The following is a 57671-nucleotide window of genomic DNA, read 5'->3' as shown; positions in this document are numbered from 1 at the left end:
GTTCATGGTACGCGTGCGGGCCGCCGGTGGAGTTGTCACGCCAGAGCAATGGCTCATGATGGACGATATCGCCCAGCAATTTGCGAATGGAACGATTCGCCTGACGACTCGTCAGTCTTTCCAACTGCACGGTGTGATTAAGTGGAATATGAAGCAGGTGATTCAAGAAGTAAACGAAGCCCTGTTAAGTACACTAGCGGCCTGTGGGGACGTCAACCGCAACGTCATGTGCAACCCGAATCCGTACCAGTCGGAAGTTCATCAAGAGGTTTACGAGTGGGCCAAAAAACTAAGCAATCATCTCGATCCCCGGACCCGCGCTTATCATGAAATCTGGCTCGACGAAGAGAAGGTTGTCGACAGTCGGGACGGAGTAGAGCAAGAACCGATCTATGGGCCTGTCTATTTGCCGCGGAAGTTCAAGATCGGCATCGCCGTACCGCCTTCCAATGATGTAGATGTCTTTTCTCAGGACTTGGGCTTTATCGCCATCCCTGAGGAAGGTCGACTGTTGGGCTTCAACATAGCGGTCGGAGGCGGAATGGGGATGACCCACGGTGATCCAAAAACGTATCCGCAGGTGGCGCGGGTGATCGGTTTCGTCACACCGGAGCAATTGTTGGATGTCGCCGAGAAAACGGTCATGATCCAGAGAGACTACGGAGATCGCGCGGTGCGGAAGCATGCCCGGTTCAAATATACGATCGACGACCGCGGGATCGAATGGTTTGTTCATGAACTGGAGCAGCGATTGGGATGGGGGCTGGAGCCTATACGTCCCTATCAATTCAATCATAATGGCGATCGCTACGGCTGGGTGAAAGGGAGTGACGATAACTGGCATTTTACCCTTTTCGTTCAGAATGGTCGTGTAAAAGACGAGGACAACTACCTCCTGAAGTCCGGTCTGCGGAAGATTGCCAAGGTGCATACAGGGGATTTCCGCCTGACACCGAATCAGAATCTCCTCATTGGAAATGTCACCAGCGAAAAGAAGCCGGAAATTGAACAGATCATTCAAGCATATGGGCTGACCGATGGAGCTTCCTATTCTGCGCTGCGGAGAAACTCCATGGCTTGTGTTTCGTTGCCGACTTGCGGATTAGCAATGGCAGAAGCAGAGCGTTATTTGCCTACATTGCTGGATGAGATCGAGCTGATTTTGGATGAGGCGGGTTTGCGAGACGAGGAGATCGTCATTCGGATGACAGGATGCCCAAATGGATGCGCAAGACCTGCACTGGCGGAAATCTCTTTTATCGGGAAGGCTGTCGGTAAATACAACATGTATTTGGGCGGCGGTTTCTCCGGAAATCGATTGAACAAGCTGTATCGCGAAAACATCGGAGAGGCAGAAATACTGAATGAATTGCGTCCGATCTTAAATCGGTATGCGAAGGAACGTGAGGAAGGCGAGCATTTCGGAGATTTCGCTATTCGGACAGGGTATGTGAAAGAAGTCAAATCGGGGCTCGATTTTCATGAGTAGTGCAACTGCCAAGAGAAGGCTATCCCGTTAGAGGAATGCGCCCTTAATCGATTGAAATAGAAGAAGAGCCCGCGTCGACGTGGGCTCTTTATTGCTTGCATGATCCTGATTGGTATTTTAGGCTTCTCGTAGCTGCTGAATCACTTCCGCTGCGAACTGATCTGTAAACCGAATGTGTCCATTTTCCTGTACGATCCGACCTTCCTGCTTGCGACGGTCCAGCCATTCGCTAATCCATCCCGGGGCATAGCCGCCTTGACCGAATTCTCCGCCAAAGGCGATCATTTTCTCATAGACAGCCAGATACTGTTCACGACTGGTATCGGGATAGGACTGTGTGTATAGCCAAAACTGCACATCGTACATCAGATAAGAGAGTTCATCCGCATGAAAAGAAAAATAGCCTTTTTCCTCTACAACTTGTGTACAAATGCTGCGAATTTTTTGATCGATTTGTTCCAATTCTGATACTCGCGCGCACAGCTCCTCCAGCAAGGAAGAAAATTTCCCGTGGGTTACTTTGTAAAGAGCTGCTGCCTTGTCCTCCTCGGAGGTATCGTATTCTTCTTCGCTTACCAAGCCCCTGATAAACGCCTCGAAATTTTCAGCTAAGAAAGTAATCTCATAATCGTTTTCCTGATCGACGTGGATGACTTCGGGTTCACCATCTCTACCGCATGCGCGGTAATCCAGCATCACTACGTCATGACCTGCTGAAGGACAGTCGCAGATCACGACTCCAATGTCGGGATATCCCCAATCCTCAATCATAAATTGACTGCCGAGATCCCCGCAGAGCGAATAGCTTTTCTCTCGGCCAATGCCTAGAATGCCCGAAATGGCAATGTGATCCTCCGCCCAGGAGGTCGGGTCCTCTGTTGGAGAGCACGTGTTCTTCGGAATTCCGCCATTCTGCTGCTTCATTAGTGCAAGATAGGAGGAGGGAAGCTTGTATCCCAGCTCTTCCTCGATCGAGGCGATGAGTTCATCCGTGGGTGGCGCGGATACATAGGACTTTCTCGCGTATTCGCTGTTGTCCCAAAAGTCTACAAGCGACATGTTCGAAAAAGGAGCTTCCTCCGCTTCTGAATCACCAGCCTCAACGGCTGTTTCCTTTTTGGCAGCCATCCGACGCTCCTGTCTTTGCTGCTTCTCCGCTTTTTGCAAGCTCCACTTTAACCATGATTCGGTATTCTCATCACCGGAATTTAATTTGTCAGAGGTACGGAATGCCTGAGCCGCATCCTCATATCTTTTCAAATGATAGAGGGCAAAACCTACCCGAGAGTGCCAGAGTGGATCTTCTTGACCGGCTTCAGCCATTTTCTCCAATTCGTTGAGCGCTTCTTCATAAAGCCCCAAGTTGTTATAAGCTCTGCCCAGTCGGTTGACAGCCTCATAATCTCGTTCCTTTTCGGGAACGGTCAACAGCAAATCCACAATTCGCTGGTGTTCGTCTTCTTCATGCCAGTGATTCATTTGTTCGATAAGTGTCTGGTCCATTACAGCCTCCTCAATATCTCCCGAGTCCTCCTTTTGTCATCTATCAAACGATTATGTGTTTATATAAGATTAATTTAATTGGTGTCGTTTGTGCACATTTGATCTTGAAAGGGTTAAACAATAAGGGGGAGTACAAGTTGAGTAAAATGGATGATATCTACGACAGTTGGTTCGACTTTGCCGCGGCTTTTGTGCAGAAAAAGAATGTTTCGGGATGGAGCACACTGATCTCGCAGGAACAAGAAATTGCCGCCCTATGGCTCCTGGAAGCCGATGTGTATAATGGCGGGTTTTTGCAGTTTTTTTGCAACTGGGGAGAAGAGGCATATATCTACGCGGTACGGGCATTGCAAGCCATCGGGGCAGTCCATGCACTCGAAATCATTCAGGCCGGATATGCCTGCATCGAGCATTTATCGGAAGACGACCGCCTTACTCAACTCTGGGATATTCCACAGTTTCTTACCGAGGAAGAGGCAGAACGGCTGGATAAGCTTGATCAGAATTTCTGGGAAGACCAAGATCGTATTGCAGAGGTTGCACATCGATATTACGTACAACAGCTAGGAATACCCACCCCATCGTAAAGTGACGGAGGTGGGTACTATCACACCTATTCGACAGCACTAGCCCCTTCTGGTTGGAGCATAAGCAGCAGCTCCCGAATAGTGGGAGCGAGCTTATCATTCCCTTCCTCAATCGCGGTGAAAACAGGAATGGCGCCTTTAAGCAGTAAATAACTGAAAGAAAAATAGCTGAAAAATGATTCCTGCTCATAGCCCCGCGGCTCTTCTTCTTCCCACCATAATTCATCGTCTGCCTCGTTCTCTGGCCACAAGTACTTTTCGTCCAGTAGCCCGTCCATGGACTCAACTGTATTTTGTGAATCCATATCGTCCACGGGTATAGCAGAAGCTACAGCCAAGTACAACTCAATTTCCTCCAAAGAGACTTGCTCTGGCTTCTGTTTGGCAAGTTCCTGCAAGAGTATAAGCAGCACCCATGGCGTCGTCTGCCATAAGGTGCTTTGGTGCTCAATTAGATTGGTCAATTCATCATATTGCCCGGTCTCTATGAGCCGCGGAATGTCCGTCCCTCTTCCATAGGCCGTCGTCAAACGCTGCCATGGAATGCTGGTTGTCGTTAGGGGTAAAGTGTTCATCTCCATCTCTCCTTCCACGTATCTCCCTCAAAACAATCGTTGTGTTTATACCGTTGCAAAAAAGTTAAGTTAAGGTTCTGTGGACAGCATTCTTACATTTTTACCAACATTAAATAGTTATTAATCCTCTAATTATAATAGATAATTGAATCAATAAATAATTTCTATGATATAGTTGTAGTTGTGAAAGGTAAGATGTTTTCGTAGCGTCTTGCAACGGGGCAAGGAGCTACTACTTCTTTTTTACAAAAACAGTAGATAAGGAAGGGTAATATGAGCTCCATACAGCAAAAAACAGACGTTATTTTGATTGGTGCAGGGGTCATGAGCGCAACTCTGGGAGCATTGCTGAAAGAATTGGCACCGGAGTTGGAAATCAAAGTTTTTGAGAAACTCGCAAAAGCAGGGGAAGAAAGTTCTAACGAATGGAACAATGCGGGTACAGGCCATGCGGCACTCTGTGAGCTGAACTATACATCCGAGAAAGCTGACGGGTCTATAGATATTAGCAAAGCGATTAAAATCAATGAGCATTTCCAGCTTTCCAGACAGTTCTGGGCTCACCTTGTAAAACACGATCTCATTCAAAATCCACAAGACTTTATCATGCCTATACCTCATATGAGTATGGTATTAGGCGAAACGAATGTAAGCTTTTTGAAAAAACGTTTTGAGGCGCTGGCCAACAATCCGCTGTTTCAAGGGATGGAATTCTCCGATGACCCTGAAAAACTGATGGAATGGATTCCGCTTATCATGGAAGGCCGCGCATCGAATGAACCGATTGCTGCAACCAAAATCGACTCTGGAACGGATGTCAATTTTGGTGCTTTGACACGTATGTTGTTTGATTACTTGAAGACGAAAGACGTCTCGATCAACTACAACCATGCTGTTGAGGACATTAAGCGTACGAGCGATGGCTTGTGGAATATGAAAGTATATAATATCAATACTGGCAACATCGAAGATCATGCTGCCAAATTCGTCTTTATCGGCGGTGGGGGCGGAAGTCTGCATTTGCTCCAAAAAACCGGTATTCCAGAGTCCAAACATATTGGCGGTTTCCCGGTAAGTGGACTGTTCATGGTCTGCAAAAACCAGGATGTTGTAGAGCAGCACCATGCAAAAGTGTATGGAAAAGCTAAGGTCGGTGCTCCTCCAATGTCTGTACCGCATCTGGATACCAGATATATCGATAACAAAAAATCCTTGCTGTTTGGACCTTTTGCGGGATTCTCGCCAAAGTTCTTAAAAACAGGTTCCAATATGGATTTGATCACTTCCGTAAAACCGAACAACGTCATCACGATGTTGGCGGCAGGCGTAAAAGAAATGGGATTGACCAAATACCTGATCGAGCAAGTTATGTTATCGCATGAAAAGCGCATGGAAGAACTACGAGAGTTCATTCCGAACGCAAAAAGCGAAGAGTGGGGTATCGTGGTAGCGGGCCAACGCGTGCAAGTTATCAAAGATACGCCAGCCGGAAAAGGTACCCTTCAATTTGGTACGGAAGTTGTTAGTGCCGCTGATGGCTCCGTAGCTGCATTGCTCGGCGCATCTCCAGGTGCTTCTACAGCTGTTCAGGTTATGCTTGAAGTATTAGAAAAATGCTTCCCACAACGTATGGCAGAGTGGGAACCGAAAATCAAAGAAATGATTCCTTCTTATGGCGTGTCACTTATGGTAAACCCAGAGCTTTTCCAAGAGATTCAACGTTCGACAGACGAGGTGCTTGGTATCGTCGAAAAAGAACTGGTTTATAGTTAATTGGAATCTGAAGAGATTGAAAAAGCAATGATTTTTAAATAAAACACTGAACCTTCGATCCGTCTTTGGATTGAAGGTTCTTTTATGTTATTTGCAGTTAGAGAGGCTACGGAGGGCCAAATTAAAAGTGATATAATAATATTATGAAAAAAAAGGAATAAAGAAATTCTGGACCTAAAGACTATGATTTGCTATACTAATCATAAAAATATGTAGCAACAAGGAGTGACTGTATGGCAAAAGCGATTTCGTTTTTTGCTGGCGCAGGAGGTCTTGATACCGGAATCAAATCAGCAGGATTTGATATAAGATTAACTGTGGAAATAGAAGGAACATATTGTGAAACATTACGTTTAAATCACCCCGAAGCTAATATCGTGAAGGGTGACATAATGAATTATGATAAAGAGAAGCTTTATAGAGATGCTAGATTACAACCAGATGAAGAAATTGATCTCATTTTTGGTGGAAGCCCCTGTCAATCCTTTAGCACTGCTGGAAAAAGGAAAGCTTTTTCAGATCCTCGTGGTAAGGCAATGCTGAAATTTGCTGAGTTAGTTACAAATACTCAACCTAAAATATTTCTGTTAGAGAATGTAAAAGGGCTTTTGTCAGCGGCATTAAGACATAGACCTACGGAGCAACGTGGAGAGGGATTCCAACCATTAGAACCAGACGAAATGCCTGGAAGTGCTATTGATTATTTATTGAAACAATTTAAAGGTTACGATGTTAAGTATGAGGTGATAAATGCAGCTGATTTTGGTGTTCCACAGACAAGAGAACGGGTCTTTTTGATTGGGATTAGAACAGATTTAGATATCGAACATGAGTTCCCTACTGCTACTCATAGTCAAGAGGGGGGAAAAGGTAAAAAGAAATGGGTAACATTTGGTCAGTTGCTTCAAACCTTGATAGTAGATAAACACCACTATGTAGGTTATTCAGAAGATAGATTAGAATATATGAAAATGATACCACGGGGAGGAGGCAATTGGCGTGATCTTCCGGAAAATATTATAAAGAGCGCAATGGGGGGGGCCTATAATTCAGGTGGGGGGAAAGTCGGCTTTTTTCGGCGAATCTCTCTTGACAAGCCTGCTCCTACAATGCTTACATCCCCTATACAAAAAAGCACTAATTTAGGACATCCATTAGAAGATCGCCCTTTAAGTATTGAAGAATATTTATTGATTCAGGAATTCCCATTAGATTATAGAATTTCTGGTTCCTTAACCCAACAGTATGTGCAAATAGGAAATGCCGTTCCTGTAGGATTGGCGTTTCAATTCGGAAAAGTGATAATGAATCTTCTCAAAAAGATTAAATCTGAGCAACAATTAGAATTTATATTCGAGGATGTTGCAACAACTATATCCATAAATTAGTATTAGAGGTATGGGATTCTGGTCCTATACTTTTTTTATTTTTGAAAAGTTTTTTCAAAATATGTATTTTTTATCTAACTGATGTGATGATATGCAAAATGATGAGGAGAATATCTATGAATATTGATCAAATAGAAAAACTTATAAGTGAGCTCCTAGATAACTTTTATAGGAGACGTATAGAAAAGATTACTACATTAAAATTAAAAGATACATTAGCAAGGAAAAACCCATATTTATATAAATCGTTAGGGATAGAAAAAGCATCTGATATTGTAGAAGAAATATTAAAGGCATACATGTCTAGTAGCGATGAGGGGATATTTGGGGACGCTTTTTTCGAACCTCTTGCTGAAATTGTTTCTGGCGGACACGTAGGGGATACAGAAGGTGTCGACGTAATAATCGAAGATAAGAGTAACCATAAAGCTATTGCAGTTAAAAGTGGAACAAATGTTTTTAATGCAGATAGTCGAAAAAAACAAGCAGAAAATTTTGCTAAGCTCCGGGCACGTATTGCTAAAAGAGGGAAACTGTTCGATGCAATAGTAGGATATGGATATGGAAAAAAAGAAACAGATCTTAACAAACAAGGATTTAGAGAATTAGCGGGACAAGTTTTTTGGGAAGAAATCACAGGTGATGAATACTTTTATTTGAAAATAATTCATCTAATTAAGGAGAAACCATTACAACATTTACCTGAATATCACAAAGAATTTAACGCTGCTGTTAATCGATTTACTTTTGAGTTTATGAGAGAATTTTGTAACGAAGATGGGACAATTAATTGGGAGAAACTCGTTAAATTTAATAGTGGAAGACCATGTAAAAAACTATATGTAGAGGAACCGAAATCTACCAAAACATTAAGTGTAGGAGAAAAGTATCAAATAAAGGCTTCAGTTTCTTTTAATAATGATGAAATTTTGGAAGTAACAGGATCTCCGGAAATAACTTATGAAGTTAATTCCGAGAATATTCTTAACGTAACTGAAAGTGGGATAGTTCATTTCCACGAAAATGTTGAACCTGGAACAGAAGTAAAAGTTGTAATCTCCTGCTACGGTAAAAATAATACACGGATATTTAAACTAAAAAAGTAGATGGGGACATCATGTATATTAACGTAGCAATAGCTACTCAATAATTGACAGTCTTAGATATCCTCATAGAAAAATCAATCCTAGCGAGAAGAGCTATAATCATCTGATCTTAAATACCATTAAAGGAGAATAACCATGAACCCAAAAATAGAATTAAAGGAATTTGTAAATGATGAGGAATTTATTCAAAAAATGAATCATGCCTTTACTGATTTAAGAGCTGATTATGAGCTGAGTTTGGATGCGACCAAAGATAAAATTGGTGAATTGAAAGAAGTACATGTAGATAATAGAAACATTTTAGCTAATTTAACATCATACTCTGTGAAATCCAGTGGAGTAATATCTGGCTTAAGAGGCACTGGAAAAACCCATTTATTCTTATTAGCAAGAGAAAAAATTAATACTACTATCAATGATAATAAAGCAATTTGTATATATTTAAATTTAAAAAGATTACATCTTCCACAAATGTATGATCAAGAAATATTTAATAGAATTTTCAGCATTTTTATGTATGAAGAGTTGTCTAAACAGTTATTTCAACTTCTAAATGATATAAAGGATAATACTAGTTATTTAGAAAAAGTACTCAATATTTTTAAAAATGATAAACGCGTATTTATAGAAAATATAGGAGAAGCAATAAAAATAATAAGTTTATTTAAATCGATAGCTTCTCAAGGAAATGAATATGTAGAGAATATTGACAAGGGGCAATTTTCAAGGGAAGAACTTCATAAATCTCTATTAGAAATTCAAAGTGAAATGATAACAAAAGTTGGAATAAAAACTGAAATAGGAACAAAACTTAATACCAAAATATTAGACGAAATGGCTGATAAAGTTATTCTCAATAATACATACTTAAAGTATTTAAATATAAACAAAGTAAGAGACAACATTTTGGAAATATTAAAATTATTAAAGGTTAACTCTATCACGTTTTTTATGGATGAATGGGAAAAATTATACTATAGTGCAAATGCACAAAACTATCTCTCATTTTATATTGACAGGATAATAGATACACCTATTTATTTTTGGATTGGGGTTGTTCCTTATAGAGGACAATTATATCATTTAGATAATGGTGCAGATTTGCAGCATTATATTAATTTAGACGAGAGTTTGATTTTTGAAAACTCTAAATACGACAAAGATGTGTGTTTAGCATATTTTAAAGATTTTATGAATAAGAGGTTGTTTTATTATTTTAAGAATAAAAAAATAAATTATAAAATACTATTCAACAATGATAAGAAACTCGAGTTGTTAGTATTGGCAAGCATGGGAAATTCACGTGATTTTGGAACAATGCTTTTGAATTGCTGGTCAGAGTATCAAGCCTACCGCTCAAATAGTCTGGCTCCTGGTAGACCATTTAAATACGTCAATCAAAATATGATAATCAGATCAATAAAAAATAATGGTGATAAAAAATTTGACAATATAAAAGACGACAAAAATCTATTGACTCTTTGGAGAGATATAGAAACGTTTTGTTTATCTAAGAAGTATAGTCATTTTGCAATAGAAGATACAAAGGAAAATATAGAAGCAATGTCTACAAGTGAATTTTCCGAGTTAATATATCATAGACTTCTTCATTTTAGAAAAGGTCATGTTCCGCCTAAAGATACCAACATTGAGAATAAACTGTCTATATATGCATTGAACTATGCTGGTATATATGATCTGCATGCAAGGGAGAGAAAAATTAATTTTGTTACAGAATATGATACTATTCATGATAGGGTAAGAAGGTATATATATGATCCCAAAAAGATAATAAATCTGTTAAAGATAAAAAGCGGCGAAATATTCCCATGTGGATCTTGTAATAACAATATAAATATAAAAACTATGATTGCTGCATGGGAAAGGAATTCATGCCCTTTTTGTGGAGGTAAAATAAGACCTATAGAATAAGATTATTTAAATGTAATTTATTAGAATTTACACAGTGGAAACTATCCAAATAATATTTTTCGATATGTGAAAAAAAGAGCGATTATTACAAATGAGGAAGTGTGTGCTAGGCTCTCAACTAAGATATCTAGCTGCAGGAGTATTATGCAAGAAACATTGAGCATGGTGAAACACTCGAAGAGACACGGTTCGCCCCCCGCGAAAATCTTGTACGTGATATTACAAATTCTGTCTGCTAAACTGGTCTCTTCTACCAGTACATCAACCTGTTAAGCAATACAAATAGTTATACGAAAATCTTGGAAAGTTTTCGCCAGGCAACAACTATATTTATACGTAAAGACTCCGCCACAGCGCGGCGGAGCCTTTTACTAATGTCAACCGTTCAAAACTCGATTACTCCACTACTGCCTCCAACGTCACTTCCACCTTGACAGTCCGCGTAACCGACTCATCTTCCTTAGAAGTAATCGTCACATACAGCGTAACGGTCTCTTCACCTTCGGCAGGGAGCTCCTTCAATATCCCCTCTTCGTCGATGAACGCTTCATCAGAGCTCCTTGTCACCTGATAAGTCACATCATCGCTCTCTTCCGGGAGGGAAAGCACTGGTTGATCCAGTTCTGTGGTGTTCGCAACCTCAAACTCGAATTGCTCCTCGGCTTCTTCAACTACCTTGGACAAGACTGCGTTTTTAGCAGATGCCTTAATCATGAAGGATTTCCAAGCCTCGTATTCTTTTACAATCTGCTCGCCCTTCGGCTTATTTTGGTCAACGCTTCGACCGACGAGCTTCAGCTTGTATTTGCCTGGATCGAGCTTCTTCGCTACTTGGGTACCATCGTAGTAGGTACCATCGAGATTAGAGAAGGTGATAGGGCCTGGTGCAATCAGCGCGTAATTATTGAACACAGATGCGAGGGTACCGATGTATTTATCGTCCATGCTCCATGCTTCAACAGAGATCTGATTCACGTCTTTTGCTTGCAGTTCGGCTTCGAGTGTGAACGAATCCTCATTGCCATCGCCATCAGGCGTGATCGTCGTATCGGACAGCTTCAGGTTGTCGAAACCGAAGTTGGTATCCTCACGCTTGTCTCCCACGTGTACAGCAAACGGCAGGCGCAGGTCAGGGTTGCCTTTCGCTTTCAGCAGGACTTCCCCTTCATACACGCCGTCTTTTGCATCGGAGTCAACGGACAGGTTGAGCTCAAATGTGGTCGCATCTCCTTTTTTAGCGGAGATGGAATCATCGGAGATTTCCACATCGATGTCATCAACATCTGGCGTTTTGGAGCCTGGCTTGTACGGATCTGTCGTGACGGACGGATGCATGATCACTTTTGCTTCGTAAGAAACTTCTTTCTTGGACAGGTTTTTCAGCTGGAGCGTTTTCGTGACCGTATTGCTGCCAGCTTTCAGTAAGCCAAAGGAAACGTTATCTGCATAATACGGAATGGTCTTCGGTTCAAAATCTTCGCCCAAAATGGTGAGCTGCTCTACCGTTGTCAGAACAGCAGGTGTTTTCGACGCGGCGTGGCCGTTTACGCGGCCGGCACCTTGGGAGTAGACATCGTACAGTAAGCCGTCTGGGCTATACAGCGGTTTTGAAGTGTTCGCGAGCGCTGCCTTGATATCGGCAGGTGTCCAGTCCGGATGAGCTTGTTTCAACAGCAGGGCAAGACCGGAAACGTGTGGAGCCGCCATACTTGTACCGTTTAGACGGGCGTAGGCCTTGTCGTACTTGGCGTCAGGGATAAGCTTGCTCCAAGATGGATAGCTGGACAGAACGGCTACACCCGGCGCAGCCAGATTCGGCTTGATGCTGTAATCGTCGCCCATGATTGGACCACGTGAGCTAAATCCGGCGATGCGGTCGCCCGGATCATTTGTGCTTGGGTAGTTTCCTGAGAACGTAAACGTAAGTGTTTTCGCTTTTTCAGAGTCAGCCAGTAGCTCTTTTGCCAGTGTTCGGCCTTCCAGACCCTTCATGTCAAAGGTAGGGATCGCTTCGATCTGGTCACCCAGGATCGTGTTGACATAGCCCTCGCGATCACGGATATCCAGATCAGCTTGGCCATCCCCATCGATGTCGTTACCGTTAAAGACCACGATAGCGACAGCACCAGCTTTTCGGGCGTTATCGATTTTTTCCGTGAAGCCGAGAGAACCACGGGAAACGAGAGCGACTTTGCCTTTTACATTTGCCTTCTCAAAATCGCTGCGAGAGCCAAGGTTGGCATAGGCGACTGGCAGCGATTTGGTTCCGATAATGGAGGAGAAGTTATCCTTTTTGACCTGCCACGCCATCACAGGGAACTCGTAATTGGCTCCGAAGGATGAGGTTGCTGAGCCATCATATTGCACGGTAGGGGAGTCTACCGCTGCAACTGTAATCGGCAGTCTCGCTCCAGAAGGTGATCCCGCCGTGTAGAAATGTCTGCCGCGCTCATCATCGGCTGAATTCCCACCCGATACAACCGTGATTACACCAGACAGCACCGCGTTATTCACAGCGATGGCATCTGGGGAGTCAGAGTCCTTCTCCATAGCGGAGCCAAGCGACAGGTTAATGACGTCCATGCCGTCTTTTACCGCTTTTTCGATACCGTCGATGACCTGAGCGGAGCTACCGCCGCCTCGGCCCAATACGCGGTATACGTAGAGGTCTGCACCGTAGGCAACCCCTTTTACCTGTACATCTGAGGTCCTGTTTTTGGCGCGCCCTACGATGGTGCCGGAGACGTGAGTTCCATGGCTGGAGCCTTCATATCCTTTTCCATCGCGGTCCTCTTCCACAGGGATTGGCGCTTGTTCATAAGGGTCTTTGTCATTGTCGAAGGAGTCATATCCGCCTTTATAAGCATCCTTGAGATCAGGATGCTTATAATCGACACCCGTATCGATGACGCCGACCTTCAATCCTTTCCCTGTCAGACCGTCCTTCCACATATCGAGAACGCCGATTTGTTGGAGCGGGGCCTGATCCCATTTGGTGGACGATGCTTTCTCGCTGACGGCATCAATTTCGGGAAGCTCATAATACGTATTTTGATAAATGCGTTTCACCTGTGGCAATCCAGCCAGCTCTTCTAATTCGTCGGCTGACACTGTTACTTCCATACCGTTGAATACATGCTCAAACTTGCGCTTTACCTTCAGTTTGACCTTGTTGTCTTTTGCCTCATCGAGGAAAGATTCTTGCTCTTCCTCTACTTTTGCTCGCAACGATCTAACGGAAGATTCTGAACCTTCCTCGTGTTTAGCTGTGATCGAAGGCTCGCTGTTCAGCTCAATAATGACACTGACGTTTTTGCTGGAACTGGTGTTCAGTAGGGGGGATATTTTCGAGATTTCGGAGCCAAGCTCTACTTCCGCGTTGGTATATTCGTTTACTTTCTCCCAATCCTGTTCGCTAAACTCCGCCGCTGCCAGTGCATTGTAAGGAAGGCCACTCAGCATGAGTGCTGCTGCAAGCGTAAGAGAAGCGAGAGTACGCATCTTCTTCATCAGTCCACTCTCCTTAAAAAATTATGTATAAGACGATTTGCATAAATATTTCTCTTCCCGTAAGACTACTCCTTTTATTGGGAAAAAACTTTTTATCGAGCAGATTCGTCAAAAACAGACATAATTGTATGTATTTTCAATCGAATCAAGGGGGATAATGTAATAATTTGTTGTTTTTTGCCAATTTATTTTTTATATTTTTCATAAGACATAGGCTAGGAGAGGGTAATCGATGATCAAGTTGAAAGATATCGGGAGGTTCGAAGAGCTGCCAGAAATCGCGATGCATATTTATCAAGGAAATGTTCTGGCTTTGCAAGATGCGATTGCGGCAGGCTGGGATATAGAAAAGGGCATCATGCTTAGTAAATATACGACGATAAGCCCGTTGGATCTGGCACTTGTATCGGAGAAGCTAGAAGTTGTTAAGCTGTTGGTAGAGCACGGCGTCAATTTGAATGTGAAAAATAATCCAGCTTTTTTGAGGGCAGTACGCTATTGCAAAGAAGGGATCGTTCGTTATGTTGCAGCGCAAGGCGCCAAGCTGGACATGCTCAATCAGGTGCGCTCAGGCGCTTATTCGCAGGCTTACTATGGCAACAAAAAGAACATCCCGCTCATTCAAGAGCTGGGACTGGATTTGAGACTGCATGGCGGGGATGTATTGCGTCAAGCCGTGTCGGATCATGACCTTACGACCACTGCTTATTTGCTCGATCATGGGGTGGACATCAATTATAACAAACCGAATATGGTGTATCCGTATCAAGCGACCCCATTAACAGTAGCCACGCGCATGGGGAATGTCGCCATGGTCAAGTATTTGGTTGAACGCGGTGCGGACGTTATGGTAGCGGAAAAGGGTGGAGAGCGGCCTTATACCATCGCGGTCAGCAATAAAGATACGGTGTTGGCTGCGTATTTGAAATCGTTGGAACCTGCCGAGTTGCATGATGTGGAGAACAGAAAGTACGAGCTGCAAAAATATAAGCTGACCGAAGAGTTGATTGGCTTCCTTACTGGAGAGGAGCTGCGTCTTGAGTTGGTCGAAAATGAGTATGACATCGGGTACATCGACTTTTTCGCATTGACTGATGCCATTGAGATGAAAATCGGTCGGCAAAAGCTGCTGCGTTTGTCTGCCGAAGTCGACAACTACTCCCATCTGCACATTGTGTGGAATCAGAAGAAAAAAGGTAGCATAGGCTTGTATGATGAGGAGCATAAGGAGTATGCGGACTTGTGCAGTTTTGCGGAGTTCCACGCGCAGCCGGAGGTGTACCTGATCAAGTTTATGGAAGGCGAGTTAGACTCGAAGTAATGGGTAAGATCAAACTGGCCCTCGATATTTCGGGGGCTTGACAGTGAAATTTATCCAATGGTAAGATCGTGGGCAAGAAACGAAAGGAGGAGGATTCAAACATGTTCGCATACGTAAGCAATCATGAAACGAAGCAATTTAGCGATCAGATCCAACTCCATAGGTATGCCTTTTATGCAATTGCGTTGTTAAAGGGTGCGCCAACTCCGTTTCCCATAAACTGCGGATAACGCCCTTGTGATAACACAATAGCTCCAAGCGTAAAGGCTGCGATTCAATGCTGCGTTTTTTCATCGAGGAATGAAGAAATGAGCATGAAGGCGGCTTTTTCTATTAGCAAATAAAGAACATATGTTCCTATAAAAATAAAGGTGGTTTTACATTGAGCAACACGCCGATTAAATATTTCATCAATCCGGAAGTAAAAGTAGAAAACAATGCGGTAGAGGAGCTTCATCGGCTTTTAGAGGTGAATGAAACGATTGCAACGCTGCAAAAGCATTCACCCGATTATTTTGATGACCCCGATGCTGGGGTTTTGGAGGTAGCCATTACGCCCGATTTTCACAAAGGAAGCGGCATTCCTGTAGGCACAACGCTGTTTACACGCGGGTTTGTGCTGCCGCAAGCGATTGGCAACGATATTAACTGCGGGATGCGTTTGTATGTCACGGATTTGCGCGAGGAACAAATTCGAACACACCTGGATGCCATTGAGCGGAATGTGCGCCATGTTTTTTTCGAAGGGGGGCGCAATATTCCGATGACGCGGCATATGCGCGAAAAAATGTTCAAGGAAGGCCTGATTGGCATACTGGACAGCCACAAGGAAGCGAATGGCGAGGGAATTTTGCGTTATTACAACGAAAAGCAGCAGGAGCTGGATCTGAACCATGTCAATAAAATGGGGTCGTTTATCGCGGAATCGACGATTGGCCTCGATGACTTTCTCGGTCCTGCCGAGCTTTCCCGAGATGCACAAATCGGCTCACTTGGTGGAGGCAATCATTTTTTTGAGATTCAGGTGGTCAAAAAAGTGCACCAGGGCTCTATCGCCAGCCAGTGGGGGCTAAAGGAGGGGCAAGTCGTCCTCATGATTCATACCGGCTCCGTTTCCATTGGTTATAACAGTGGTGCATGGATCAAAGAGATGCTGAAAAAGATGTACCCGACTTCCCTGAAGCATCCGGATAACGGCATGTATCCACTTCCGCTGTCGGAACGTTTCGAACCGCAGTGGAAAATGTTTTGGAGTCTCCTGCACAATGCGGCGAACTTTGCATTTGCCAATCGATTGATGCTGGGCCTGATGATGTACAAATCGATGTCCGATGTGTTGGGCGATTTTGAACACAAGCTGTTGTACGATGCGCCTCATAATTATTTGTGGGAAGAACAGCTGGAGCAGGTGGGCGGATTTTTGCATCGAAAAGGGTCGTGTACGGCGAAATCGGCCGAGCAAATGATGGGCACGCCGTTTCAGTATACGGGCGAACCTGTGTTTATTCCCGGTTCCATGGGCTCGCACAGCTTTATTTTGGCGGGTCTCGGCAATCGGGACAGCTTGTATAGCGCAAGTCATGGCGCTGGTCGTGCGCTCTCTCGCGGTGATGCTGTGAAAGTGGACGATGATCGATTTCGCGAGTTTCTTTCCAACTTCCGTGTGATCAATCCAATTGACCCGAAGCGGGCGGACTTGCGTGGACGGAGCGATATTTTGAAGAAATGGGAAGAAGAACTGAAAAAAGAGGCGCCGTATGCCTATAAAGATATTACACCGGTGATTCAGTCGCATGTCGATCATGGGATGGCTGAGATTGTAGCTGAGGTGGCGCCGATTGCTACAGTGAAAGGCTAGATAGGAACCTCCACATTCACTTTTATAGTGATTTGGAGGTTTTTTTAAAAAAAGTTGCGACCTTTTTACTAGCTGTAACGACTAATTTATGAAAGGGAAGAATTTACCAATAAATTTACGGAGGGAATATTATGAGAAAATTGAAAAAGACTTTGGCTGTGCTAGTTGCAGCGACAATGTTGTCCAGTACACCGGTTTGGGCAAAAGACGGGGACACACCCAAACTCCCGAATCATGTGAAAGAAACGTATGAAGAAGTGCTAGATTCGGTGCCGCAATTAAAAGAATACGAGCAAACAGAAATTACATTCAAGGAGAGTAAGTATTTCATTCATCTCCAGAAAGACGAGAACAAAAATTATCCAAACGCGTGGATAGAGATCGATAATGACAACGGAGAGTTGATTAACTTCACACATACGAGCAATGTAGAGCCATCAACAACAGCTCCTTCAGATGAATTGGCAAAAGAAAAAGCTGGGGAGTTTTTAAAAGGGGCTTGGGAAGATAAATTCGAAAAAGTAAAGTTCTATGTTGTTACAAAACCAACAGTTACGGTTGAATACGAGGATGAACAGGGAAAGAACCACGAGGTTAAACGGTATATGAAGCAAGTTGTGTTCAAGAATACTCGAGAACGATTGTTTTACGCTATCATCGTTGACAGTAATGGAGAAATTTACAGCGCAACTGATATCATGAATATCGGTTTGAATGAATCCGACGTCAATCCAAAGGTGCAGCAAGGTGTCAAAAGGTTATTCGAAGTTGTTCCTAGACTGAAGGAAGAGAAATATGAAATTGAGCGATATGACAGAACGAATTCAAAGGATGACCAGAAGTGGAGGCTGCAGCGGGATGAAATCCGTTACAAATCCCCAAATATGACCTTTACCTTTGATAACATCGCAGGGGAGCTGACCCATTTTTACATCGAAGAAAAAAGAGAAAAGGTCCTTAATCCAATCACGAAAGAAGTGGCAAAGGTAAAGGCGGCTCAGTTTATTCAGCAGATGATGAAGGATAGTGAGGGCTACGATTTTGTTGGGATTGCAAGAACGAGTGGTCATACTGGAGACGACACAACAGTCGGGTTTGCCGTTCCTTTAGTTGAGGACAGTCAATATGTGAAGCATTTCCAAATCTATGTAGATGACCATGGAAATATAGTGGGTGCAAAGGCTACGGTAGAAGAGTCCACATTTGATTTCAAAGATTACTATCATGTATTGGAAACAGAAGGATAGAGGGTGAAGATGACTAAAACTAAAACAGGAGCCTCCGAGCATTCGGAGGCTTTCTTCTTGTTGGGTTTCTACCATATCACCTTTTTACCTGATCTCGCATCAATCCCGGTTCGTGTTGTCTCTTTTTTAATGATCGTATAAATCAATTGTGGAGGTTGATTTGCACCTGATAGCCCGGGGTTGTTCGCGTACACCAATTCCAGCGGATCCTCTTCCAAAAGACGCTCGATGGCTGTTTCTCGCAGAATGACGTTAACAGGCTCTGGTAAGGTATCCGTGCTTGTAGTCAAATCTCCATCCATGCTAACCACTTGCTCCGTTTCGAGGTCTATCGAAATCTCAAAGGTACGATCAATAATGGCGATGTCATGGTGCATAGCCTGGAATTGGATGGTTATCACAGACCTAGATGAATTACGGATGATGTCTTTGACACGTAATTGCTGAATGCTTTTATCGAGAAATTTCTGTAAAAAGAGAGAGGCTGATTCAATATAAGCCTCTGTCGGCTTCGGATCGGATGTCTTTTTACTGCTCCCTTCTGCTCCATGAAAATAATAGCTGACGATTTGCCCTGTATCGGTGATCACATCCATTGAAACATTTTTCTGCCGATTGGCAGAAAACCATTGATAAACAGTAATGTTCTGCGGTCGTATGCCGTTATTATTGGATGAATCATATTGAAAAGCCAATTCATTCATGGGGAGTTGGAGCTCCTTGGAGAGGAATGCAGCAGCCTCTTTTTCATCACGTACATATTGCTTCCCATGCGGTGTAATCGGAATGAGCTGCTTTTGCTCTTCTTTTCTAACCGTTCCGTCTATGGCATTGATATTTCCGAATAAACCGGGAAAATAGACGAGCTTTGATTGATTTCCTACATAAGCGAGCTCCACTGAATCCGCAAAAGCTTGTTGAGCCTGTCCCATAGGAATGGCTTTAGCTGGGTCAGTAAACAGTTGCGTATTCAATTGTTTATTTCGGCTGAGTGCCAACGATTGCGTTTTCTCTCCTTGAGCCTGCACGAGATAGCCGCTGTCCAAGTAAGGAATACCATTTACCATCCTCGTGAAATAATACTGCCCTGTTTTCTCATTGGAGAGAGAGGAATGAACCTGGTATTGGTTTACATTTCCGCCCGCGATTTTTTGAAAGTGAGTCCAAACAGGAGCGGGAATATTAGGCGGCCTGACTGGTGGAATTACTGGCGGACTTACTGGATGTCTCATTTGGCTTTCTCCAGTCGGAGTTTGGCTGATCGGTTCCCTATTGGTTTTGTTTTTGTTGACTTGCTCAGTCCGAGCTTTGCTTGTTTCTTTTGGAGCAGTCTTTACAGGAGGATTCGTCTTTTGTACGGTTGGTTCCTTACTTACTGGATGCTTGGGCAATATCGGCTGTTCGGTTTTGGGCAGCTCAACGACTTCAGCTGGTGGGAGAGAAACGGTTTGCGGCTTTTTCACTCCCAAGTCATGCATATTCGCAAGTCCAAAGACCAAAAAAGCGGCCGCTGCGACTCCGCCTGCTTTAGAAAGCACCAGCAACTTTTGCTGTTGCCTTAATTTTCGTGCTCTTTTTTGCAAATCGTTTTGCAGATACGTCACGAAATCTTCCCTGGGCTGTTCAGAAAGGGACATCTCCTTTAGTTGGTCGAGAAGCTCTTTGTCGTTATCATTTAACGTTTTCAGTTTGCAACCCTCCCGGATAGTAATGAGGCTTGAGCTTCTGCTGCAAGATCTGCAATCCACGGCTAAAATCAGTTTTCACCTTGGATTCTGTACATCCGAGGATTTCTGCGGTTTCTTTGATGCTGAATTCTTTGATTCCACGTAAATAAACAGCCATACGGTACGCTGGTTTTAACGTTCTAATCGCATTCATCAATTCATGCTGCGTTTCTTTGCTCTCCCAAGAGCTCTCTGGAATGCCATTCTTGGAATGGAGCCTTTTCAGCCATTCGCTCGGTAACAGCTCGTACATTTTTCTGCGGCGGTACGCGTCTATCGCTGTATATTTGGCAATGGAAAAGATCCATGTCTTCATTTCAGAGCGTCCGTCATAGGTGGGAAGAGCCTTTAACAGACGAATAAAAACTTCTTGAGTCAGGTCCTCGGCTTCGGTGTGATTTCCAGTAAAGTAGAGAAGGAACTGATAAATATCCAAATGGTACTGCTTATGGATGGACAATATCTGTTGCTCTAGATCATGCAAAAAGGCTCCCCCTAAACCCCGAAATATACTGCTCACCTATTAGTCGTAAGAAACTGGAAAAAGGTCGCGGGTTTTTTGGGAAAATGTGAAATAGCGGGCTGTCTAGAAAGTCTCTACTAAAGTAAAAAAACTCGACATGTATTTTTGTCGAGTCCACGAAGAGCAAAGCGGTGGAACGACCGATTGCCCTTGGTACATTGGGTTTGGTTAAAGGATAAAGATGAAGGTGACGCTTTCACTCTCGTCGCTTTCAGCGTAAATCTTGCCACCAAGCCTCTCCAAAATGGTTTTTGCTATAGATAGGCCCAATCCATGATTGCCATTTTCATACGTACGTGCAGTGTCTGTGCGATAAAACCGGTCAAACAACTTGGGTAAATCTTGCTTGGACAAGCCTTTGCAACGGTTTTTAATAGAAAAGAGGATACGCTTTTTTACCTTTTTCAAACTTATTTCAATATAACTGTTTTGTTCAGTATATTTGCATGCATTATCCACTAATATGGTGATGACCTGGTTGATTTTATCCCTATCACTTTTTATCGTTAAATCAGGCTCTATATGTTGAATAATTTTTACACCTTTCTCAAAAGCTACGGCTTCCATTGACAAAATAACATTTTTCACAGCTTGGCTTAAATCAAATGAAGAGTATTGCAGTTTCACTTCCGCCTCATCATTCTTAGCCAAATATAAAAGTTCATTTACAAGCTTGGTCATTCGTGTTGTTTCATTTCGGATATATTCCAGCCATTTTTTCTGGCTTCTAATGGTATCATCCTCGTTTGTCATCAATGCATCATAATTTGCTGAAATAATGGCCAAGGGAGTTTTTAGTTCATGTGAGGCATCCGCTATAAACTGCTTCTGTTTGTCCCATGAGATAGAGATAGGCTTGATGGCTCTGTTTGCAAAATACATACTAATGAAGTAAATGACGAACAGCATGATAAATCCCACTGAAACAAACGTTATGAGCAGGCCTGTAAGTGTTTTGCTATCATCCGTTACATCCAAAAACACAATCTGATAAAGATCATTCTTCTGATCAATAGAACTGGGATGGTCCACAGTCCATGTTTGCCCGCCGTCTCTGGAATATTGCATCCTTCCGTTTTCATCTATTCTTACCATCACATGACCTTCGTAAATCCTGTACATCCAGTCTTTACCATCCAGATTGATAACGGAATTATTCTTTTTCTCTTGCCACGCAAGATTCGCAGCTTGTTTATAGGTTTCATCTGCCATGTCGATAAAAGAGTTAACCTTTTGAATCACACCCTGAGCGTCAACCTGTATATGAAAAGACATGGAATAATTCAAGGAAAGAACAGTTTCCCCCATTTTCGATACAGTAGCATCCATTGTCGGCGAATTGACAGATAAACTGTTCAGTTTGTTCACATTTTCGTTTTGAATGTTGTTGTAAGTAATGAGATAAATGATAAAAAATGCCGTTATCATCAATGCTGATATGATCGACATATTGAGTATCAAGAATTTATTGCGCAATTGTTTAAACAAAGCTATACCACCCGCTTACGTATCTATTTTGCGCTTTCTTTGGACGATAAATAATACCCTACGCCTCGCTTGGTTTGTATGGACACACATGATTTTAAACTGGTTAATTTCTTTCTTAAAAAAGAGATATATACTTCTACATGGTTGTCCTCGGCATCGGTATCATATCCCCAAATTTTTTCAATAATGCTGTCTTTGGAAGTAATGCCGTTCCGTCTGTGAATCAACAATTCCAGCAACTGACATTCTTTCAGGGTTAATTTAAAATCGCTTTTTCTGCAACGAAGGTTAAGGGTATGGGGGGTTAACTCGATATCGCCGTATTTTAAGACGTTATCACATATCAACTCGCTTTTTCTGCGTCCCAGTGCCCTTAAACGTGCCAGCAATTCCTCTGTTGGAAAAGGCTTGGCAAGGTAATCATCGGCTCCGCTGTCAAGACCAGTCACTTTGTCTGAGGTTCCTCCTTTGGCAGTTAACAGGATAACAGGGGTATCTATACCATTCTTGCGCAATTCTTTCAGCACGGCTATGCCATTCATTTTTGGCAACATGATATCGAGAATGATGATGTCGTATATACCGGAAAGTCCACAATCCAAACCGTCCTCACCATTAAAAGCCAAATCAACACTGTAATGATTTTTTTTCAAAACCTGTTCGATTGCTTCCGCCATATGCTTTTCATCTTCCACCATTAAAATTCTCATACGCAGCACTCCGACCAGTAAGGTAATCAAGCTGTAAGAAAACATAGCATGCAAAAACGATTTTCTGCTAATAGGTTTTTATATTGAGTATTATGCCATAAAGCAACCATAACACTCGCAAGTGTTATGGTTGCGATACATAGATAGAGTCTTAGTTTTTGTTGGGTGCTTTATCGTTCCAGCTTTTTCCTCCATCTGTAGAATATAGCGTAACTCCATTTTCGATTTTTATCATGATATCCATCGAGTTGTCTGCATTGTGTAAATCAGCATTCTCCACAGCTTCAATGGTTGCGATGCCATCTTTGAAGCTGGTGACTTTAAAAGCCTGGTCCGTAGAAGTCGGTGTAAATTCGTTCCAGGTTTTGCCGTTGTCTGTGGAATAGAGATCAACCCCGTCTTCCGTTTTTACCATGACATCTTTTACTGTGATGGTCTTCGAGCTGTCTGCATCACTCAAGTCACCGGCAGCTTCGACTGTTGCGACGCCATCTTTGAAGCTGGTTACTTTAATTGCTTGGTCCGTAGAAGCTGGTGTAGTTTCATTCCAAGTTTTTCCGTTGTCTGTGGAATAAAGGTTAACTCCATCTTCCGTTTTTACCTGAGCAGTAATTTCTGTTCCAATTTGTGGCGTATTCGCGGCAAAAGCTGTAGCTGTGGCTAGCATCAGCGCACCCACACTGCAGAGTGCCATACCTACCCGTTTCTTAGTTGCCAAGTTTACCAATTTGTTCATTTTCATAACCTCCTTTTTTTTGTAAGCAGTTAACTTACAAATTCATTGTAGCCCCGTAACCTTAATTGAACCTTAAACCAGAATAGGTGTTGTCACGATTGAATTTTAACGGTTTTATATACGTATACAAAAAGCCGATGCTCCCCACGCTAAGGAAACATCGGCGGTTATAGTATGTCTTCTAACAAGCAACCTCTATATGACCTGAAGTCAGTCAAAACCAACTTTCTCAACAACCTATCCTTGTACTTCACTCACCAGCGCAAGCGTATTTTCTTCTGTGTCTTTGAAGAACGTTATCCACGTTTCGGTTTGTCCCATTTTCGCTACGAGGTGTGGCTCGTCGATAAAGGTAATGTCTCTGTTCTTTAATTCTTCAAAAGAAGCTTGAATGTCATCCACTTGAAAGTAAATGACGGAGCTGGCGTGTGCAAACTGCTCTTTTTCCGGTAGGCTCAACATGAGGCGAAGTCCGTTACATTCAAAGAACGCCATATTACCTGTCTGAAACAAAAGAGGGAGCCCAAGCTGCTCTTTGTAAAAATGGACGGCTTTTTCTAGGTTTTTGACAGGGATGCCGATTTGCCCTACTTTTTGAATCAGGTTTGTTTTCATGATAAAATCCCCCTTTTGTTCACGTCTCCTCATCAGCATAAACGAATCAAAAGATTAGTTCTTATCCAAAATCACTTTTTTTCTGAATTGCAGAGGAGAAATGCCGACATGCTGCTTAAACATTTTGCTAAAGGATACGGGGTTACTGAATCCAAGCGCAAAGGTGATGTCTGTCATATTGAATTCCAGCTTGGCTAACAGTTGTTTGGCTTTTTGTATCCGGTATTCCGAAATATGCTGGTGAGGCGATTTGCCATATACTTGGGCGTACGCTCGCAATAAATGGTTGGGGGATAGACAAGCAATCTGCGCGATCTCCTCGAGCCTGATTGGTTGATCATAAAAAGCTCGTATATAGTCATGAGCGGTACTGATTCTTCGATAAAGTTCTTCGCGCGTCGATTGCCGAAGCGCGTGCAAAGCGTCCATTTCTTTTCTTACATCGAAATGTCCGAGCAATATGGTCCGCATAATCTTGTGAAATTGTTCTTCATAACCGATGGAGTCCCGATCAAGGAAGGTGAGACTCTCTTTTAAAGTCGTTAACTGAGAAGCAAGTGTATCGCTCGTATGATAGGTTTTTTCAAAAAAACCGATCGAAGCCTTTTCCTTATAAGGATCACTGAGAAGTCGGTCCGTTGAATCCACCAGCGTGCTTACAATCTCCTCGCCAAAACCATGCCTGAAGAAAATACAAAACGATTCCACTTCCTCAGCTTCCTCGATGGAAATGGTATACTCCCCTTCGTTTAGCAAGAGATACCTGCCCTCTTCCACAGCAAAAAAACCTTTACTCGTCTTGTAATGCGCCCTTCCATTATGGAATGTCTTAATGGAAAGCTGCCCATCCCCTTCCCAGTAAAATTGCTTGCTTTTTGCGTGGAGAACATAGTTCATGGAAGGCTTGTCGGTCATTTCAAGATTTCCTGCAACGTCTTATCGATGTGGGAAAAGCGGAACTGATATCCTTCGCGCTCAAGCCTTTCTGGAATGACCCAGCGGCTTTTCAGCACCAGCTCTGTTTCCGTTCCGATCATAATCGCTCCCATTTCCAGCATCCATTTGGGAGAAGGCAGTCCGAAGCTTCGATTCATCACGTTGCGAAAATGCTGCATGAATTCACGGTTTGTAACGGGATATGGAGAAGAACAATTGAATACACCGCTTAAGTCCGTTCGCTCTTTCAAAAAGAGAATGATCTGGAAGATATCTTCGACATGAATCCAGCTAAAACGCTGATTGCCAGACCCTTGTACACCCCCGAGTCCAAAACGAACGAGATTTTTGTATGGATCGATAACCCCGCCGTTTTCCCCCAGCACGATTGCCATGCGTAAGGCAACTTGTCTGGTATGCGGCATATCAAAGGAAAAGAAGGCAGATTCCCATTGCTTGGCGACATCGACGGAAAAGCCTGTTCCAATCTCCCCTGTTGCTTCCGTCATGGGACGATCCTCCGCATGCCTATAGATGGTGGCTGTGCTGGAATTGAGCCAGAGTGAAGGCGGGTTTTTGCAGGCCGATATGGCATTGCCAAGTATGTGAGTGGTCTCTGTTCGAGATCTCAGGATTTCTTGCTTGTTCTTATCATGATAACGACAGTTGACGGATTTTCCCGCCAGATTGATGAGCAGCTCGGAATCTTCCAGAGCTTCCACGATCTTTGTGTGATTATCCCACGTTATATGAGGGGAAGTTCTTGCGATGATCAATACTTCGTAGCCAAGTTGATTGAATTTGTCTGCCAGATACTTGCCGATAAAGCCAGTGCCGCCAGCCAGGATGACTTTCTTTTTCATAAGATCAACTCGCTTCCTGCGGTGTGCGTATTTTTTACAATAATTGTAACATAATGCAAGGTGGCGGCAGCATGTATCCGTCATGTCTCTTCACCCAAAATGGAAAGAGCTTTTATTTATTAGCTAAAATTTGAAAAGTCGGTATGCCAGTTAGATTTCGATAGCATGCAGTGTTTGGAAACAAAGGAGCGTGAAAAATTCCAATCATTTTGGCGTAGGTGATCCAGCGATGTTTGCGCAGTCATAAATTGATAGCCGGCGATATATCCCGTGATAAACTCGCTCCAGCTGTTATAGGCTTGTTGCGCTTGTCTCACAGCCTGTAGTTTAAACTGTCGTGCTTCCTCTTTTCTGATATAGCCGCCATTTTCCCATCTCGTACCACTCAAGTACGAGGCCCAGGCAAAATCATAGGCGGCAATCCCTTCAGCAGGGAGTCTTTTCAGATAGTAATGAACGACCTTTGCCTTGCCGAGGCGATTCTGATCTGGTTCCAGAGAGTCGATATATTCCGCTCGTCCTGATTCTGATAATGCTGATAAGAAATGGTGAAGCCGGGCAAATTCTTTCCGCTCGCCTTCTTTAAGCATCCACGATAGTCTCTCTTTCTGACTCGCTGCGTCTCTTATTCCCCGTTTGCTAAAGTTATCTTTTGTTTCGATGAAGACCGTATCTGCCCCGATCATAATAACTGAATGCATACTGTGGGTAAAGAAGTGAAATTGTTTTTCCTTTTTACGCTTGAATGTGAACATGTATGAAAAGTTCACTCCTTGTTAATAGAATCGAGTGATGATATACAGCTTGTACAGTGAACCAAAGAAGAAACGACACAAGACCAAAAGAATCAGCCCATAGAAATAGATCTCCAACGGCGGGCTCGGACTCGGGATCGTCGGGATCGTCAAATACTTTACCTCAACCATTTGATTCTGATTGAGCTTGTTGAAATCGAACAAAGAAGTCAGTTCCAAATCCTGTAACATTTTCTTTGTGTCCATCAGTACCTTAGGCGGTATATCCATTACCTGGCCCATTTCAAATTCTAAGATTCCGGTTTTTTCAATCTCGATCGTACTATGCTTCGTAATGACGAGGATGGGTGTATCGCCCAAGTAGCCGATTTCTACGTAGCCTGAAGGAGTAATTTTTCCTATGTCTCCAGTTTCATTAAGCGTCAAATAATTTTCGTATGCCGTGTAGCTATTTCCGTCTTTATCTGTTTTCGTATACTGATAGATTTTCAGACTACGGAGATTCGTTAACTTGGCCTGAACGAATTGATTGGGTCCAATCTGCTCCAAAGCTTCTGGCGATGATACGTTGACCAGTCCATCCTGATGAAGCTCTACATTAGAAATGGGAGTGGACTTCGTATGATCTACATATGCGTTGTATAGAAGAGATTGAAAAAGCATGATGAGAGCAAGGGCCACCGTAGCTATGGCTACTTGAAAATGAATGGCTGGCTTTATTTGTTTATTCAAGCCTTTCCGTTCTCCCAGCTCCGAAGTCAATTGCTGCAAGACATGCTTTCGTTCTTTGGCTGGCAGCTTCTTGACTTGTTTCAGCATGTTTCCACGAATCTGGGTGAGCAAAATGAGCGCCTCGTAATCGTGCGGACAAGCTGCAAGCAGTTGTTCAAATGTGACTTTTGCCTGAGCCGCATTACCCTGCTTCAGCTGACACTTTCCGAGCAGGCTCAGTGCTTCCGGATGGTCTGGAAGTTGAGACAAGATGTACTCGCATTCCTTCTGAGCCTCGGTGAAATGTTGATTGTTGTACCAGATGTAGGCTCGAGCCAGGTAGCTGTCGATATCGTCTGGCTGAATGCTGATGATACGGGAATAAGCGTCAAGTGCACCATCCGTGTCACCGATGCGCTGGCAATACTCTCCCTGAAGGCGAAGCAATTCGGGATCATCGGCAAATAAGGCAATAGCTGCGTTAAGTGAGTGGCTTGCTTGCTCCAGTTGATTTTCTTTCAAGGCTTGATAAGCTGCATCGCGGTAAGACAAGAACAAATCACGATCGAGATGAGTCGCCGCGAGCAAAGTGTCAAAACACAATCCTGGCTCGTCTAGCTGTTTCAGATAGTATTGGCAGAATTTTTTCGAGTGCTTGTCCATATAAAAAGGCTTTTGAATAAGCTCCCGCCATTGAAAGCCATCCTCTAGTATTAACCACACGCTTTTGGGCAAATGGTGGTGCTCGTGCAGAAAGTGAAACAGACGATCACTTACGATTCTGTTCTGATGTATATTCCACACTAAGTCAGAACGGAGCAGCTTTGTCCAATTTTCCGGATTGATTCTAGAAGGGAAATCGTCGTACAAAGCTTTTACTTGTTCCATAAAAGTGTCTATCTCTTCAACCGGGTCATTGCGATCAAGTGTGGCGTCAATATGTTGAAAGGATAGCCGATGTTGAACAGTGAGAATGGGGGTGTCCTCTTCCGTTTGTATAGGAGCTTCTGTATCGGCTGTGAATGTCACTTCTGCCTTTTGTTTTTTCTCGCGCTGCTTAGCCATTTTGATGGCCCGATCGTATGCTTCTCTCAGTTGCTGATAGCCATCGGGATCATCCTCCGGGTGGTGCAGCTTCAGCTTTTTCGCATAGGCTTTTTTAATGGTCGAAATATCATCAGTAGGCTCAATGTCCAGTATCCTCCAAATGTTCACAACTAGTCAGGCTCCTTTTTACGTGCGATTCATCTACTGTTTCATGATTATAAACCAAAAAGGATAATTTTAACTATCATGGAAAAACAAAAAGAACGCAGACCTTCTTTTCATGCGAGAAGAAGATCCGCGCTTTCATTAGTAAGGGTTGTTTGATTAGTTGTTACTTCGCTGCCTGACCTTCTTTAAACGCTCTTTGGAAGCTTTCGATCAGCAGGCCGTAGTTTGGCATTACTTCCGCATAGATTTTTGCGAACTCTAGGGCATCTGGGCGGTTCCAAGTTTTTTGCAGTTCGGACATGACAGCGAGTGTATCAATAGGAGAAAAGTACAGCCCGCCCGATCCGAATGGGCTTACCAAACGTGAAATGGAGATTTTGCAGCATCTATCCGAAGGGCTGCGCTACAAGTCAATCGCTGCCAAGATGTATTTATCGGAAGGAACCGTTCGTAATTATTGTTCCAATCTGTACTCGAAGCTCGGTGTTAACAATCGTGAAGAGGTCGTTGAGCTAGCGAGAAGCAAAGGTATCATTTAGACGACAAAAAAGACGGGAGAAATCCCGTCTTTACTCTTCTGGTGTCCGGTCGAGGAACAGCCGCGTAACCTCTGTGTAATCCCCTTTTTCCACTTCTTCTTCTGTCGCTTTTTTTTCTAATGGATCATGACCGTACATACTTGGCGCAATCGTTGGATCGTGCTCAGAGGAACGCTTTTTATTATCCATGATTCACCACTCCTTTAGAAGGTAGGGTGCGATGGATGGCCTATTCTTATCCCCGATTGCAGCAATGACATTGGAAATGCTATTTCAAAAGTACCGATCTTCAAGATCCGGTGCTTTTTTTGATGACAGATTGTCATATGGGGTAGGGAGAAACCGTTGGTAACAGGGCGTTTGAAATTTATGACAAAACGTTACTTGTTGTACAGGCAGTGCTCGGGCCATACTTTGGGCAAACGAAGATAATAGGAGGAAAGAGAAATGAACTTTTACAAAAGTAGCATCGCCGCGGTATCGATTTGTAGTCTCCTCTTAACAGGAGCCCATTCCACGTATGCAGCTCCATTAACCGAGGCGGACAGCGAACAACAACAAGGGAAGAAGGCAAAAAATTTAAGTCCAAAAGAATGGTTAGAGCTGAAATCTTTTCTCTTGAATAGCGCTGAGCCTGGGACTGATCTTGAAGATATTGAACCGCTGCGCGACATGATCGGTTCTGCTTCAATTGTAGGTTTAGGTGAGGCAAATCATGGCAGTCGTGAAATTTTTACGATGAAACACCGGATTGTTGAATTTCTCGTCATGGAAATGGGCTTTACCACCCTTGTATTAGAAGAAAACTGGGGCAACGCATTGGAACTTGATCATTACGTTCTCACAGGGGAAGGAAATCCGAGTGAATATCTAATGCCCCTATTTCAAACACAAGAAATCGTAGACATGCTGGAATGGATGCGTGAGTACAATGCCGATCCCGAGAACGAAGAGAAACTGCGAGTGGTCGGGATGGATGTACAAAACGTCAGCGAAAATGTATACGATGAGATCAGACAGTATATAAAAGAATATAAGCCTGACCTGCTGCCCCGTGTGGATAAAAATATGAAGGAACTTGCCGAAGTTACGAAGGACCTGGAAACCTATACATCTTTGCCAGAGGCCATTCAGAAAAAACATCATGAGCAAGCGAAAGAAATCACGAAAATATTGGAACAAAACAAAAAGCGTCTGAACGGCCAATCCGAGGAGTTCGCAAGGATCAAGCAACACGCCAAGGTCATTGAGCAATTTACTGGCATGTATTTCAACTTCTCGGAGAATCCATCAGAAGTATTTTTGAGGCATGATATCGCGATGTTTGAGAATGCGAAGTGGGCTCATGAACAGCTAGGAAAAACAATCGTATGGGGGCACAATGGGCACATCGCAAAGAGCAATATAGTGCCGGATGTATACCCGAAGCTCGCCGGTCAGCATTTACTGGACCATTATGGTAAGAAATATGTGACGATTGGAACTTCATTCGGGAAAGGCGATTTCAACGCGTATAACGTTGAAAATAAAATTGTTCCAGTTACCATTGAATCGAGTGATCCAAAAACATCCAATCACACTCTGGATCAAGTCTCAAAGGATCAATACTTTGTTGATTTACGGACTGCTACAGGTCTCACCAAAAAATGGTTAGAGGAAGAACGGCCGTTTTTGAACGGACGCGGTTCTGCTAATCCAAACACACCAAACCTTGTAACAACTGCGCTTGGGCAAACATTTGATATTCTCATTCATATAGACACAGTGAGCGCTGGCAAGCTTGTTCGTTAAATAGCAGAAAGAAACCGGCATTTACCCAAGAGCACTGGGCAGAATGCCGGTTTTATTATACAAGAAACCCCATCAAGCGTTTCACATTGTCGGTGTTTTCGCGGGATGTCAGCGACTCCAGCAAGGTGAATGCCACATCAAAAGCGGTCGAAGGGTTGTACGAGGTGATAATATTGTTGTCGATGACGATGGATTGGTCAGGGATGACATTGGCACCCATCGCAGCTAGTTGCTTTTGCCGCAATTGGTTGTTCAGGTTGTAGGTCGTTGCTTTTCGTCCTTGCAAAATCCCGCTTTTCCCGAGGGGAAGTGCGCCGACACAGATGGAGGCAATCACTTTGCCTTGCTTTTCAAATTCGCGAATGAAGGCAAGGACGTCTTCGCGATAAGCATCTTCATAAAAGCCTGCTTGCTCAAAACCGCCAGGCAGTGCCAGTGCATCGAAGTCGGTTACATTCGCATCGTCGATCACCATTTCGGGGATCACAGTAAAATTCCACGTGCATTTCAACTCTTTGCGCGTGCCCACCGTCACCAGCTCCGTTGTTCCGTCGCCCTCTTCCTTGTTCCAGCCGATTACATCTGTAAATACGCTAGCCTCTACTGCTTCAAAGCCATTCGGTAATAACAAGCACACCTTTTTCATCGAAAATCAGCTCCTATATTCGAATCGTTCAAGCCGTACCGGTACTTACCAAGAATCATATGCTATCATTAGTTATTAGTAAAAATGAAAGTTCTGAAGAGTAACTTCAGGATTTCTGATAATAAACATGCGGGCAAGGGGGAGACTCATGGAGATTCGCCAATTTCAAACCTTTAAGGCAGTCGTTGATTTCAACAGCTTTACGAAGGCGGCGCAAGCACTGCAATATTCCCAGGCAACGATTACATCCCATATTCAGCAGCTGGAAGAAGGAATGGGTGTCCCTCTGTTTGATCGACTGGGGAAGAAAATTCAGTTGACCGCCTATGGCCGCGAGCTGTACACGTATGTCGAGGAGCTGCTGGCCTCCTATGCGAAGATCAAGGATATATCGGCGAATGAGCAATCACTGCAAGGTGAGTTACGTATCGGAGCCTCGGAGACGCTTACGATCTATAGGTTGGGTGACATATTGTCCAAGTACAGAGCGAGCTACCCGGGCGTAAATATTTCATTTGTGATGGATGACTGTATTCGCCTGCGGGAAAAGCTGCATGACGGTCTATTGGATATCGTGATCACGCTGGAGCCGAAGCTCGATGATCCGAATCTGGTAGTGGAGCAGTTCTCTACGGAACGGCTTGTTTTTATCGGGGGGCGCGATCATTCCTATAAAAAAATAGAGGATGCCGGCGAAGAATGTATGATCTTCAGCGGAGAGCACTGTGCTCTGCGGCGTTTTTTTCAACGATTCTTGGAAAAAAGGGAGATCAAGCCGAAGCACCACTTGGAGTTCTCCAGTATGGAAGCGATCAAGCAGAGTGTCGTGAACGGGCTAGGCGTGAGCTTGATGCCGTACATTAGCGTGGAAGCCTTGTTGCGTGAGAAAAAGGTGAAAATGATAGCGTGCGAGGAAGAGCTGTTGTTCTATGCGCAAATTGCCTACCATAAAAACAAGTGGCTCTCACGGGCGCATAAGAAGTTTATTGATTTCATGCTGGAAAGTCGCGATATCGGGTAATGAGGCAACCAACCAGTCTGTTTTGGTCTAGAACCAAGCAGGCTGGTTTTATTTTCGGAAAATTCGAGAAGCTGTTTGACATTCGTTTTTCTTCAATGATAAGATCAAAATGAAAGTAAACGAAAGGTTAACATAACAAAACGAAATCCATAATATTTTGATCGTAAGGAAGTGAGAGATATGCTGGCAGCCGAACGGCACAGCAAGATACTGGAACAGTTGAAATTCGAGCAAAGCGTAACTGTAAGCCAGTTGAGCCTGGCGCTCGATGTGTCTGAAGTAACGATCCGCAAAGATTTGATCAAGCTCGAAAACGATGGACTGCTGACGCGCATTCACGGGGGAGCAACGATTACGAATTTCCTACCTCTGGAGCGCAGCTTCACAGAAAAGCTGGCAGAGAGAAGCGAAGAGAAGCAGGCGATTGCCTATCAGGCGCTGTCCCACATTCAGCCGGGAGACACGGTCATCCTCGGAGCAGGGACGACGATGATGGAACTCGCCAAGCTACTGCGCGGGATGAATGATCTGACTGTCGTCACAAATGCGGTCAACATCGCAATGGAGCTGAACAGTCAAGGCAAGCATCACGTCATTTTGATCGGCGGGGAGATGCGCCACAAATCGTTTGCTCTCGTTGGTTCAGTAGCGGCGGAAAATTTGCGTGGCTTGTCAGTCTTCAAATGCTTTATCGGTGCAGATGGTGTTCATCCGGAAAACGGATTGACGACATTGAATCTGGCAGAAGCGCAAATCAATCAGGTCATGATGGAACGCGCAAGAAAGGTGTACGTGCTGGCTGATCACAGCAAGTTTGGGGAGACGCATTTAGCCAAATTCGCTGGTCTCTCGGATGTCGATCGGATTATCACGGACGCGGCGGCGCAGTCTTTTGCCAGTAAGTATGCGGAGCTGGGCATCAATCTGGAGCTGGCGAGCATGCAGGGCGTGTCCATCTGAGCCAAGTGAAAAGGAGGAATAGATATGGCGTTGGTATCATCGACACAGATGCTCCGCGAGGCAAGGGCGCAAGGATATTGCGTGGGGGCATTCAACGTACACACGATGGAAATGCTCCAGGCGGTAGTGGAGGCGGCATCTGAAGCAAACGCTCCGCTTATTTTGCAGACGACCGTCGGAACGGTACGGCATCTCGGACCTGAATATGTGGCGGCAATCGCCCGGGTAGCAGCACAGCAAGCCCGGGTGCCGATCGCCCTGCATCTGGATCATTGTCATGAGGAAGAATTGATCGTGCGTTGCATCGAAGCGGGTTATACATCGGTCATGATCGACGCGTCGATGCATCCTTTTGCGGAAAATGCAGAGATGACGCGACGAGTAGTGGCATTGGCCCAAAAGCATGGCGTCAATGTGGAGGCAGAGCTGGGCAAGGTAGGAGGCGTCGAGGACGATCTCGTCGTGGACGAAGCAGATGTTGCGCTCGCTGATCCAGCCGAGTGTGAACGATTTATCGAGTTGACGGGTGTCGATACGTTGGCCCCCGCCATTGGTACGGCTCACGGAATTTATAAGGGAGAACCGCGCATCGATTTTGCTCGTATTGAAGAGATTGCCCGACGGGTCTCTGTACCGCTTGTCTTGCATGGTGGTTCAGGAATTCCCGAGGAGCAAGTGAAGCGAGCCGTCAAGCTCGGCATGGCGAAGATGAACGTAGCGACAGAGCTGCGAATCGCTTTCTCGCAAGCGATCAAGGGTGTATTTGACCATAATCCGCAGGAAAACGATCCGCGTATCTATATGAAACGAGCGAAACAAGCGGTAAAAGAGGTCGCACTGGCCAAGATGGAGATGTGTGGTTGTATGGATAAGGCGGTAGGACGGTAACGAAAAACGAAGATAGCGAAGAAAGGGACGATTTTACATGCGTATCAATTTGGATGATGCGAAAAAATTGCGTGAACTGGATACGATTTTGGCACTGCAAGATACGGAAAGCTATGATGAACAGTTTCAAGAAGGTCTAAAATTATCTGATTCTTTAGATGTGTCAAATATTTCTGCTAAAATTAAAAATATTGTGGTTCTAGGAACCGGGGGCGGCTCCGCTGCGAGCGTCAATCTGATCAAGTCGTATTTGTTTGATGAACTGCAAGTTCCCCTCCAGTTGAATCAAGGTTACACCATCCCGGCTTTTGTAGATGCGGAAACACTCGTTATCGTTGTCAGCCATTCAGGTAATACGGAGGAAGTCGTTAGCGGATACGAAGTGTCGATCGCCAAAGGGGCACAGGTGGTAGTCATTACAGCGGGCGGCAAAGTATTGGAAATGGCACGTGAAAACGGTCATGCCTGCTTGGTCGTACCTGGTGGAATGATGCCGCGTATTGTGCTCGGGTACATTTTCCTGCCGATCCTCGCCATTTTGACCAAGCTCGGGTTGGTTTCTGACAAGCGTGCTGAGGTCGAGGAAACGATCGCGCTGTTCCAAACCTTGAAGCATACGTACGGGACCGATTCCCCGATCAATCGAAACGAAGCGAAACAAATCGCAATGGAAATGGATGGTCTAATCCCTGTCGTGTACGGAACCCTGCCGTTATTCGACGCTCCTGCATGGCGCTGGAAAAACCAGCTGGGTGAAAACAGCAAGCTGATGGCATTTTGGAACGCGATACCGAGTCTGCACCACGACGAAGCTGTGGGCTGGGATTCACCTGCTGCCCTATTGAAAGGCGTTCACTTTACGCTTATCCGTGATCAGGAGGACAGCGAGAAGACGACACAGCGTGTGGAGATTAGCGCAGACATTTTGCGTGAGCGAGCAGGTGCAGTGAGAGTGGTTCATTCGCAAGGTGTATCCAGAATGGCCCGACTGTTTTCCATCGTGTACTTGGCAGACTTCGTGTCGTTGTATGCAGCTTTGATTCGTGGGGTTGATCCGACACCTGTAGATGTGATCAATTTGTTCAAACAAAAAATGGGGCAGCCGCTCGTTAGTGTGCAGGTGAGATAGCATGCTCGTAACGGTTACGCTGAATGCGGCCATCGACAAGACGTATCGCCTCTCTCATTTTCGTGCAGGGGAACTGCATCGGACACGGGATGTACTTAGCTTGCCGGGCGGAAAAGGCATCAACGTGGCACGAGTAGCCAAAACGTTAGGGCAGGAAGTGGTTGCAAGCGGTTTTGTTGCTGGTCATAACGGCAGGTTTATCGCGGAAGGCTGTGTACGCGAGGGGATCGCGACCTCATTTATTGAAGTCAATGGGGAGTCCCGCTTGTGCCTCGCCTTTCTCGACGAGCAGGAAAAGACAGTGACGGAAGTGTTGGAGCCGGGACCTGCATTAGGTGAAGAGGAGTTGAACCTTTTGCAGGAACGGTTGGTATTGCTGGGAAGTACGGCACAGTTCGTAGTGTTTTCCGGGAGCTTGCCTGCCGGATTGCCCGCAAATGCCTACGCGACTCTGATTAGAGCCGTTGCCCAAACAGGAGCGAAATGTGTGCTGGATACGAGCGGTCAAGCGCTGCTCGAAGCCTTACGTGAAGCACCTTACTTAATCAAGCCGAATCAACCGGAGACAGAAGCACTCCTCGGCTTTTCGTTGGATAGCGAAGAAGCGCGGTGCAGGGCTGTACGTGAGCTGCATGTACGCGGAGCGCGACATGTTCTTCTCTCACTCGGGGAAGAAGGCGCGTTGTTTGGAGACGGGAGTCAGATCTGGCGTATTGCAGCCAGTTCGCTACCAGCTAATGAAGTCAAAAATACGGTTGGCTGTGGTGATTCCATGCTGGCTGGTGTTCTAGTCGGGCGAATGCGCGACCTAAACTGGCCCGATGCGATTCAGCTCGGGATGGCATGTGGCGCAGCAAATACACTGTCGTTTGGGGCTGGCATGGTCACGACAGAAGATGTTCAGAGAATGTTGCGCCAACCGATGCCCGTAGAGCAGCTTGGGTAATAGAAGCACATGGAAGGGAGAAGCACATGCGCCATGTAATCGGACTGGATGTAGGGGGTACCACGATGAAGGGGGCGGTCATGGACGAAAATGGCCGTATTCTCATCCGTGCTACAAAAGAAACCAAGGTGCATAACAATTTGCCGCTCCTTCTTGAGCGAATGGCAGCCATGATCGGTGAGCTACGGGCCAAGTCGCTTGTTCACATAGAGTCAGTGGGAATCGGATTTCCCGGACCTTTTGATGCGGAGAACGGCATCTCTGTGCACTCGCCCAACTTTCATTTGCATCAGGCAGATCTGCGAACCCCTCTGGCGAAGCTGGTTGAGCTACCGCTGTTTTTTGACAATGATCTGCGGACAGCTACGCTCGGTGAAGCCGTATTCGGCGCAGGACGCGGTATTAGCCATCTCGTTTTCGTGCCCCTTGGTACGGGGGTCGGTGCAGGAATCATAAATGAGGGCAAGCTCGTTCGCGGTGGTAACGGATTTGCGGGGGAGATCGGTCATGTTCGTTTCCCCGGGCTTACTGCTCCATGCAATTGCGGCAAAATTGGTTGTGTCGAGACCGTTGCATCTGCAACAGGCATTGCGCGAGTAGCTCGTGAGCGACTGGATAAAGAACGTAATGCCAACCCGTTGGGGGCAAAAGCATCGCAGCTGTTTACTCTCTGTGATGGTGACATCGCAAAAATAACGGCTGAGCAGGTGGCGACGGCGGTCGGAAAAGGTGACCCGTTAGCCATCGAGGCATGGAACGAGGCGTGCGAAGTAATTGGCTGGGCCCTCTCCGTGCTGATCAACATCTGTAACCCACAGCTGGTGGTAATTGGCGGAGGGGTCTGTCGTGCCGGGGAGCTTCTGCTGGCGCCAGTCCAAGCGAGCATGGGACGCTATGCGATGGATGTCGTTCATGAAAAGACGAGGATTGTTTTGGCCGAGCTCGGGGCAGATGCAGGTATTCTCGGTGCTGGTGCGTTGGCCTTACTCGCAATGAACGAAGGAAGCAAGACTGTGAAAATGTAAACAAAGGAGTGTACATAGATGAGCAAACCGTATGACTGGGCGAATCACCAGCTGCTGGAGCGAAATCGCTTGGCAGCGCGGGCTTACTTTTTGTCTTACCCGGAAGTAGCGGGAGCATTAACGTATGAGAGAGGCGCGACTCCGTGGTTTCAATTGTTGAATGGGCATTGGCAGTTCGCTTATGTGCAATCCCCGCAGCTTGTTCCAGAGAATTTTTTTGCAAGCGACTATGACGCGTCCGATTGGAGCCGGATTCAGGTACCGGGGCATTGGCAGCTACAAGGCTACGGCAAACCGCATTACACGGACTTGTACTATCCGTTTCCTGTCGACCCGCCGCATGTTCCTTCTGATAACCCGACAGGCTGCTATTTGCGAGAGTTTACGATATCGCCTGACTGGCAGCAGCATCAGGTGATTTTGCGATTTGAAGGGGTGGACAGCGCCTTTCATGTGTGGCTAAACGGAAAAGAAGTCGGTTATAGCCAAGGAAGTCGTCTGCCATCCGAGTTTGATGTGACTGAACTTTTGCAGGAAGGCACTAATCGTCTGGCTGTACAGGTGTACCAGTGGTCAGATGGTACGTACGTCGAAGATCAGGACATGTGGTACTTGAGCGGTATTTTCCGCGATGTTTCCCTCATCGCGAGACCGAAGCTGCATATGCGAGATGTGGCTGTCGTGACGGAATTGGATGATGAATTCCGCAATGGCGTGCTACGCGTACGTGTACATGTGGAAAATAGTGCGGCAGCCAGTTATGACGGAGTGCATGTGACATTACAGCTACTGGATCAAGCATTCTCGCCTGTAGCATCTACGCTTCGGGCAGGAGCTGGCCAGCTAACGGCGGGACAGGAGGCGGTAGTAGAGCTGGAGCTTCCTGTGCAGGAGCCGCAAAAATGGTCCGCGGAAGAGCCGAACCTGTATCATCTGTTGCTAACAATTGGGCATGAGACAGGTGAAAAGACAGAGGTCATCCCGATTCGCGTTGGCTTCCGACGTATCGAAGTAAAAGGGAACAACTTCTTCGTCAACGGCGTGGCAATACGTCTGAACGGGGTAAACCGACACGATCACCATCCAGACCTCGGTCGAGCTGTCCCATTTGAGACGATGCGCGAAGATGTCCTCATGATGAAGCGCTACAACATCAACGCAGTACGTACCGCCCATTACCCGAACGACCCACGCTTTTATGATCTGTGCGACCAGTACGGTCTGTATGTGATGGATGAAACAGACTTGGAGACACATGGCTTTCAGTTGACCGGCAATATCAGTCAGCTGAGCGACGATCCAGAGTGGGAGCAGACCTACGTAGAACGCATGCAGCGCATGGTGGAGCGGGACAAAAATCATCCGTCGATCATCATGTGGTCGCTTGGCAACGAGTCCGGCTTCGGCTGCAATTTCCGGGCGATGGCCGCATGGTGTCGTCAAGCGGACCCGACCAGACTCATTCATTATGAAGAAGATCGGGAAGCAGAGGTATGCGACGTATTCAGCACCATGTACTCCTCGATAGAAAAAATGATGCAGCACGGTGAAAATGAACATCTGCAAAAGCCGCATATCATGTGCGAATATGCGCATGCCATGGGAAATGGACCTGGCGGGTTGCGCGACTATGCCAATGTGTTTGACAAGTATCCACGCTTGCAGGGTGGCTTTGTATGGGAGTGGATTGACCACGGCTTGCGTCAATATACGCCGGATGGGCGAGAGTATTTTGCTTACGGGGGAGACTTCGGAGACTACCCGACGAATGGCAACTTCGTCATCGATGGACTGATTCGTCCAGATCGTACGCCATCGCCAGGGCTGCTCGAATACAAAAAAGTGATTGAGCCGATTGTCGTCGAAGCGACTGATTTGGAAAGCGGACTCGTTACCATTGTGAACCGTTATGATTTCCGCACGCTTGATCATGTGAGAATGGTTTGGAGTATAGCGGCAGACGGACAGGTGTTACAGAGCGGAACGTTGTCGCTGCCACATACAGCAGCAGGAAGTCGCACGATTGTAGCGGTTCCGTATACCTTGCCTGCGCAGGTGCAGGTTCGAACCGACTACTGGATGACGCTCTCCTTTGTGCTTGCCCATGATGAGAGCTGGGTGCAGGCTGGACATGAGTTGGCGTGGGCACAATTTGCCTTGCCAGTGACCGCTGCGCAACAGGTAACGGTAGCTCCCCATCAACCCGTATATGGCAAAGTCGATACAACCGAAACGAAAACGGACGTGACCTTTACAGGAGCGGACTTCCAATTTGTTTTTGACAAAGTGAACGGTGTGCCAGCAAGCTGGGTATTTGCGGGCAAGGAACTGTTGGTGGCAGGACCGCGCCTTACGTTTTGGCGAGCGCCGATTGACAATGACATGTATGTAGTCGAAGAGTGGCGCAAGGTGTATCTGGATCGTTTGCAAACGCGGGTTGAGCACGTATCTGTTGGACAGGAGAGCGAGGATCGGGCAGTGATCACTTGCGACGTGCGAATTGCTCCCCCTGTATACGATTGGGCGTTCACGTGCCGTTATACGTACACGGTGTTTGGAAACGGCGAAGTGCTGGTAGATGTACAAGGCACACCAAAAGGCACGCCGCCAGCCATGCTGCCACGAATCGGCTTGAAGCTATTGGTCGCCAAAGACATGGAGCGTGTCTCGTGGTACGGTCGTGGCCCGGGAGAGGCGTACATCGATAGTAAGGAAGCCAATCGCATCGGGGTGTATCACGCGAGCGTGGATGAGCTGTACACGCCGTACGTTTTCCCGCAGGAAAATGGCAATCGCACGGACGTCAAATGGATGTCGATCACAGATCAGCGAGGCATTGGACTTTTCGCGATTGGTCAACCGACCTTGGAATTTAGCGCACTTCACTATGATACGGATGATCTGGAGCAAGCGAAGCACACGACAGATCTCGTAAAAAGAGAGTATGTCACCCTGCATCTCGATTATCGACAAAACGGGTTGGGTAGCAATAGCTGCGGACCTAAGCAATCGGAGCAGCATGCCTTGCGTCCAGAGGAGTTTTTCTTCCAGATGAGGTTAACACCTTTTTCGAAGGATACGATTTCTCCGGTTCAGTTGTATAAGCGGAATTTGTGTGACTAACCAATGATTGTTCTCGAAGACATCGCCGAAACGTTGTACAATTTAGTTGAATATTGAATAGTGCAACTAATCAAAATCCGGTGGTGGTTTTGTCAGATGAAGTCATGGTCGCTCTTTCCGCGCAGAAGCATTCATGCCAAACTTCTTGCTTTTATGCTCATTGCAGCCATTATCCCGTTAATTACTTTGGGGAGTATGGCGTATTGGAAGTCGTCGATGGTCGTCCGCGAGCAATTCAGCACGTCAGGCGAGTATATCGCTACACAGCTGCAAATCCAGATCGACAACTACCTGAGCCAAATGAGATACATGGCCTACGACATCAACACGTACGTGTCTGACCCGACGTTGGTCGTCATGCGGGAGGAACAGCCGAAGACCTATACAGGCTTCCTGGAACAAAAAAACTTCGAGCGATACCTAGGGGCGCACCGCAACCTTGATACCAAAGGCATTTTTATCGTGACGCCCTCCGGTTATTTTTTCGGGGAAAACGTAATCAATGGACAGGATCTGATGCGGGAATGGTGGTGGAAGGGACTGCCCGCCAAGCTGGATGAGGAGCGATGGATTGGGTTTTACACACCGCGGCATTACGTCGGATTTCAGGATGAGGCAGAGCTGCGGAATCAGGAGAAGGTGCTTGGTCTCGTCGTTCCCGTTCTCAGCGGTTATGGCGTGTTGAAGGATAGCCGGATTTTGATCGAGATGAAAGCAGGCAAGCTGTTTCAGTTGTTTTCGCAGCTGGAAGAGGACATGAGTGCGTATGTGACCATTACAGCCAAAAATGGCGAACTGATTTACCAGACGGCGGGTACGTTTGTCCAGCAGGAGAGCGATGTCGTCTGGAACAAGCCGCTGGAGTCCAACAACTGGATGATTCAGGTGCGCTTGCCGTACGAGCAAATGAACCGCTCTGCGGAAGTGATGCAATCCTTTTTTATCGCAGCGCTGATTCTATCGGCAGTGCTGGCACTTCTTTTGGCTTATTTATTTTCCAGACGGATTACAGGCAAAATCAAACGACTTCAAGAAACGATGCGGCTGGTAGGAACCGGCGAGTTGCAAACGCGCGCAGAGGTAGACACAGAAGACGAGCTGGGGCGGCTAGGGGTGAGCTTCAACCAAATGGTGAGGCGGATTCAGACGCTAATCGCCGAGGTGAGTCGAACCGAGCAGTTGAAAAAGGAAGCAGAGCTGCGAGCCGTTCACTACCAGATCAACCCACATCTGTTGTTCAATACACTCAATTCGATTCAGTGGAAAGCAAGATTATCTGGCTCAAATGAAATCGGCAATATGCTCTATCATCTCATCAAGGTGCTAGAAGGAAACCTCGACATCACGCAGGAACTCGTCCCGCTGGAAAAGGAACTGCAAACGGTTAAGCATTTTCTGGAAATCCAAAAGCTGCGGTATGGGCATGTTTTTCAATATGAACAGACGGGAGTAGAGGATTGCAGTCGCTATTTGATTCCGCGAATGACGCTTCAACCGCTTTTGGAAAATATATTTTTCCACGCATTCGAAGACGGACAAGGAACGATCCGGATCAGTGTCAGTGAAAAAGAAGGGCTTGTGAAGCTGCTGTTGCAAGATGACGGTGCAGGAATTGTGCCGGAGCGATTGGCCAAGCTTCTCGATCCTGATCTGAAGCGTTCCAGCAAACGAGGACTCGGCGTGTACAACGTTGATCAGAAGTTCAAGCTTCATTTCCGTATGGAGCACGGCATGAAGATTTCATCTGTCAGAGGAGAAGGAACCACAATTCAAATCACATGGCCGAAAAGGGAGGAAATTCCTGATGAACATCAAGGTAATGATTGTGGATGACGAAGTGCTTGTGCGAAAAGGACTGAAAGCAATGGTGCCGTGGAGTCACTACGGGATGGAAGTGGTAGCGGATGCACCGAATGGTCGCAAAGGCTGGGAGGCTTTCTTACAAATACAGCCCGAGTTGGTGATTACGGACATCGTCATGCCGGAAATGGATGGGCTGGAGCTGTGCAAGCGAGTGAAGGAGCACGCTCCACAAACAAAGGTGCTTCTGCTCAGTTGTCATCGCGATTTTTCTTTTGCCCAGCAGGGAATCGCTCTCGGGGTGTCGGGATATTTGCTGAAGACCGAGTTCCAGGATGAGGAATGGGGTACGTTGTTGGACAAGATGAAGTCTGAGCTGGCAGGCGAGAGCGCGCGACCTGAAAAAAATCGGGAACGTCCTGATGAATGGAAGCGGGAATTCGGTGCGTGGTTGACTGGCTTGAGCCGTGATTTCGAGCAAAGCTTGTCTACCTTCCTGCAATCACACTGGTCGTGGATGAACGACCCTATGCGTATATGGCTCTTGGAAGGAATGGGCAGTGCAAGCTGCGAGGAGCAGGAGCGGGCATGGATTACACGGGAGCTGGACAGCCAATGGGAGTGGATCGTATGTGGCGATATCCGCTTTTTGCTGACTCCCGCAAGTGCTGGCAGGCAGGTAGAATCATTGCTCGTGGAGTGGAAGCTGGCTGGGAAGGTGACGAGCTGGGAGACAACAAGCCCGTTTTCTGGACTCGAACCGTGGATTCAGACGGTACGGATGCTCTACCAGCGTACCGAGCGGGCGCGCAAGTACGGCGTCAATCAAGACCCGTGGCAGGAACCAATCAAGCAGGCTGTTCATTACGCACTTGATCGTCTGGATACGCCATTGACGGTCAGTGAAGTAGCTTCACAGGTGGGACTGAGCCGCAGTCATTTTAGCGTGATGTTCAAAAAAGGAGTGGGCGAGAGCTTTGGCGAGTTTCTCGACAAGCGCAGGGTAAAAATGGCCCGAGCGATGCTGGATGAAACAGCTTTGTCCATTCAGGAGGTAGCCGAGCGAGTCGGTCTTCCTGACGCCAAATACTTCAGTAAATGGTTCAAAAAATGTACAGGGATGACCCCGAGCCACTATCGTTTCAAACAAAAGGAGGAGTCCAGTCGAACAATCGTCCACTCCACCGCGCAAACCTGAACGAATCGGAAAAAAGGAAACAAATTCACACACTATTGCGAACAGTTAGCGGTTTCACCGTTTTTTTTCCTTCATTAAAATAAAGGGAAATGAGGGGTAAAACTAGGGGGGATCACAGATGAAAAAGGTTGCGTCAAAATGGATGGCAGCAGGCATGGCACTTCTTTTAGCCGTCGCAGCTGGTTGTTCACAAGCCCAGCCCACAGGAACAGACGGTACGTCGAGTAACACAGGTACGACAACGCCAGCATCGTCTGATAAAAAGGAAACGGTTACATTGCGTTTCGCGACATGGGACACGGACCAAATGCTGAAGATCCAACAAGATATCGCGAAACAATTCGAACAGAAAAATCCGGGTGTGAAGGTACAAGTCGAGGCATATGCAGATGGATTTGATCAGAAGCTGGTAGCGGCATTCGGAGCGAAAAACCCGCCCGATGTCATGTACATGTGGGATTTCCCAACGTACAACGCTTCGCTCGAGCCACTAGATGAGTATGTAAAGAAGGACCCATCCGTGGCAATCGACGACTTTTACCAAGGCCTCTTAAACTATAATCGATTCGATGGAAAATTGTTCGGTCTCCCAGCGGGCTTCTCGACGCGGGTCGTATTCTACAACAAAAAGCTGTTTAACGAAGCAAATGTACCGCTTCCGACAGACGACTGGACATGGGATGATTTCAAATCGGCAGCTAAACAGCTGACCGTTCGTGACAAGAAGCAGTACGGATTCGCTGTTCGTTCTGAGCCGGATACGTATGATTTGCAGCAGTTCGTGTGGAGCAATGGCAGCAGCTTCATAAGCCCTGACGGAAAAACAATCGAAGGCTACATGAACAGCAAGGAAACGGCAGAAGCCCTGCAAATTTTCAGTGATTTGACGAAAGATAAGAGCGCTTTGCTCGTCGGTGGCAAAAACCAGCAGAGCGGGAACGACTTGTTCAAAGCTGGCAAGCTCGCGATGTATGACAACGGCGTATGGTCGCTAGAGTCGTACAAGAAGGCGAATGTCGATTTTGGTACGGTCGTGATGCCGCAATTCCCTGGCAAGCCTGGTAAGGGTGTCATCGGAACATCCTCTGTATCGATCGCCAAGGATTCCAAAAACAAAGAACTGGCTTGGGAGTTTTTGAAGTTCTTCGTTTCCAGTGATGCGATCAAGATGCGTACATCTGACTTGCCTGTGCGTATTAGTGTCGTACAAGAGAAGAAGCTCGATCAGGACGCGCTCTACGCTCCGTTCTATAAGACGTTGGAGCAATCGACTGACACACCAGCATTCCTGTTGAATCCACACTGGAACGAAATCAACCGGAACCTTTCCGCAGCAGTCAATGCAATCATGATGGGACAAAATGCCGAGGAATTGCTGAACAAGGCAGTAAAAGACTCCCAGAAATTCTTGAAATAACGGGAAGGGGTCAGGGAATTGAATACAGAGAGTGTTGTGACACATAAACAGCCTGCCATGACCGTTCAACCGAAAAAACTCAAGGGAAGGGCGTTTCTTACGCCCTATCTTTTTATCTTGCCTTGGATTCTCGGCTTCCTCGCCTTTACGCTGGGACCGATGATATTTTCGCTAGTCATGAGCTTTTTTGATTGGCCTGTCGTTGGTGAGGTTACGTTCGTCGGTCTGGACAACTACGTCAATATGTTTACGGATGATCCTTTGTTTTGGCAATCGCTCTGGGTCACGATTAAATTCGCGTTGTTATTTGTACCGTTGAATTTGTTCATCGCGTTGTTTTTGGCCATGATGCTGAATCAGAAGGTAAAAGGCAGTGGGTTTTTCCGTACGGTGTTTTACTTGCCGAGTGTGATTTCCGGTGTGGCGCTGGCGATGATTTGGGCATGGGTATATGACGGAGAGTACGGGATTTTCAACTATTTGCTCAGTTTGGTTGGGATTACAGGTCCTGACTGGCTGAATGATACGTCGTGGGCGCTCGTGGCTATGGTCATTGCAAGTCTGTGGGGCCAAGGCTCGATGGTATTGATTTTCCTGGCTGGGCTCAAAAGCATTCCAGAGAGCTTGTATGAAGCGGCTTCGATTGACGGGGCAGGGACGGTACAGAAGTTTTTCCGCATTACACTGCCGATGGTGAGCCCAACGATTTTGTTTAACCTGATTATGACGATCATCAGTGCGTTCCAGCAGTTGAGTCTCGCGCTTCTGTTGACAGGCGGTGGACCGTTGCAGTCTACGTATTTCTATGCCATGTACGCATACGACAACGCCTTCAAATACTTCAAGATGGGATATGCTTCGGCGAACTCCTGGTTTATGTTTGTGATCATTTTGGTATTGACCTTCCTCGTATTTAAAACGTCCGGCAAATGGGTGTACTACGAGGGCGACAACCGCAGGGGAGGGGAAGAAGCTTGATACGCAAAACGATCGCTTATGCGAGCTTGATCCTTTTCTCTTTCTTGTTTCTCGCACCGTTTTACTGGATGATCTCTACTGCACTCAAGTCAGACGATGAGATTTTGCAGTATCCACCAAAATGGATTCCAGATGTGCTCCATTGGGAGAACTTCGGGAATGCGTGGATGTCGCAGCCGTTTAATCTGTATTTGGAAAACTCACTGACGGTGACGATCTTGACGACAATTGGCCAGTTGATATCGTCTTCGTTGGTCGCGTACGGCTTCGCCCGGTTCACGTTTAAAGGGAGAGACTTTCTGTTCATGGTCGTACTCGCTACGATGATGATCCCGTGGGAAGTGACGATGATCCCGTTGTATATGGAGTTCAACTACCTTGGCTGGATCAACACGCTCAAGACGTTGATTGTCCCTTCGTTCTTCGGATCAGCATTTTATATTTTCCTCATGAGACAGTTTATTTTGACCATTCCGCGTGAGCTGGATGAAGCGGCGCGTATCGATGGTGCTGGTTCGTTTCAGATTTACGCTCGGATTATTATGCCGTTGATGATGCCTGCCCTGATTTTGGTGAGTGTCTTCAACATCTTGGGCACCTGGAACGACTATCTGGGTCCACTCATTTTCTTGAATGACCAAAGCCAGTACACGTTGACGCTGGGCTTGGCGCAGTTTAAAGGGATGTATGAAGTAGAGGCTACCGGGCTGATGGCGGTAACGTTCCTGATCTCGATTCCGCCGTTACTTCTCTTCTTCCTAGCACAACGATATATCGTAGATAATTCAGCCGGAGTTGCAATCAAGTAAGTGAGGAGGGAGCCACAGTGGGAAATCGGGCGAAGTGGGAAGGCTGGGCATGGTCATTTCATCAATTTGGAGAGCGACTGCTGCGGATGGCGGCAGCGCACCTCATGTGGGTGATGTGCACGCTGGTGGGAGGGATCATCTTTGGAATCTTCCCGGCAACAGCGGCTTTGCACGACGTACTTAGCGGCAAGTGGAATGACCGTGGGCTTCCGTCCGCTTTCTGGCATGCTTTTCGCCACTACTTCTGGAGGAGCCAATGGCTTGGCGCAGGGATGGTGCTAACGGGGGCAATCCTGTGGGTCGATGTGGTGTTTTTCCTTCGTATGGGCACGTTGTGGGGGCTTTCGATTGCTGCCGTTTTTGCGGGGATCGGATTCTTGCATGCGGCTACCTCTTGCCACGCTTTTTCCCTGCTTGTTCGGGAGGATGCAGACGTGAAGCGGACGCTCAAGCAGTCGTTTTGGCTGGTTGCGGCTTTTCCGTTGCATTCGCTCGTAACGATGGGAGGCTTGTTCCTTCTCTTGATTCTCTTGCTAGCGATTCCTGTTTTACCGATCTTGTTGGGAGCGAGTCTGCCTGTCTGGTGGATGAACGCCCGAATGAGTCGTCTTTTGGAAAAGCGCGATCGTAAAATATCGACCAAGCAACCTCGAGGTGAGACATATGCAGTTTGATCTAGGAATGGTTCCTTTTAGCCGATACGGTTCGTACCTCGTACTCTCGCGACTGGGTAACGCCCAGCGAGCAGAAGGACTTTATTTGCGCAATATTCGTGGAGGAGATAACCACGATGGGGCGATTTTTCGAATAGAAATGGTAGCCGATGGTGTGGCGATTCCATTTGAGACGGAGGCTACGCCAACCTTGCTACGTCTTTACGGGGATGAAGGCGAAGTGAAGCTGTGCATGAGCGAGCCTCAGCTAGTGCAGGTGCGTGGTCAAGGCGTTGGTTTGCGCCTGGTGCTGGAATCGACGGCAGCAGATTATGCGATTCAAGCAGGAGCTGGATGCTGGGAAATCAATCACTTTTCCACGGAAATTCGCTTGCGAGTGACTCCGCTTGCTGGAACGCTCGCGGTAAACCCTACGAAGGCATCGCGTGAAGAGCAAGTGGGCGTAACCTTTCTTCCCGACGAGGAAACTGGTGTACTGGAAGGCGTATTGGAGGAGTTCCACACGGTATGGAAGGAACGCAGCTACCCTGCCTTTGCCGAAGGATGGGGACAGGTAAAAAAAGAGTACGACGAGTGGCTGGAACGGACACTTTCTGTATCTGAGGAGCATCGCGAAGGCTTGAGTGAAGCGCGAGAACTCGCGGCGTACATCACTTGGTCTTGTGTGGTGAGACCAGAAGGCTATCTGCCACGGTCCGCGATGTACATGTCGAAAAACTGGATGACAAATATCTGGAGCTGGGATCATTGCTTCAATGCGATGGCACTGACGCGAGCAAATTTGCCGCTGGCGTGGGATCAGCTCATGATCTTTATCGACAGGCAGGATGAAAGTGGTGTCTTCCCTGATTTTATTAATGATCGGTATGCGTTGTGGAACTGCTGCAAGCCTCCGATTCACGGTTGGACGCTGCGCTGGATGCTGGATCGGAACGACGCGATTACAAACAAGATGCTGGAAGAGGTGTACGAGCCGCTTTGTCGCTGGACCGATTGGTGGTTCCGTTACCGCGATGATGATCGGGACGGGATTCCGCAGTACAATCACGGCTATGACTGCGGCTGGGACAACAGCACGATTTTCCTCGATGGGACGCCGATTGAAAGCCCGGACCTGCCTGCGTATTTGATTCTGCAAATGGATGTGTTGGCGGATTTGGCCAGCAGGCTGGGTCGTCACGAAGAGGCAGCTATCTGGCAGGAAAAGTCGGAAACGACACTGCAACGACTGCTTGCCAAGCACTGGAACGGCGAGCATTTCTACGCGACCAAATCCGGTAGTGATCAGCCTACTCAAGGAGACAGCTTGATCCGCTATATGCCTCTGGTGCTTGGTGAAAAGCTGCCAAAAGACATTCGGGCCAAACTGATTGCTGACTTGCAGGAGCGGTTTTTGACAGAGAATGGACTGGCTACAGAGAGTCCAACCAGCTCGTTCTACCGCGCTGATGGCTATTGGTTAGGACCGATCTGGGCACCAGTGACGATGCTCGTAGTCGATGGATTACGGCGAGCAGGCGAAGTAGAGTTTTCTCAGGAGATTGCCAGACGTTTTTGCCGAATGGCAGCCCGCAGTGGAATGGCGGAAAATTTCGATGCACTAACAGGCGATGGACTGAGGGATCGGGCATTTACATGGACGTCCAGTGTGTTTTTGATGCTGGCTAATGAGTATGTGTAGGGGAATTTCATAGAGAAAAACAAACGGGCATGATGGATGACGAATCGATCATGCCCGTTGCTTGTTTTGTTTTACAACACTTTACTGAGAAACGCCTTGGTTCTTTCTTGCTGAGGATTGTCAAAAATCTCGGCAGGCTTGCCTTCCTCTACGATATATCCGCCATCCATGAAAATCACGCGATCGGCTACTTCACGAGCAAATCCCATCTCATGCGTGACCACGACCATCGTCATTCCTTCTTTGGCCAAATCTTTCATTACCTGCAGAACTTCCCCTACCATTTCCGGGTCGAGTGCGGAGGTAGGCTCGTCGAAGAGCATGATGTGAGGGTCCATGGCGAGTGCACGGGTGATTGCAACGCGCTGTTGTTGACCGCCTGACAGCCGATCTGGATACACGTCTCGCTTGTCCGCCAAATCTACTTTTTTCAGCAATTGCATAGCCTTCTGCTCATTTTGCTGACGCTCTGAGCTTTTGACGTGCTTAGGTGCGAGCATAATGTTTTCTAAAACAGTGAGATGCGGGAATAGATTGAACCGTTGAAAGACCATGCCGACACGCTCGCGCAGCTTGTTAATGTCCACCTTGGGTGAGGTAACCTCTACGCCCTCAATGGTGATCTTGCCAGATGTCACCTCTTCTAACTGGTTCAGGCAACGCAGAAACGTACTTTTTCCTGAACCGGAGGGACCGATGACACAGACGACTTCACGCTCTTCAACGGTAGTCGAGATGTCTTTGAGTACTTCCAACGAGCCAAAGCTCTTTTTTAAATTCTCCACATGAATCATTTTGCGAACCTCCTCTCAAGGGAACGAGATAGCAGACTGAGGATGTAAATCATCAGGAAATAGAAGACCGCTACTACTGCCCAAATTTCAAACGAGCGGAAGTTGCCAGAGATGATAATCTCACCACTGTTCATCAGTTCTCGAATACCGATAACGGTTAGGAGTGAGGTGTCTTTTAACGTCACGATAAACTGATTGACGAATGCCGGGATCATGCGGCGGACAGCTTGGGGCAAGATAACCAGGCGCATAGCTTTTCCGTGCGTGAGTCCCAGAGAACGGGCTGCTTCCATCTGTCCTTTATCGATCGAGAGTATTCCACCACGGAAAATTTCCGCCAAGTAGGCTCCGGCATTGAGGCTGAGTGCAAGGATACCTGCGGTCGTTTCCGGAATTTTGATATCAAGAACAGGCGGCAATCCAAAATAAATAAAGAAGATTTGAACCAACAGCGGTGTACCGCGGAGAACGTCAACGTAAGCGGTTGCAATGCCGCGAAGCACTTTGGACCGGCTTGTGCTCATCAAGCCAAAAAGTAATCCGATTAAGAGAGCAAAAAACAGGGAAATGACCGTTATTTTTAGCGTGACCACAGAGCCTTGGGCCAAGACAGGAAGCGCATCGACAATGACATCCCAACTACTGCTCATTTGGACAACTCCATTCATTCTGAGGTGAAAAAAAGGCGCGTCTCGCGCCTTTATTATTTGGTGCTCAAGTAGGTGTTGATGATTTCATCGTATTTCCCGTTCTCTTTCAGCTTCTTCAGACCGGAGTTGAGTTTGTCTTGCAGCTCTTTATTGCCTTTTAAAACCGCGATGCCGTAGTGGTCACCATTGAGACGGTCGCCTACAATTTTTAGCTTGGAAGCAGGGTCTACCGCAATTTTATAAGAGATAACAGGATAATCCTCGATGGTCACATCAGCGTTGCCGTTTTGAACCTCTTGGAACATGGAAGGGCTATCGTCGAAGTATTTGACAGTCGCTCCGTACTTTTTCCCGAGCTCATCAGCAAAGGTCGCACCAGTCGTGCCTTTTTTGATAGCGATTGTTTTGCCAGCCAAATCTGCCTCTCCATTGATCGTTGTGTTGTCCTCACGTACGACCAGGGAAAGACCTGCTTGATAGTAAGGTTCAGAGAAATCTAAAATTTCCTTGCGCTTATCCGTGATGCTGATCCCTGCAATGGCACCGTCTAATTGCTTCGCTTGAACAGCCGGAATGATTCCTTTGAAGTCCATTGGTTTAATTTCTACCTCAAAGCCTTCTTCTTTGGCGATGGCATTGATTAGGTCGATGTCAATTCCCACGTATTTTCCGTCTTTTACAAACTCAAAGGGTGGGTATGTTGCATCTGTACCAATAACGTACTTCTTGGCACCCGACTGCCCAGATGTTGAGGAAGCTTGATCCGTGCCACTGCCACATGCACTTACCGTGAGTGCTAACAAACTAGAAACGACTGCAAGCATTAGTTTTTTCATAAATTACCCCCAAGTATATTTATGATAGATATGATATGGACATGAATATATTAATATAGAAAAGTCGGTAAAGTCAAAACAAACTGAAAGTAATTAATATCCATAATTGTATGAACGATATCATGGTGCAATCACAGAAAAGTTTTTTCATACCTGCTATAATGGTAGCAAATGTATAAAAGGGATGGGAAAAACGATGAAGCAGATCACCATATTGATCGCAGACGATGAAGCGGAGATTGCTGAGCTCGTTGCTTTGCATGTGAAAAAAGAAGGTTACCACACAATCATCGCAGCGGATGGAAAGGCAGCACTCCAAGCTGTGCAGACGCATTCAATTGATTTGGCGATCCTCGATATTATGATGCCTGGGTTGGATGGCTATGAGGTCACCAGGCTCATTCGTGAACAGCACAATATGCCGATTATCTTTTTGAGTGCCAAGACGTCCGATCTGGATAAAATCTCGGGATTGGTGATGGGCGCGGATGATTATATGACCAAGCCATTCAATCCAATGGAATTGGTCGCCCGTGTGAATGCCCAGCTGCGACGTTTTAAGCAGCTGAATCAACCAGCAGTAGCAGTAGCGAGTAACAAGGTATTAGAGGCAGGTGGACTTGTCATTTACCCTGAGCAGCGAACCGTGAACTTGTACGGAGAAACGATTGAGTTAACGCCGAAAGAGTTTGATATTCTCTACCTGTTGGCCAGCTATCCGAAGAAGGTGTTTAGTGCAGATAATATTTTCCAGCAGGTGTGGGGCGAAGCGTACTATGAAGGCTGCAATACGGTCATGGTGCACATTCGCACTTTACGAAAGAAGCTGGGCGAAGAAAAAACCAAAAACAAGTGGATCAAAACGGTCTGGGGCGTGGGGTATTCCTTTAATGGCTAAGATGATACGAAGCTTTCGGTTCCAAATAGTCAAGCTTCTGGGCCTAAGTCTGCTTCTATCCGGTGCGGTTACCTATGTGATCTTTAAAGTGCTACAGCTTTACTATCGAACAACTGTCAGGTTTGAAAGCTTGTTAACACCGATTCGCTATTTTATGCGAGAAATAGGGGACATTTACTTCTTTCTGATTATTTTTGTTCCACTAGCCATACTGTTTTTCTTCTTGCTAACCAAACGGTATGCCACCTATTTTCAGGAGATTTCCAGAGGGATTCATCATCTTGCGAATGGTGACTTTACCCATCATGTTCAAATACCGTCGAACGATGAGTTCGGGGATATTGCCAAGGACATCAATCTGGCGGGTGAAAAATTGCAGGAAGCTGTACAACGAGGAGATTTTGCCGAAAGCAGCAAGGATCAGCTGGTTTTGAATCTAGCGCATGACCTGCGGACGCCGCTGACTTCTGTTTTAGGGTATTTGGACATCATTTTGCGGGACGAGCAGTTGACGGTGCAACAAGCCAGGCATTACACGACTATTGCTTTTACCAAGTCGCAGCGTTTGGAAAAGCTGATCGATGAGCTCTTCGAAATTACGAGAATGAACTACGGCATGCTCACCATCCAACAGAACCTGATTGACCTGAGTGAATTACTCATGCAGTTAAACGAGGAGCTATATCCTTCCTTGGAGAAAAATCAGTTGGAAACCAGAATGAATGTGACCTCACGTTTGACGATTATCGGAGACGGAGAACTTCTGGCACGCGTTTTCGAGAATATCATGACCAATGCCATCCGGTATGGACAAGATGGCCAGTTTGTTGATATCAACGGTTTTTTGGAGCGTGATGAGGTCGTTGTGCAGGTGATTAATTATGGCAACGAGATTCCCCCGGAAGATCTGCCGCATCTTTTCGAGATGTTTTACACGGGAGACAAGGCACGCGCTCATCAAAACGGAGGCACAGGTCTTGGGTTATTTATCGCCAAAAATATTGTCGAGGGCCATGAAGGGACGATTTCTGCTCAGAGCAATTTGATCCGCACCGTTTTTGAAATACGTTTGCCTTACGAATAGACTACCTCACTTTATAAAAATTTAAGTTTTACCCCACTTTTTCTTTTAACAGTTTTCCTTATCCTGATCGGGTGACGAGCCAGGGTGGAACCTGCAAAGGGAAAAGTGGGTTTTTTTTATTGGCCAAGGGTTATCGGAGCGTAAAAGTTTTGTGGGAGGTAAGGGAATGAAAAAGCGATTGTGGATCTGGCTGAGTGTGGGCGTGCTTGTGGCTGGGTTTGGCGGCTATGCGGCTTCTTCGGGCGAAAAGAAGAATGGTGTTCCTGTGATGTTATCAACGGTGGTAACGGCCGATTTGCAAAGCACCATTTTGACGTCGGGCATTGTGAAAGTTCGAAATGAACATACCTTGTTCGCTAACTATGCAGGCGATCTGCGGAATTTCTCCATCAAGGAGGGAGACAAAGTGACCAAAGGGCAGGTGATCGGCAATATCGACATGTCTGATGTCAGCAATGAAATCATAGATATCGAGGCGCAAATCGCCATTCAGGAAGCGAATATCGCAAGGCTCTCCAAAGGTGTGGAGCCCGAGGAAGTCACGAAAATGCAGGAGCAGCTTGCCCAGAATGAACGCGAGTATCAAACGGCATTGAAGGACTTTCAACGCACGCAATCGCTGTTTACTGCTGGCGTGTCTACTCAACAGGCTGTAGAGCAGGCGAAGCAAAAGCTGCAAACAGCGGAATCAAGCGTGAAGGTCGCCAAGCAAGATTTGCTCTTGAAGCAAAAAGGGCCAGACAAGGCAGAGATTCGCTCCTACGAGGCGCAAATTCAAAAGCTGAATTTGGAAAAAGCGAAATATGAAAAGCAACGTGTGCAAAGTAGCATCGTGTCTCCGGTTGAAGGAACGGTGCTTTCGATGAAGGTGAAAGAAGGGAAGTACCTAAGTAAAGGCGAGGAAATTCTCACTGTTGGAGATACCAATGATGTTATGGTCGAAGCAGGAGTCGGAGAATCTGATTTGCGTAAAATCAAAATCGGACAGGATGCGGTGGTCTCAGGCATTTCCTTAGGCGGAGAACCGTTGCAAGGCAAGGTGTCGCGCATATCTCCTATAGCTGTAACCAGCAAAGAGCGGGATGGAGAGAATACGAGAGTGCCGGTCGCTGTCGATCTGAATGAGACGAGGGAGTATTTGAAGCCAGGTTTTCATGTGGAGGTGGATATTGTCCTGCAAAAAGCAGCAAACGCCATGCAAGTCCCCATTGAGGCAGTTATGACGGATCAAGATGGATCTTCCTTTGTCTGGGTATCGGAAAATGGCAAAGCAAAGAAGAAAAAAGTGACGACTGGAATTGAAAGTGAGTTGTCCATCCAAATTGAAAGTGGATTGGATGGCAGTGAAGAATTGGTAGCGAATCCGCCGGAAACCTTGCAAGAAAATGAAGCGGTCTTCCAAGCATCTCCCGAAGAGGTTTCGGAGTAAAGGAAGGAGGATACATATGCTGCAAATTGAGGGGTTAACCAAGCAGTACAAGACGGATGAGCTGGAGTTGTTCGCTTTGCAAAATGTCAATATTCACGTGGCTCAAGGTGAATTCGTGGCGATCGTGGGACCTTCTGGTTCTGGAAAATCGACGTTTATGAACATGCTGGGTTGTCTGGATCGGCCAACCTCCGGCTCGTATGTCTTGGATGGAATTGATGTTACGCAGTTGAAGGATAGTGGGCTGGCGCAGGTACGCAATCAAAAAATCGGCTTTGTCTTTCAATCCTTTCATTTGTTGCCACGTGCTACTTCGCTGCGTAATGTAGAGCTGCCGATGATGTATGCGGGCGTCGGCATGACAGAACGCAAAAAAAGAGCGAAAGCGGCGTTGCAGCGTGTCGGACTCGGCCAGCGGATGGATCATAAACCAACGCAGTTGTCCGGCGGTCAAAGACAGCGGGTAGCCATTGCCAGAGCGCTAGTCAACCGGCCAGCCATTTTACTTGCTGACGAGCCGACAGGGAATCTGGACAGTCGTTCCAGCATCGAGATCATGGCGATTTTTCAGGAGCTGCATGCGCAAGGGGTAACGATTCTACTCGTCACGCACGAGGCTGATATCGCCCAGCATGCCGAGCGCGTCATTACGTTTCGAGATGGTCATATCATCCGAGATGAACGAGTGGAAAAGCGCTTGTTTGCTACTGCGTCCGAAGAGGTGATCCTCACGTGAATTTACTCGAAAGCTTTCGTACGGCTCTGGAAGGGATTGGGACAAATAAGCTCCGAGCTACCTTGACGATGTCTGGGATCATCATCGGAATCATGTCTGTCATTGCCGTGATTACACTAGGGAACGGCAGTCAACAGGCCTATACCGATCAGTTGGAGAAGCTGGGTGCTACGAATTTCAGCGTTTATTTTGGCTGGGACCCTGAGCAAGGAAGTAAACTTACTGATTTGACAGTGGAGGATGCTTATGCACTTCTCCAACAATCGCCCTACATTGAAGAGGCAGTGCCGTTCGCCTCTTATTTCGGAACGATTCGTGGCCCGAAAAAGGGGAAGGACGCCAGTATACAAGGAACAAATGAGGATTTGTTAAAGGTCCAACCCAACTTGAAAATAGTTGCAGGCAGATATTTTACTGCGAAGGAAGTAAGAGAGGGGAGGCCCGTTATCGTTTTAACTGAAAAGTTAGCGGCTGGGCTTTTCGGAGGTGAAGACCCGCTTGGCAAGCGTTTGACTTATGATACAGCATCGGCCGTCGTCATTGGCGTGGTAAGGGAAGACAAGCTGATGTTTGACAATGGTCGATCTGAGGGTGCCTATATGCCAATTACCTATCTGCAAAATGTGACCGGGTTGAAGATAGTTCATACGATTACTGTAAAAGCCAAGTCGAAGGAAACGATGGAAGCAGCCAAGAAGCAGACAGAGAAGTATTTAAACCGCAGGCACGATCGCGAAAACTACTACCAAATCGATAGTATCGAGAATGCACTGGGTGAGATGGATTCCTTTTCCGGCACGCTTACCACGATCTTTAGTGTCGCTGCCGGGATTGCGCTGTTTGTCGGTGGGATTGGCGTCATGAACATCATGCTCGTATCTGTCACGGAGCGGACGCGGGAAATCGGCATTCGCAAGGCGTTAGGGGCGCGTTACGGAGATATTATGCTGCAGTTTTTGATCGAATCGATGATCGTCTGCCTGATTGGTGGAACGATTGGGATTCTGCTCGGCATCGGGACAGCCATGTTTGCCTCGCAATATGTCGATGTGCCGCCGCTATTATCGTGGGAAAGTATCGTAATCGCCTTCGGGTTCTCCAGTGCCATCGGTATTTTCTTTGGGCTCTACCCGGCTCACAAGGCGGCGAGGCTCAATCCGATTGATGCGTTGCGATATGAGTGAGGAATGAAAAAGAAATGACTAGCAGATGTCGCTGCTAGTCATTTTTCTATTAGTCATTTTGCTATTAGTCTCGAACCGATTGTAGTGCCGTTGACCAACTAATCACTTGATTTAACATGTCGTTTACATGTGGGATATGCAATTCAGATGGTTTAAAGACTGTGTAATTTTCAAAATCAGTAAATAGATTGAATGCAGGTTGTGTACGAACGTCGGCAACCTGCAATTCCCCTAGGATTCCACGTAAGTGCTCTGCTGCACGAGTTCCGCCTGAGGAACCATAGCTGACGATACCAGCCGCTTTGTTGTACCATTCCTTGCGGGCGAGGTCGAGTGCGTTTTTTAATACCCCTGTGATGCTGTGGTTGTATTCGGCGGTAACGAATACGAATCCATCCAGGCTGGATAGCTTTGCCGCCCATGCGGCTACTGGTTGCTCACCATTCGGATCGCCAAAGAACGGTAAGTGAAAGTCCGCAATATCAACGATTTCATACGCTGCATCTCCTCGTTGATCGGCAACTCCTTTGAGCCACGCACCTACTTGGGGACTGACTCGGCCTGGGCGAGAGCTGCCCAGAATAATCCCGATTGTTAAGCTTGAAGTACTCATGGTTCGTTCCGTTGCCAAAAGATTGTAAAAGTCTACACCTCTTTTGTTTGCTTCCTGCTTCTCTGTGTCTGCTTTGGCCGAAGCTACTCGCATTTGATAAGACACTCCGCAGGCGTAAATTCGGATACAACGAATCCTACAGATTAGCGGTAACTTATTGGGGTTAGCTCGCTAATTTTGCTAGGTTAATAGAAGCGTTTACATCTCTATCTATCTCTAGCCCACAAACACATTTGAATACTCGATCTGAGAGC

Annotated in this window: 50 protein-coding genes and 1 pseudogene (1 of these 51 running past the window's edge); 31 read left to right on the top strand and 20 right to left on the bottom strand. The window is 46.3% G+C overall.

The window, feature by feature from the left end; all coding sequences use genetic code 11:
* Positions 1–1489: the 3' portion of an assimilatory sulfite reductase (NADPH) hemoprotein subunit gene (gene cysI / locus ACFYU8_RS25585; RefSeq protein WP_390305137.1), read on the top strand. It extends 233 nt beyond the left edge of the window; only the last 1489 of its 1722 coding nucleotides appear in the window; its start codon lies beyond the left edge, outside the window; it ends in the stop codon at positions 1487–1489.
* 117 nt (positions 1490–1606) lie between these two features.
* On the opposite strand, the gene ACFYU8_RS25580 is transcribed toward cysI, so the two are convergent.
* Positions 1607–2992, bottom strand: coding sequence for an SMI1/KNR4 family protein (locus tag ACFYU8_RS25580; protein ID WP_390305133.1), 1386 nt, complete (start codon positions 2990–2992; stop codon positions 1607–1609).
* A 137-nt stretch (positions 2993–3129) separates the two neighbouring features.
* Here ACFYU8_RS25580 and ACFYU8_RS25575 point away from each other — a divergent pair, with 137 nt between their 5' ends.
* A complete protein-coding gene (locus ACFYU8_RS25575) occupies positions 3130–3579 on the top strand; it encodes a DMP19 family protein (RefSeq protein ID WP_390305131.1) in 450 nt (149 codons plus the stop codon).
* A gap of 26 nt (positions 3580–3605) precedes the next feature.
* Here ACFYU8_RS25575 and ACFYU8_RS25570 read toward each other — a convergent pair whose 3' ends face one another.
* Positions 3606–4154 (bottom strand): hypothetical protein, encoded by a 549-nt coding sequence (locus ACFYU8_RS25570; RefSeq protein WP_390305129.1) that lies wholly within the window; start codon positions 4152–4154, stop codon positions 3606–3608.
* A gap of 273 nt (positions 4155–4427) precedes the next feature.
* Here ACFYU8_RS25570 and ACFYU8_RS25565 point away from each other — a divergent pair, with 273 nt between their 5' ends.
* From ACFYU8_RS25565 to ACFYU8_RS25550, 4 genes are all read left to right on the top strand, one after another.
* Positions 4428–5927 (top strand): malate:quinone oxidoreductase, encoded by a 1500-nt coding sequence (locus tag ACFYU8_RS25565; RefSeq protein WP_390305127.1) that lies wholly within the window; start codon positions 4428–4430, stop codon positions 5925–5927.
* 233 nt (positions 5928–6160) lie between these two features.
* Complete coding sequence (locus ACFYU8_RS25560) at positions 6161–7315, top strand: DNA cytosine methyltransferase (RefSeq protein ID WP_390305125.1); 1155 nt, start codon at positions 6161–6163, stop codon at positions 7313–7315.
* 116 nt (positions 7316–7431) lie between these two features.
* Positions 7432–8421 (top strand): PmeII family type II restriction endonuclease, encoded by a 990-nt coding sequence (locus ACFYU8_RS25555; RefSeq protein ID WP_390305123.1) that lies wholly within the window; start codon positions 7432–7434, stop codon positions 8419–8421.
* 135 nt (positions 8422–8556) lie between these two features.
* Positions 8557–10353 (top strand): hypothetical protein, encoded by a 1797-nt coding sequence (locus tag ACFYU8_RS25550; RefSeq protein WP_390305121.1) that lies wholly within the window; start codon positions 8557–8559, stop codon positions 10351–10353.
* A 396-nt stretch (positions 10354–10749) separates the two neighbouring features.
* Here the strand turns inward: ACFYU8_RS25550 and ACFYU8_RS25545 are convergent, their stop codons facing one another.
* A complete protein-coding gene (locus tag ACFYU8_RS25545; protein ID WP_390305119.1) occupies positions 10750–13863 on the bottom strand; it encodes a S8 family serine peptidase in 3114 nt (1037 codons plus the stop codon).
* Positions 13864–14095: 232 nt separating this feature from the next.
* Between ACFYU8_RS25545 and ACFYU8_RS25540 the strand changes: the two genes are divergently transcribed.
* The 4 genes from ACFYU8_RS25540 to ACFYU8_RS25525 all read left to right on the top strand — a co-directional run bounded on the left by ACFYU8_RS25540 (position 14096) and on the right by ACFYU8_RS25525 (position 18289).
* Positions 14096–15184 (top strand): ankyrin repeat domain-containing protein, encoded by a 1089-nt coding sequence (locus ACFYU8_RS25540; RefSeq protein ID WP_390305117.1) that lies wholly within the window; start codon positions 14096–14098, stop codon positions 15182–15184.
* A gap of 101 nt (positions 15185–15285) precedes the next feature.
* Complete coding sequence (locus tag ACFYU8_RS25535; RefSeq protein WP_390305115.1) at positions 15286–15414, top strand: hypothetical protein; 129 nt, start codon at positions 15286–15288, stop codon at positions 15412–15414.
* Between the two features lie 152 nt (positions 15415–15566).
* Positions 15567–17042, top strand: coding sequence for an RtcB family protein (locus ACFYU8_RS25530; RefSeq protein ID WP_390305113.1), 1476 nt, complete (start codon positions 15567–15569; stop codon positions 17040–17042).
* 131 nt (positions 17043–17173) lie between these two features.
* Positions 17174–18289, top strand: coding sequence for a hypothetical protein (locus tag ACFYU8_RS25525; protein WP_390305111.1), 1116 nt, complete (start codon positions 17174–17176; stop codon positions 18287–18289).
* Between the two features lie 68 nt (positions 18290–18357).
* Here ACFYU8_RS25525 and ACFYU8_RS25520 read toward each other — a convergent pair whose 3' ends face one another.
* The 10 genes from ACFYU8_RS25520 to ACFYU8_RS25475 form a co-directional block, all read right to left on the bottom strand.
* Positions 18358–19893 (bottom strand): YcdB/YcdC domain-containing protein, encoded by a 1536-nt coding sequence (locus tag ACFYU8_RS25520; protein ID WP_390305108.1) that lies wholly within the window; start codon positions 19891–19893, stop codon positions 18358–18360.
* A 67-nt stretch (positions 19894–19960) separates the two neighbouring features.
* On the bottom strand, positions 19961–20500 hold the full coding sequence (locus ACFYU8_RS25515) for an RNA polymerase sigma factor (protein WP_390305106.1): 540 nt from the start codon (positions 20498–20500) through the stop codon (positions 19961–19963).
* Between the two features lie 207 nt (positions 20501–20707).
* Positions 20708–22027 (bottom strand): sensor histidine kinase, encoded by a 1320-nt coding sequence (locus ACFYU8_RS25510; RefSeq protein WP_390305104.1) that lies wholly within the window; start codon positions 22025–22027, stop codon positions 20708–20710.
* A 23-nt stretch (positions 22028–22050) separates the two neighbouring features.
* Positions 22051–22737, bottom strand: a complete 687-nt coding sequence (locus tag ACFYU8_RS25505) for a response regulator transcription factor (protein WP_390305102.1) — start codon at positions 22735–22737, stop codon at positions 22051–22053.
* Between the two features lie 151 nt (positions 22738–22888).
* The gene (locus ACFYU8_RS25500; protein WP_390305100.1) at positions 22889–23473 is read right to left on the bottom strand and encodes a WD40/YVTN/BNR-like repeat-containing protein; all 585 of its coding nucleotides are present in this window, start codon (positions 23471–23473) and stop codon (positions 22889–22891) included.
* A 237-nt stretch (positions 23474–23710) separates the two neighbouring features.
* A complete protein-coding gene (locus tag ACFYU8_RS25495) occupies positions 23711–24088 on the bottom strand; it encodes a VOC family protein (protein ID WP_390305098.1) in 378 nt (125 codons plus the stop codon).
* A gap of 54 nt (positions 24089–24142) precedes the next feature.
* Positions 24143–25003, bottom strand: coding sequence for a helix-turn-helix domain-containing protein (locus ACFYU8_RS25490; RefSeq protein ID WP_390305095.1), 861 nt, complete (start codon positions 25001–25003; stop codon positions 24143–24145).
* Positions 25000–25887, bottom strand: coding sequence for a TIGR01777 family oxidoreductase (locus ACFYU8_RS25485; RefSeq protein ID WP_390305093.1), 888 nt, complete (start codon positions 25885–25887; stop codon positions 25000–25002). Before ACFYU8_RS25485 ends, ACFYU8_RS25490 begins: the two co-directional genes overlap by 4 nt.
* 119 nt (positions 25888–26006) lie before the next feature.
* A complete protein-coding gene (locus ACFYU8_RS25480) occupies positions 26007–26642 on the bottom strand; it encodes a DUF1266 domain-containing protein (RefSeq protein ID WP_390305090.1) in 636 nt (211 codons plus the stop codon).
* Between the two features lie 21 nt (positions 26643–26663).
* Positions 26664–28568: a tetratricopeptide repeat protein gene (locus ACFYU8_RS25475; protein WP_390305088.1), complete on the bottom strand. Its 1905-nt coding sequence runs from the start codon at positions 28566–28568 to the stop codon at positions 26664–26666.
* Between the two features lie 344 nt (positions 28569–28912).
* On the opposite strand from ACFYU8_RS25475, the pseudogene ACFYU8_RS25470 reads away from it, so the two are divergent.
* Positions 28913–29107 (top strand): annotated as a pseudogene (locus ACFYU8_RS25470) (response regulator transcription factor); the annotation flags it as partial.
* A 30-nt stretch (positions 29108–29137) separates the two neighbouring features.
* On the opposite strand, the gene ACFYU8_RS25465 reads toward ACFYU8_RS25470, so the two are convergent.
* Positions 29138–29296: a hypothetical protein gene (locus ACFYU8_RS25465; RefSeq protein ID WP_390305086.1), complete on the bottom strand. Its 159-nt coding sequence runs from the start codon at positions 29294–29296 to the stop codon at positions 29138–29140.
* Positions 29297–29554: 258 nt separating this feature from the next.
* Here ACFYU8_RS25465 and ACFYU8_RS25460 point away from each other — a divergent pair, with 258 nt between their 5' ends.
* Positions 29555–30898: an erythromycin esterase family protein gene (locus ACFYU8_RS25460; RefSeq protein ID WP_390305083.1), complete on the top strand. Its 1344-nt coding sequence runs from the start codon at positions 29555–29557 to the stop codon at positions 30896–30898.
* 55 nt (positions 30899–30953) lie between these two features.
* On the opposite strand, the gene ACFYU8_RS25455 is transcribed toward ACFYU8_RS25460, so the two are convergent.
* Entirely contained in the window at positions 30954–31544 is a 591-nt protein-coding gene (locus tag ACFYU8_RS25455) for a DJ-1/PfpI family protein (RefSeq protein WP_390305081.1), read from the bottom strand.
* Positions 31545–31692: 148 nt separating this feature from the next.
* Here ACFYU8_RS25455 and ACFYU8_RS25450 point away from each other — a divergent pair, with 148 nt between their 5' ends.
* From ACFYU8_RS25450 to ACFYU8_RS25385, 14 genes are all read left to right on the top strand, one after another.
* The gene (locus ACFYU8_RS25450; protein ID WP_390305078.1) at positions 31693–32565 is read left to right on the top strand and encodes a LysR family transcriptional regulator; all 873 of its coding nucleotides are present in this window, start codon (positions 31693–31695) and stop codon (positions 32563–32565) included.
* Positions 32566–32745: 180 nt separating this feature from the next.
* On the top strand, positions 32746–33525 hold the full coding sequence (locus tag ACFYU8_RS25445) for a DeoR/GlpR family DNA-binding transcription regulator (protein WP_390305076.1): 780 nt from the start codon (positions 32746–32748) through the stop codon (positions 33523–33525).
* Between the two features lie 24 nt (positions 33526–33549).
* Positions 33550–34413, top strand: coding sequence for a class II fructose-bisphosphate aldolase (locus tag ACFYU8_RS25440; RefSeq protein ID WP_390305074.1), 864 nt, complete (start codon positions 33550–33552; stop codon positions 34411–34413).
* Between the two features lie 37 nt (positions 34414–34450).
* Positions 34451–35542, top strand: coding sequence for a bifunctional phosphoglucose/phosphomannose isomerase (locus tag ACFYU8_RS25435; RefSeq protein ID WP_390305072.1), 1092 nt, complete (start codon positions 34451–34453; stop codon positions 35540–35542).
* Between the two features lies 1 nt (position 35543).
* Complete coding sequence (gene pfkB, locus ACFYU8_RS25430) at positions 35544–36488, top strand: 1-phosphofructokinase (protein ID WP_390305069.1); 945 nt, start codon at positions 35544–35546, stop codon at positions 36486–36488.
* A gap of 26 nt (positions 36489–36514) precedes the next feature.
* Entirely contained in the window at positions 36515–37513 is a 999-nt protein-coding gene (locus ACFYU8_RS25425) for an ROK family protein (RefSeq protein ID WP_390305067.1), read from the top strand.
* A gap of 18 nt (positions 37514–37531) precedes the next feature.
* Positions 37532–40636 carry a beta-galactosidase subunit alpha gene (ebgA, locus tag ACFYU8_RS25420; protein WP_390305064.1) on the top strand — a complete coding sequence of 1035 codons (3105 nt, stop codon included), beginning with the start codon at positions 37532–37534 and terminating at the stop codon, positions 40634–40636.
* A 96-nt stretch (positions 40637–40732) separates the two neighbouring features.
* Positions 40733–42469 (top strand): cache domain-containing sensor histidine kinase, encoded by a 1737-nt coding sequence (locus tag ACFYU8_RS25415; protein WP_390305061.1) that lies wholly within the window; start codon positions 40733–40735, stop codon positions 42467–42469.
* On the top strand, positions 42441–43634 hold the full coding sequence (locus ACFYU8_RS25410; protein WP_390305059.1) for a response regulator transcription factor: 1194 nt from the start codon (positions 42441–42443) through the stop codon (positions 43632–43634). Before ACFYU8_RS25415 ends, ACFYU8_RS25410 begins: the two co-directional genes overlap by 29 nt.
* Before the next feature lie 118 nt (positions 43635–43752).
* On the top strand, positions 43753–45051 hold the full coding sequence (locus ACFYU8_RS25405) for an ABC transporter substrate-binding protein (RefSeq protein ID WP_390305057.1): 1299 nt from the start codon (positions 43753–43755) through the stop codon (positions 45049–45051).
* A gap of 57 nt (positions 45052–45108) precedes the next feature.
* The gene (locus tag ACFYU8_RS25400; RefSeq protein WP_390305259.1) at positions 45109–46029 is read left to right on the top strand and encodes a carbohydrate ABC transporter permease; all 921 of its coding nucleotides are present in this window, start codon (positions 45109–45111) and stop codon (positions 46027–46029) included.
* Positions 46026–46838, top strand: coding sequence for a carbohydrate ABC transporter permease (locus ACFYU8_RS25395; protein ID WP_390305055.1), 813 nt, complete (start codon positions 46026–46028; stop codon positions 46836–46838). The genes ACFYU8_RS25400 and ACFYU8_RS25395 overlap by 4 nt, the downstream gene beginning before the upstream one ends.
* 17 nt (positions 46839–46855) lie before the next feature.
* Positions 46856–47512: a YesL family protein gene (locus tag ACFYU8_RS25390; protein ID WP_390305053.1), complete on the top strand. Its 657-nt coding sequence runs from the start codon at positions 46856–46858 to the stop codon at positions 47510–47512.
* Positions 47502–49193: an amylo-alpha-1,6-glucosidase gene (locus ACFYU8_RS25385; protein ID WP_390305051.1), complete on the top strand. Its 1692-nt coding sequence runs from the start codon at positions 47502–47504 to the stop codon at positions 49191–49193. Before ACFYU8_RS25390 ends, ACFYU8_RS25385 begins: the two co-directional genes overlap by 11 nt.
* Before the next feature lie 71 nt (positions 49194–49264).
* Here the strand turns inward: ACFYU8_RS25385 and ACFYU8_RS25380 are convergent, their stop codons facing one another.
* Genes ACFYU8_RS25380 through ACFYU8_RS25370 form a run of 3 tightly spaced genes read right to left on the bottom strand, consistent with a single transcriptional unit; the run spans position 49265 to position 51473 of the window.
* Positions 49265–49987, bottom strand: a complete 723-nt coding sequence (locus ACFYU8_RS25380) for an amino acid ABC transporter ATP-binding protein (RefSeq protein ID WP_390305049.1) — start codon at positions 49985–49987, stop codon at positions 49265–49267.
* Positions 49984–50637, bottom strand: coding sequence for an amino acid ABC transporter permease (locus ACFYU8_RS25375; RefSeq protein WP_106838523.1), 654 nt, complete (start codon positions 50635–50637; stop codon positions 49984–49986). The genes ACFYU8_RS25380 and ACFYU8_RS25375 overlap by 4 nt, the downstream gene beginning before the upstream one ends.
* Positions 50638–50690: 53 nt before the next feature.
* Positions 50691–51473, bottom strand: coding sequence for a transporter substrate-binding domain-containing protein (locus ACFYU8_RS25370; RefSeq protein WP_390305047.1), 783 nt, complete (start codon positions 51471–51473; stop codon positions 50691–50693).
* Between the two features lie 196 nt (positions 51474–51669).
* On the opposite strand from ACFYU8_RS25370, the gene ACFYU8_RS25365 reads away from it, so the two are divergent.
* From ACFYU8_RS25365 to ACFYU8_RS25345, 5 genes are all read left to right on the top strand, one after another.
* Positions 51670–52371, top strand: a complete 702-nt coding sequence (locus ACFYU8_RS25365; protein WP_390305044.1) for a response regulator transcription factor — start codon at positions 51670–51672, stop codon at positions 52369–52371.
* Entirely contained in the window at positions 52364–53455 is a 1092-nt protein-coding gene (locus tag ACFYU8_RS25360; protein WP_390305042.1) for a sensor histidine kinase, read from the top strand. The genes ACFYU8_RS25365 and ACFYU8_RS25360 overlap by 8 nt, the downstream gene beginning before the upstream one ends.
* Before the next feature lie 166 nt (positions 53456–53621).
* A complete protein-coding gene (locus ACFYU8_RS25355; RefSeq protein WP_390305040.1) occupies positions 53622–54884 on the top strand; it encodes an efflux RND transporter periplasmic adaptor subunit in 1263 nt (420 codons plus the stop codon).
* A 16-nt stretch (positions 54885–54900) separates the two neighbouring features.
* Positions 54901–55620, top strand: a complete 720-nt coding sequence (locus ACFYU8_RS25350; RefSeq protein ID WP_390305038.1) for an ABC transporter ATP-binding protein — start codon at positions 54901–54903, stop codon at positions 55618–55620.
* Entirely contained in the window at positions 55617–56804 is a 1188-nt protein-coding gene (locus ACFYU8_RS25345; protein WP_390305036.1) for an ABC transporter permease, read from the top strand. Before ACFYU8_RS25350 ends, ACFYU8_RS25345 begins: the two co-directional genes overlap by 4 nt.
* A 64-nt stretch (positions 56805–56868) precedes the next feature.
* Here the strand turns inward: ACFYU8_RS25345 and ACFYU8_RS25340 are convergent, their stop codons facing one another.
* Both ACFYU8_RS25340 and ACFYU8_RS25335 read right to left on the bottom strand, forming a co-directional pair.
* Entirely contained in the window at positions 56869–57417 is a 549-nt protein-coding gene (locus ACFYU8_RS25340) for an NADPH-dependent FMN reductase (RefSeq protein WP_390305257.1), read from the bottom strand.
* Positions 57418–57580: 163 nt separating this feature from the next.
* The coding region (locus ACFYU8_RS25335; protein WP_390305254.1) for a zinc ribbon domain-containing protein at positions 57581–57671 on the bottom strand (91 nt) is incomplete at its 5' end.

This window comes from Brevibacillus sp. NPDC003359, from assembly GCF_042878995.1.
GTDB lineage: Bacteria > Bacillota > Bacilli > Brevibacillales > Brevibacillaceae > Brevibacillus.
The sequence above is the reverse complement of the archived record's forward strand: the minus strand, read 5'-3'. Positions and strand labels throughout refer to the sequence as shown.

What these genes read in the sequence shown, in the direction of transcription:
- ACFYU8_RS25370 (WP_390305047.1), bottom strand. Translation starts at nt 51,473, where the DNA reads ATGAAAAAACTAATGCTTGCAGTCGTTTCTAGTTTGTTAGCACTCACG.
- ebgA (WP_390305064.1), top strand. Translation starts at nt 37,532, where the DNA reads ATGAGCAAACCGTATGACTGGGCGAATCACCAGCTGCTGGAGCGAAAT.
- ACFYU8_RS25460 (WP_390305083.1), top strand. Translation starts at nt 29,555, where the DNA reads ATGAACTTTTACAAAAGTAGCATCGCCGCGGTATCGATTTGTAGTCTC.
- ACFYU8_RS25440 (WP_390305074.1), top strand. Translation starts at nt 33,550, where the DNA reads ATGGCGTTGGTATCATCGACACAGATGCTCCGCGAGGCAAGGGCGCAA.
- ACFYU8_RS25445 (WP_390305076.1), top strand. Translation starts at nt 32,746, where the DNA reads ATGCTGGCAGCCGAACGGCACAGCAAGATACTGGAACAGTTGAAATTC.
- ACFYU8_RS25360 (WP_390305042.1), top strand. Translation starts at nt 52,364, where the DNA reads ATGGCTAAGATGATACGAAGCTTTCGGTTCCAAATAGTCAAGCTTCTG.
- ACFYU8_RS25350 (WP_390305038.1), top strand. Translation starts at nt 54,901, where the DNA reads ATGCTGCAAATTGAGGGGTTAACCAAGCAGTACAAGACGGATGAGCTG.
- ACFYU8_RS25545 (WP_390305119.1), bottom strand. Translation starts at nt 13,863, where the DNA reads ATGAAGAAGATGCGTACTCTCGCTTCTCTTACGCTTGCAGCAGCACTC.
- ACFYU8_RS25400 (WP_390305259.1), top strand. Translation starts at nt 45,109, where the DNA reads ATGACCGTTCAACCGAAAAAACTCAAGGGAAGGGCGTTTCTTACGCCC.
- ACFYU8_RS25385 (WP_390305051.1), top strand. Translation starts at nt 47,502, where the DNA reads ATGCAGTTTGATCTAGGAATGGTTCCTTTTAGCCGATACGGTTCGTAC.
- ACFYU8_RS25415 (WP_390305061.1), top strand. Translation starts at nt 40,733, where the DNA reads ATGAAGTCATGGTCGCTCTTTCCGCGCAGAAGCATTCATGCCAAACTT.
- ACFYU8_RS25500 (WP_390305100.1), bottom strand. Translation starts at nt 23,473, where the DNA reads ATGAACAAATTGGTAAACTTGGCAACTAAGAAACGGGTAGGTATGGCA.
- ACFYU8_RS25555 (WP_390305123.1), top strand. Translation starts at nt 7,432, where the DNA reads ATGAATATTGATCAAATAGAAAAACTTATAAGTGAGCTCCTAGATAAC.
- ACFYU8_RS25535 (WP_390305115.1), top strand. Translation starts at nt 15,286, where the DNA reads ATGTTCGCATACGTAAGCAATCATGAAACGAAGCAATTTAGCGATCAG.
- ACFYU8_RS25495 (WP_390305098.1), bottom strand. Translation starts at nt 24,088, where the DNA reads ATGAAAACAAACCTGATTCAAAAAGTAGGGCAAATCGGCATCCCTGTC.
- ACFYU8_RS25380 (WP_390305049.1), bottom strand. Translation starts at nt 49,987, where the DNA reads ATGATTCATGTGGAGAATTTAAAAAAGAGCTTTGGCTCGTTGGAAGTA.
- ACFYU8_RS25465 (WP_390305086.1), bottom strand. Translation starts at nt 29,296, where the DNA reads ATGGATAATAAAAAGCGTTCCTCTGAGCACGATCCAACGATTGCGCCA.
- ACFYU8_RS25525 (WP_390305111.1), top strand. Translation starts at nt 17,174, where the DNA reads ATGAGAAAATTGAAAAAGACTTTGGCTGTGCTAGTTGCAGCGACAATG.
- ACFYU8_RS25580 (WP_390305133.1), bottom strand. Translation starts at nt 2,992, where the DNA reads ATGGACCAGACACTTATCGAACAAATGAATCACTGGCATGAAGAAGAC.
- ACFYU8_RS25485 (WP_390305093.1), bottom strand. Translation starts at nt 25,887, where the DNA reads ATGAAAAAGAAAGTCATCCTGGCTGGCGGCACTGGCTTTATCGGCAAG.
- ACFYU8_RS25480 (WP_390305090.1), bottom strand. Translation starts at nt 26,642, where the DNA reads ATGTTCACATTCAAGCGTAAAAAGGAAAAACAATTTCACTTCTTTACC.
- ACFYU8_RS25410 (WP_390305059.1), top strand. Translation starts at nt 42,441, where the DNA reads ATGAACATCAAGGTAATGATTGTGGATGACGAAGTGCTTGTGCGAAAA.
- ACFYU8_RS25365 (WP_390305044.1), top strand. Translation starts at nt 51,670, where the DNA reads ATGAAGCAGATCACCATATTGATCGCAGACGATGAAGCGGAGATTGCT.
- ACFYU8_RS25505 (WP_390305102.1), bottom strand. Translation starts at nt 22,737, where the DNA reads ATGAGAATTTTAATGGTGGAAGATGAAAAGCATATGGCGGAAGCAATC.
- ACFYU8_RS25490 (WP_390305095.1), bottom strand. Translation starts at nt 25,003, where the DNA reads ATGACCGACAAGCCTTCCATGAACTATGTTCTCCACGCAAAAAGCAAG.
- ACFYU8_RS25450 (WP_390305078.1), top strand. Translation starts at nt 31,693, where the DNA reads ATGGAGATTCGCCAATTTCAAACCTTTAAGGCAGTCGTTGATTTCAAC.
- ACFYU8_RS25355 (WP_390305040.1), top strand. Translation starts at nt 53,622, where the DNA reads ATGAAAAAGCGATTGTGGATCTGGCTGAGTGTGGGCGTGCTTGTGGCT.
- ACFYU8_RS25560 (WP_390305125.1), top strand. Translation starts at nt 6,161, where the DNA reads ATGGCAAAAGCGATTTCGTTTTTTGCTGGCGCAGGAGGTCTTGATACC.
- ACFYU8_RS25425 (WP_390305067.1), top strand. Translation starts at nt 36,515, where the DNA reads ATGCGCCATGTAATCGGACTGGATGTAGGGGGTACCACGATGAAGGGG.
- ACFYU8_RS25455 (WP_390305081.1), bottom strand. Translation starts at nt 31,544, where the DNA reads ATGAAAAAGGTGTGCTTGTTATTACCGAATGGCTTTGAAGCAGTAGAG.
- ACFYU8_RS25540 (WP_390305117.1), top strand. Translation starts at nt 14,096, where the DNA reads ATGATCAAGTTGAAAGATATCGGGAGGTTCGAAGAGCTGCCAGAAATC.
- ACFYU8_RS25550 (WP_390305121.1), top strand. Translation starts at nt 8,557, where the DNA reads ATGAACCCAAAAATAGAATTAAAGGAATTTGTAAATGATGAGGAATTT.
- ACFYU8_RS25435 (WP_390305072.1), top strand. Translation starts at nt 34,451, where the DNA reads ATGCGTATCAATTTGGATGATGCGAAAAAATTGCGTGAACTGGATACG.
- ACFYU8_RS25375 (WP_106838523.1), bottom strand. Translation starts at nt 50,637, where the DNA reads ATGAGCAGTAGTTGGGATGTCATTGTCGATGCGCTTCCTGTCTTGGCC.
- ACFYU8_RS25405 (WP_390305057.1), top strand. Translation starts at nt 43,753, where the DNA reads ATGAAAAAGGTTGCGTCAAAATGGATGGCAGCAGGCATGGCACTTCTT.
- ACFYU8_RS25565 (WP_390305127.1), top strand. Translation starts at nt 4,428, where the DNA reads ATGAGCTCCATACAGCAAAAAACAGACGTTATTTTGATTGGTGCAGGG.
- ACFYU8_RS25570 (WP_390305129.1), bottom strand. Translation starts at nt 4,154, where the DNA reads ATGAACACTTTACCCCTAACGACAACCAGCATTCCATGGCAGCGTTTG.
- ACFYU8_RS25340 (WP_390305257.1), bottom strand. Translation starts at nt 57,417, where the DNA reads ATGAGTACTTCAAGCTTAACAATCGGGATTATTCTGGGCAGCTCTCGC.
- pfkB (WP_390305069.1), top strand. Translation starts at nt 35,544, where the DNA reads ATGCTCGTAACGGTTACGCTGAATGCGGCCATCGACAAGACGTATCGC.